53 protein-coding genes (2 of these 53 only partly in view) are annotated in these 56,880 nt (G+C 55.8%); 33 read left to right on the forward strand and 20 right to left on the reverse strand.

Annotated features, from left to right (window positions below; translation table 11 throughout):
* The 4 genes in view from ACR0CW_RS14030 to ACR0CW_RS14045 are tightly spaced (at most 13 nt apart) and all read left to right on the forward strand, a layout consistent with a single transcriptional unit that may run on beyond the window.
* A protein-coding gene (locus tag ACR0CW_RS14030) for a carbohydrate ABC transporter permease (RefSeq protein ID WP_480788252.1) crosses the window boundary here: on the forward strand, positions 1 to 807 show its 3' portion. 108 nt of this gene lie to the left of the window's left edge; only the last 807 of its 915 coding nucleotides appear in the window; its start codon lies off the left edge, out of view; its stop codon occupies positions 805 to 807.
* Positions 808 to 820: 13 nt separating this feature from the next.
* A complete protein-coding gene (locus tag ACR0CW_RS14035; protein ID WP_155149451.1) occupies positions 821 to 1,660 on the forward strand; it encodes a carbohydrate ABC transporter permease in 840 nt (279 codons plus the stop codon).
* Positions 1,657 to 2,685, forward strand: a complete 1,029-nt coding sequence (locus ACR0CW_RS14040; RefSeq protein ID WP_480788253.1) for a Gfo/Idh/MocA family protein — start codon at positions 1,657 to 1,659, stop codon at positions 2,683 to 2,685. The genes ACR0CW_RS14035 and ACR0CW_RS14040 overlap by 4 nt, the downstream gene beginning before the upstream one ends.
* Position 2,686: 1 nt before the next feature.
* Positions 2,687 to 3,682, forward strand: coding sequence for an ABC transporter ATP-binding protein (locus ACR0CW_RS14045; protein ID WP_480788254.1), 996 nt, complete (start codon positions 2,687 to 2,689; stop codon positions 3,680 to 3,682).
* A gap of 7 nt (positions 3,683 to 3,689) precedes the next feature.
* Here the strand turns inward: ACR0CW_RS14045 and ACR0CW_RS14050 are convergent, their stop codons facing one another.
* The 5 genes from ACR0CW_RS14050 to cyoA are packed head-to-tail and all read right to left on the reverse strand — an operon-like array spanning position 3,690 to position 8,513.
* Positions 3,690 to 4,397, reverse strand: a complete 708-nt coding sequence (locus ACR0CW_RS14050; RefSeq protein WP_480788255.1) for an SURF1 family protein — start codon at positions 4,395 to 4,397, stop codon at positions 3,690 to 3,692.
* Positions 4,394 to 4,750: a cytochrome o ubiquinol oxidase subunit IV gene (cyoD, locus tag ACR0CW_RS14055; RefSeq protein ID WP_480788256.1), complete on the reverse strand. Its 357-nt coding sequence runs from the start codon at positions 4,748 to 4,750 to the stop codon at positions 4,394 to 4,396. The genes ACR0CW_RS14050 and cyoD overlap by 4 nt, the downstream gene beginning before the upstream one ends.
* On the reverse strand, positions 4,747 to 5,385 hold the full coding sequence (cyoC, locus tag ACR0CW_RS14060; protein ID WP_480788257.1) for a cytochrome o ubiquinol oxidase subunit III: 639 nt from the start codon (positions 5,383 to 5,385) through the stop codon (positions 4,747 to 4,749). The genes cyoD and cyoC overlap by 4 nt, the downstream gene beginning before the upstream one ends.
* Positions 5,385 to 7,418 carry a cytochrome o ubiquinol oxidase subunit I gene (cyoB, locus tag ACR0CW_RS14065; RefSeq protein WP_480788258.1) on the reverse strand — a complete coding sequence of 678 codons (2,034 nt, stop codon included), beginning with the start codon at positions 7,416 to 7,418 and terminating at the stop codon, positions 5,385 to 5,387. The genes cyoC and cyoB overlap by 1 nt, the downstream gene beginning before the upstream one ends.
* Positions 7,419 to 7,451: 33 nt before the next feature.
* The gene (gene cyoA, locus ACR0CW_RS14070) at positions 7,452 to 8,513 is read right to left on the reverse strand and encodes a ubiquinol oxidase subunit II (protein ID WP_155149439.1); all 1,062 of its coding nucleotides are present in this window, start codon (positions 8,511 to 8,513) and stop codon (positions 7,452 to 7,454) included.
* 198 nt (positions 8,514 to 8,711) lie between these two features.
* On the opposite strand from cyoA, the gene ACR0CW_RS14075 reads away from it, so the two are divergent.
* A complete protein-coding gene (locus ACR0CW_RS14075; protein ID WP_170334655.1) occupies positions 8,712 to 9,983 on the forward strand; it encodes an MFS transporter in 1,272 nt (423 codons plus the stop codon).
* Between the two features lie 66 nt (positions 9,984 to 10,049).
* Here ACR0CW_RS14075 and ACR0CW_RS14080 read toward each other — a convergent pair whose 3' ends face one another.
* On the reverse strand, positions 10,050 to 10,736 hold the full coding sequence (locus ACR0CW_RS14080) for a DnaA N-terminal domain-containing protein (RefSeq protein WP_480788259.1): 687 nt from the start codon (positions 10,734 to 10,736) through the stop codon (positions 10,050 to 10,052).
* A 468-nt stretch (positions 10,737 to 11,204) separates the two neighbouring features.
* On the opposite strand from ACR0CW_RS14080, the gene ACR0CW_RS14085 reads away from it, so the two are divergent.
* Both ACR0CW_RS14085 and ACR0CW_RS14090 read left to right on the forward strand, forming a co-directional pair.
* Complete coding sequence (locus ACR0CW_RS14085) at positions 11,205 to 12,512, forward strand: AAA family ATPase (RefSeq protein ID WP_480788260.1); 1,308 nt, start codon at positions 11,205 to 11,207, stop codon at positions 12,510 to 12,512.
* Complete coding sequence (locus ACR0CW_RS14090; protein ID WP_480788261.1) at positions 12,509 to 13,615, forward strand: ParB/RepB/Spo0J family partition protein; 1,107 nt, start codon at positions 12,509 to 12,511, stop codon at positions 13,613 to 13,615. Before ACR0CW_RS14085 ends, ACR0CW_RS14090 begins: the two co-directional genes overlap by 4 nt.
* Positions 13,616 to 13,684: 69 nt before the next feature.
* Here the strand turns inward: ACR0CW_RS14090 and ACR0CW_RS14095 are convergent, their stop codons facing one another.
* A complete protein-coding gene (locus tag ACR0CW_RS14095) occupies positions 13,685 to 14,740 on the reverse strand; it encodes a tyrosine-type recombinase/integrase (protein WP_480788262.1) in 1,056 nt (351 codons plus the stop codon).
* A 726-nt stretch (positions 14,741 to 15,466) separates the two neighbouring features.
* On the opposite strand from ACR0CW_RS14095, the gene ACR0CW_RS14100 reads away from it, so the two are divergent.
* From ACR0CW_RS14100 to ACR0CW_RS14135, 8 genes are all read left to right on the forward strand, one after another.
* Positions 15,467 to 16,495 (forward strand): GlxA family transcriptional regulator, encoded by a 1,029-nt coding sequence (locus tag ACR0CW_RS14100; protein ID WP_480788263.1) that lies wholly within the window; start codon positions 15,467 to 15,469, stop codon positions 16,493 to 16,495.
* A 90-nt stretch (positions 16,496 to 16,585) separates the two neighbouring features.
* Positions 16,586 to 17,725 carry an aromatic ring-hydroxylating oxygenase subunit alpha gene (locus ACR0CW_RS14105; RefSeq protein WP_480788264.1) on the forward strand — a complete coding sequence of 380 codons (1,140 nt, stop codon included), beginning with the start codon at positions 16,586 to 16,588 and terminating at the stop codon, positions 17,723 to 17,725.
* Positions 17,722 to 19,263: a choline-sulfatase gene (gene betC / locus ACR0CW_RS14110; RefSeq protein ID WP_480788265.1), complete on the forward strand. Its 1,542-nt coding sequence runs from the start codon at positions 17,722 to 17,724 to the stop codon at positions 19,261 to 19,263. The genes ACR0CW_RS14105 and betC overlap by 4 nt, the downstream gene beginning before the upstream one ends.
* Positions 19,247 to 20,047, forward strand: a complete 801-nt coding sequence (locus ACR0CW_RS14115) for an SDR family NAD(P)-dependent oxidoreductase (protein WP_480788266.1) — start codon at positions 19,247 to 19,249, stop codon at positions 20,045 to 20,047. The genes betC and ACR0CW_RS14115 overlap by 17 nt, the downstream gene beginning before the upstream one ends.
* A 10-nt stretch (positions 20,048 to 20,057) precedes the next feature.
* Complete coding sequence (gene kce, locus ACR0CW_RS14120; RefSeq protein ID WP_480788267.1) at positions 20,058 to 20,993, forward strand: 3,5-dioxohexanoate:acetyl-CoA acetone transferase; 936 nt, start codon at positions 20,058 to 20,060, stop codon at positions 20,991 to 20,993.
* 10 nt (positions 20,994 to 21,003) lie between these two features.
* The gene (locus tag ACR0CW_RS14125) at positions 21,004 to 22,422 is read left to right on the forward strand and encodes an aminobutyraldehyde dehydrogenase (protein WP_480788268.1); all 1,419 of its coding nucleotides are present in this window, start codon (positions 21,004 to 21,006) and stop codon (positions 22,420 to 22,422) included.
* Positions 22,422 to 23,162 carry an SDR family NAD(P)-dependent oxidoreductase gene (locus tag ACR0CW_RS14130; RefSeq protein WP_480788269.1) on the forward strand — a complete coding sequence of 247 codons (741 nt, stop codon included), beginning with the start codon at positions 22,422 to 22,424 and terminating at the stop codon, positions 23,160 to 23,162. Before ACR0CW_RS14125 ends, ACR0CW_RS14130 begins: the two co-directional genes overlap by 1 nt.
* Complete coding sequence (locus ACR0CW_RS14135; protein ID WP_480788270.1) at positions 23,162 to 24,100, forward strand: 3-hydroxyacyl-CoA dehydrogenase NAD-binding domain-containing protein; 939 nt, start codon at positions 23,162 to 23,164, stop codon at positions 24,098 to 24,100. The genes ACR0CW_RS14130 and ACR0CW_RS14135 overlap by 1 nt, the downstream gene beginning before the upstream one ends.
* Positions 24,101 to 24,208: 108 nt before the next feature.
* Here the strand turns inward: ACR0CW_RS14135 and ACR0CW_RS14140 are convergent, their stop codons facing one another.
* The 7 genes from ACR0CW_RS14140 to ACR0CW_RS14170 are packed head-to-tail and all read right to left on the reverse strand — an operon-like array spanning position 24,209 to position 30,717.
* Entirely contained in the window at positions 24,209 to 25,252 is a 1,044-nt protein-coding gene (locus ACR0CW_RS14140) for an ABC transporter ATP-binding protein (protein ID WP_480788271.1), read from the reverse strand.
* Positions 25,252 to 26,037, reverse strand: a complete 786-nt coding sequence (locus tag ACR0CW_RS14145) for an ABC transporter permease (RefSeq protein WP_155149408.1) — start codon at positions 26,035 to 26,037, stop codon at positions 25,252 to 25,254. The genes ACR0CW_RS14140 and ACR0CW_RS14145 overlap by 1 nt, the downstream gene beginning before the upstream one ends.
* Positions 26,034 to 26,897, reverse strand: coding sequence for an ABC transporter permease (locus tag ACR0CW_RS14150; RefSeq protein WP_480788272.1), 864 nt, complete (start codon positions 26,895 to 26,897; stop codon positions 26,034 to 26,036). Before ACR0CW_RS14150 ends, ACR0CW_RS14145 begins: the two co-directional genes overlap by 4 nt.
* Positions 26,898 to 26,925: 28 nt before the next feature.
* Positions 26,926 to 27,966 (reverse strand): ABC transporter substrate-binding protein, encoded by a 1,041-nt coding sequence (locus ACR0CW_RS14155; RefSeq protein WP_480788273.1) that lies wholly within the window; start codon positions 27,964 to 27,966, stop codon positions 26,926 to 26,928.
* 41 nt (positions 27,967 to 28,007) lie between these two features.
* Entirely contained in the window at positions 28,008 to 28,940 is a 933-nt protein-coding gene (locus tag ACR0CW_RS14160) for a PfkB family carbohydrate kinase (RefSeq protein WP_480788274.1), read from the reverse strand.
* Complete coding sequence (locus ACR0CW_RS14165) at positions 28,937 to 29,959, reverse strand: ADP-ribosylglycohydrolase family protein (RefSeq protein ID WP_480788275.1); 1,023 nt, start codon at positions 29,957 to 29,959, stop codon at positions 28,937 to 28,939. The genes ACR0CW_RS14160 and ACR0CW_RS14165 overlap by 4 nt, the downstream gene beginning before the upstream one ends.
* A 20-nt stretch (positions 29,960 to 29,979) precedes the next feature.
* Positions 29,980 to 30,717, reverse strand: a complete 738-nt coding sequence (locus ACR0CW_RS14170; protein ID WP_480788276.1) for a GntR family transcriptional regulator — start codon at positions 30,715 to 30,717, stop codon at positions 29,980 to 29,982.
* A gap of 362 nt (positions 30,718 to 31,079) precedes the next feature.
* Here ACR0CW_RS14170 and ACR0CW_RS14175 point away from each other — a divergent pair, with 362 nt between their 5' ends.
* The gene (locus ACR0CW_RS14175; protein ID WP_480788277.1) at positions 31,080 to 32,591 is read left to right on the forward strand and encodes an ABC-F family ATP-binding cassette domain-containing protein; all 1,512 of its coding nucleotides are present in this window, start codon (positions 31,080 to 31,082) and stop codon (positions 32,589 to 32,591) included.
* A gap of 203 nt (positions 32,592 to 32,794) precedes the next feature.
* Here ACR0CW_RS14175 and ACR0CW_RS14180 read toward each other — a convergent pair whose 3' ends face one another.
* The 3 genes from ACR0CW_RS14180 to ACR0CW_RS14190 all read right to left on the reverse strand — a co-directional run bounded on the left by ACR0CW_RS14180 (position 32,795) and on the right by ACR0CW_RS14190 (position 36,229).
* A complete protein-coding gene (locus tag ACR0CW_RS14180) occupies positions 32,795 to 33,943 on the reverse strand; it encodes an adenylate/guanylate cyclase domain-containing protein (RefSeq protein WP_480788278.1) in 1,149 nt (382 codons plus the stop codon).
* Positions 33,944 to 34,408: 465 nt separating this feature from the next.
* Positions 34,409 to 35,506 carry a Gfo/Idh/MocA family protein gene (locus tag ACR0CW_RS14185; RefSeq protein ID WP_480788279.1) on the reverse strand — a complete coding sequence of 366 codons (1,098 nt, stop codon included), beginning with the start codon at positions 35,504 to 35,506 and terminating at the stop codon, positions 34,409 to 34,411.
* Positions 35,507 to 35,518: 12 nt separating this feature from the next.
* Positions 35,519 to 36,229, reverse strand: coding sequence for a GntR family transcriptional regulator (locus tag ACR0CW_RS14190; RefSeq protein ID WP_155149392.1), 711 nt, complete (start codon positions 36,227 to 36,229; stop codon positions 35,519 to 35,521).
* 106 nt (positions 36,230 to 36,335) lie between these two features.
* Here ACR0CW_RS14190 and ACR0CW_RS14195 point away from each other — a divergent pair, with 106 nt between their 5' ends.
* The 6 genes from ACR0CW_RS14195 to ACR0CW_RS14220 are packed head-to-tail and all read left to right on the forward strand — an operon-like array spanning position 36,336 to position 41,913.
* On the forward strand, positions 36,336 to 37,490 hold the full coding sequence (locus ACR0CW_RS14195; RefSeq protein WP_480788280.1) for an LLM class flavin-dependent oxidoreductase: 1,155 nt from the start codon (positions 36,336 to 36,338) through the stop codon (positions 37,488 to 37,490).
* Positions 37,490 to 38,380 carry an aldo/keto reductase gene (locus tag ACR0CW_RS14200; protein WP_480788281.1) on the forward strand — a complete coding sequence of 297 codons (891 nt, stop codon included), beginning with the start codon at positions 37,490 to 37,492 and terminating at the stop codon, positions 38,378 to 38,380. Before ACR0CW_RS14195 ends, ACR0CW_RS14200 begins: the two co-directional genes overlap by 1 nt.
* Positions 38,380 to 38,895 (forward strand): flavin reductase family protein, encoded by a 516-nt coding sequence (locus ACR0CW_RS14205; RefSeq protein WP_480742472.1) that lies wholly within the window; start codon positions 38,380 to 38,382, stop codon positions 38,893 to 38,895. The genes ACR0CW_RS14200 and ACR0CW_RS14205 overlap by 1 nt, the downstream gene beginning before the upstream one ends.
* 53 nt (positions 38,896 to 38,948) lie before the next feature.
* On the forward strand, positions 38,949 to 39,536 hold the full coding sequence (locus ACR0CW_RS14210) for a TRAP transporter small permease (RefSeq protein WP_480788282.1): 588 nt from the start codon (positions 38,949 to 38,951) through the stop codon (positions 39,534 to 39,536).
* Positions 39,537 to 40,826, forward strand: coding sequence for a TRAP transporter large permease (locus ACR0CW_RS14215; protein WP_155149384.1), 1,290 nt, complete (start codon positions 39,537 to 39,539; stop codon positions 40,824 to 40,826).
* 25 nt (positions 40,827 to 40,851) lie between these two features.
* Positions 40,852 to 41,913 carry a TRAP transporter substrate-binding protein gene (locus ACR0CW_RS14220; protein ID WP_480788283.1) on the forward strand — a complete coding sequence of 354 codons (1,062 nt, stop codon included), beginning with the start codon at positions 40,852 to 40,854 and terminating at the stop codon, positions 41,911 to 41,913.
* Positions 41,914 to 41,947: 34 nt separating this feature from the next.
* On the opposite strand, the gene ACR0CW_RS14225 is transcribed toward ACR0CW_RS14220, so the two are convergent.
* Positions 41,948 to 42,418, reverse strand: coding sequence for a tetratricopeptide repeat protein (locus tag ACR0CW_RS14225; RefSeq protein ID WP_480788284.1), 471 nt, complete (start codon positions 42,416 to 42,418; stop codon positions 41,948 to 41,950).
* Positions 42,419 to 42,451: 33 nt separating this feature from the next.
* Between ACR0CW_RS14225 and ACR0CW_RS14230 the strand changes: the two genes are divergently transcribed.
* The 7 genes from ACR0CW_RS14230 (at position 42,452) to ACR0CW_RS14260 (ending at position 49,218) form a co-directional block, all read left to right on the forward strand.
* On the forward strand, positions 42,452 to 43,705 hold the full coding sequence (locus ACR0CW_RS14230) for a cytochrome-c peroxidase (RefSeq protein WP_480788285.1): 1,254 nt from the start codon (positions 42,452 to 42,454) through the stop codon (positions 43,703 to 43,705).
* A gap of 432 nt (positions 43,706 to 44,137) precedes the next feature.
* The gene (locus ACR0CW_RS14235; protein ID WP_480788286.1) at positions 44,138 to 44,335 is read left to right on the forward strand and encodes a hypothetical protein; all 198 of its coding nucleotides are present in this window, start codon (positions 44,138 to 44,140) and stop codon (positions 44,333 to 44,335) included.
* A gap of 28 nt (positions 44,336 to 44,363) precedes the next feature.
* Complete coding sequence (locus ACR0CW_RS14240; protein WP_480788287.1) at positions 44,364 to 45,698, forward strand: ferredoxin reductase family protein; 1,335 nt, start codon at positions 44,364 to 44,366, stop codon at positions 45,696 to 45,698.
* Positions 45,679 to 46,356 (forward strand): winged helix-turn-helix domain-containing protein, encoded by a 678-nt coding sequence (locus ACR0CW_RS14245; protein WP_480788288.1) that lies wholly within the window; start codon positions 45,679 to 45,681, stop codon positions 46,354 to 46,356. The genes ACR0CW_RS14240 and ACR0CW_RS14245 overlap by 20 nt, the downstream gene beginning before the upstream one ends.
* 37 nt (positions 46,357 to 46,393) lie before the next feature.
* Positions 46,394 to 47,617: a sensor histidine kinase gene (locus ACR0CW_RS14250; protein ID WP_480788289.1), complete on the forward strand. Its 1,224-nt coding sequence runs from the start codon at positions 46,394 to 46,396 to the stop codon at positions 47,615 to 47,617.
* A 67-nt stretch (positions 47,618 to 47,684) separates the two neighbouring features.
* Positions 47,685 to 48,323, forward strand: a complete 639-nt coding sequence (locus ACR0CW_RS14255; RefSeq protein ID WP_480788290.1) for a phosphatase PAP2 family protein — start codon at positions 47,685 to 47,687, stop codon at positions 48,321 to 48,323.
* Between the two features lie 127 nt (positions 48,324 to 48,450).
* Complete coding sequence (locus tag ACR0CW_RS14260) at positions 48,451 to 49,218, forward strand: heme-binding protein (protein ID WP_480788291.1); 768 nt, start codon at positions 48,451 to 48,453, stop codon at positions 49,216 to 49,218.
* Positions 49,219 to 49,640: 422 nt separating this feature from the next.
* On the opposite strand, the gene ACR0CW_RS14265 is transcribed toward ACR0CW_RS14260, so the two are convergent.
* Both ACR0CW_RS14265 and ACR0CW_RS14270 read right to left on the reverse strand, forming a co-directional pair.
* Positions 49,641 to 50,966, reverse strand: a complete 1,326-nt coding sequence (locus ACR0CW_RS14265; protein ID WP_480788292.1) for a GH1 family beta-glucosidase — start codon at positions 50,964 to 50,966, stop codon at positions 49,641 to 49,643.
* Between the two features lie 2 nt (positions 50,967 to 50,968).
* Positions 50,969 to 52,000: a LacI family DNA-binding transcriptional regulator gene (locus ACR0CW_RS14270; protein WP_480788293.1), complete on the reverse strand. Its 1,032-nt coding sequence runs from the start codon at positions 51,998 to 52,000 to the stop codon at positions 50,969 to 50,971.
* A gap of 210 nt (positions 52,001 to 52,210) precedes the next feature.
* Here ACR0CW_RS14270 and ACR0CW_RS14275 point away from each other — a divergent pair, with 210 nt between their 5' ends.
* The 4 genes from ACR0CW_RS14275 to ACR0CW_RS14290 all read left to right on the forward strand — a co-directional run.
* Complete coding sequence (locus ACR0CW_RS14275) at positions 52,211 to 53,479, forward strand: ABC transporter substrate-binding protein (RefSeq protein ID WP_480788294.1); 1,269 nt, start codon at positions 52,211 to 52,213, stop codon at positions 53,477 to 53,479.
* A 67-nt stretch (positions 53,480 to 53,546) separates the two neighbouring features.
* Positions 53,547 to 54,554 (forward strand): carbohydrate ABC transporter permease, encoded by a 1,008-nt coding sequence (locus ACR0CW_RS14280; RefSeq protein ID WP_480788295.1) that lies wholly within the window; start codon positions 53,547 to 53,549, stop codon positions 54,552 to 54,554.
* Between the two features lie 3 nt (positions 54,555 to 54,557).
* Positions 54,558 to 55,706: a carbohydrate ABC transporter permease gene (locus ACR0CW_RS14285; protein WP_155149358.1), complete on the forward strand. Its 1,149-nt coding sequence runs from the start codon at positions 54,558 to 54,560 to the stop codon at positions 55,704 to 55,706.
* A gap of 9 nt (positions 55,707 to 55,715) precedes the next feature.
* Positions 55,716 to 56,880 carry the 5' portion of an alpha-amylase family glycosyl hydrolase gene (locus ACR0CW_RS14290; RefSeq protein WP_480788296.1) on the forward strand. The gene runs 491 nt beyond the window's last position, so the window shows 1,165 of its 1,656 coding nt (coding positions 1–1,165); its start codon is at positions 55,716 to 55,718; its stop codon lies off the right edge, out of view.

Here is a 56,880-nt window from a genome sequence, read left to right on the forward strand (position 1 = left end):
CTTTACACCGAAGTTGACCAGACCCGCGTGTTTGTTGGCCTCGACAATTTCCGAACCCTGTTTGGCGATCCACTATGGTCTGAATCCTTCTGGAACGCGTTGGGCAACAACTTCTGGTTCTTCTTCATCCATATGCTGGTGCAAAATCCCATCGGGATTGCATTGGCCGCGATGCTCAGCCATCCACGATTGCGCTTTGCCGCATTCTACCGTTCGGCCATCTTCATCCCGACAATCCTGTCCTTTGTGATCGTCGGATTTGCATGGAAGCTGATCCTGTCCCCGATCTGGGGCATCGCGCCGGATATGCTGGCTGCGGTTGGCCTCAAGTCCCTCTACGCCCCCTGGCTGGGAAAAGAGGAGTACGCTCTGACAACACTCGCGCTGGTCTCGGTCTGGCAATTCATCGGGATACCGATGATGCTGATCTATGCCGCGCTACTGTCGATCCCCGAAGAAATTCTTGAGGCCGCCGAGGTCGAGGGCATCACCGGAATGTCTGCTTTCTGGAAAATCAAACTGCCGCTGATCCTGCCATCGATCGGCATCATCTCGATCCTGACCTTTGTCGGAAACTTCAACGCATTCGACCTGATCTATGCCGCACAGGGCGCGCTTGCAGGGCCGGATTTCTCAACCGATATTCTGGGCACTTTCATGTACCGCACCTTCTTCGGCTTCCAGCTGCAACTGGGTGATCCGCATATGGGATCGGCAATTGCAACGGGCATGTTCGCGATCATCCTGACCGGGGTCTGCATCTACCTGTTCCTGATACAGACCCGTATCCGCCGGTATCAGTTCTGAGGGGGATGGGATCATGAACAAAGCCCGCAGAAACCCCTTCAACATCGCCGCCATGCATGGCGCGCTGATCCTGTACACGCTGATCGCGCTATTCCCGGTCTTTGTGATCGTGATCAACAGCTTCAAATCCCGAAAAGCGATCTTTCGTGAACCACTGGCCCTGCCGGATGCAGAAACATTCTCGATGATCGGCTACCAGACGGTGATGAAACAGGGTGATTTCTTCCTGTATTTCCAGAACTCGATGATTGTGACCGTAGCATCGTTGTTCTTTATCCTTCTATTCGGAGCGATGGCTGCCTTTGCGCTCAGCGAATACCGGTTCAAAGGCAACACTCTGATGGGGCTCTACCTCGCTTTGGGCATCATGATCCCGATCCGCATCGGTACAGTTGCGATCCTCGACATGATGGTGGCGACGGGGTTGGTAAACACGCTGATGGCGCTGATCCTCGTCTATACCGCACAAGGTCTGCCGCTGGCCGTCTTCATCCTGTCCGAATTCATGCGCCAGGTCAGCGATGATCTCAAAAACGCCGGCCGCATTGACGGGCTCAGCGAGTACACGATCTTTTTCCGGCTGGTTCTGCCACTGGTGCGCCCGGCGATGGCGACCGTGGCCGTGTTCAACATGATTCCGATCTGGAACGACCTGTGGTTCCCTCTGATCCTGGCGCCTGCTGAGGAGACCAAAACGCTGACGCTGGGCAGCCAGGTTTTCATCGGACAGTTCGTCACCGACTGGAACGCGGTTCTGTCGGCGCTCAGCATGGCAATCCTGCCGGTGATGGTTCTGTATGTCATCTTCTCGCGACAACTGATCCGCGGCATTACTTCGGGGGCAGTCAAATGATCCGGGTTCTCATCGCAGGTCTGGGTAACATGGGGCTGAGCCATGCGCTGGCGCATCACCATCACGCTGACGCTGAGATCGTTGGGCTGGTGAACCGATCCGGTACGGTCGATCACGCTGACCTGCAGTCATACCCGGTCTATACAGACTTCCAGACGGCGCTGGCCGAAACCAAGCCGGACCTGGCCGTGATAGCCACCTACTCTGACAGCCATGCCGATTTCGCCTGCGCAGCCATGGAGGCCGGGGCGCATGTATTCGTGGAAAAGCCGCTGGCAACTACAGTTGAAGATGCCCGTCGCGTCGTGGACAAGGCGGTTGAGACCAATCGCAAACTGGTCGTCGGCTACATTCTGCGTCACCATCCGTCCTGGATGCGGCTGATCTCCGAAGCCCGTGATCTGGGTGGCCCCTATGTTTTCCGCCTCAACCTGAACCAACAATCGACCGGCCCGACCTGGGAGACGCACAAGGCTCTGATGCAGACCACCTCGCCCATCGTTGATTGCGGTGTCCACTATGTCGATGTGATGTGCCAAATCACCGACGCCATGCCTGTTCGTGTCAACGGAATGGGTCTGCGGCTTTCGGATGAGATCGCACCCGACATGTACAATTATGGCCAGTTCCAAGTGGTCTTTGAGGATGGCTCCGTTGGTTGGTACGAGGCCGGCTGGGGGCCAATGATGTCGGAAACCGCGTTTTTCGTGAAAGACATCGTGTCACCCAACGGTGCTGTATCGATCACCGAAGGCAACAAGGGCGATTCAGACGACGTGGACGGCCATACCAAAGTGGGTGGCATTCTGGTGCACAAACCCGGCGGAGATACCCTGATCGAAATGGAAGGCGAACCCGGCCATCAGGAACTCTGCGATGCGGAACAAGCTTACATGCTGAAAGCCATTGCCGATGATATCGACTTGACCCGCCACATGAGCGACGCGGTGCAATCCCTGCGCATCTGCCTTGCAGCCGATCAAAGCATAAGAACCGGCCAGCCGGTCGACCTGAAGGAGACGTAACGTGACCGCCCTGACTCTGAGCAATGTGTGCAAGTCTTTCGGCCAGGTGGAGGTCCTGAAAAACATCGACCTGACCGTCGAGGAAAACGAATTCGTTGTATTCGTCGGTCCTTCGGGCTGCGGTAAATCTACACTCCTGCGCGTAATCGCGGGATTGGAGGATGCGACATCGGGCACTGTCGAAATCGACGGGGAACGGGTCAATGACACGCCGCCTGCCAAGCGCGGCATTGCCATGGTGTTCCAGTCATATGCGCTCTATCCGCACCTAACGGTCCGGGGCAACATGGCGCTGGGTCTCAAACAGGCCAGACATCCGAAGAGTGAGATTGACCGTCGCATCACCGAGGCCAGCAGGATGCTGTCTCTGGAGCCGTATCTGGAACGCCGCCCAGCGGAACTGTCCGGTGGTCAGCGCCAGCGAGTTGCAATCGGTCGCGCGATCGTGCGGAATCCGAAACTGTTCCTTTTCGACGAACCCCTCTCAAATCTGGATGCGGCGCTCCGCCTGAACACACGGGTCGAAATTGCCAATCTGCACCGACAGATCAGCGCCAGCATGATCTACGTGACCCACGATCAGACCGAGGCGATGACACTTGCGGACAAGATCGTGGTTCTCCGGGATGGCAGGGTCGAACAGATCGGCAGCCCTATGGAGCTGTACAACAACCCCGCCAATCGTTTTGTGGCCGAGTTCATCGGCTCTCCGGCCATGAATTTCGTACCGGGCAACATGATTGGCGGCAGTACCAACACCGTTGTTGGGATACGCCCGGAATACGCTCAACTCGGCGCGACCGGGCCACTGTCAGGAACTGTTGTGCATGTCGAAAACCTGGGCGCAGACACCAACGTTCTGGTGAATATCGGTACGGATAAACCCTTCACCGTGCGCGCGTTTGGCCAGCACGATGTGTCCCCGGGCAGCGAAGTTGGCATCAATTTTGAAGCAGGCAACACGCTGACCTTCGGCACTGACGGGCTGAGGCTCTAGGGTTGCTCTACTTCTCGGACCGGCCCGAGCGTATAACGTAGATCAAAGCAGCAGCAAAAAGGATCGCCATCGCGTACCAGGTCAGCGCGTAGGACAGATGCGTGTTCCTGAACTTGACTATGGTAAGTCCACCGCGAGGCCATGCCGCAGGCGCACCTGCATGTTCTGCGTCGATGAAATAGGGCAGCGTATCGCCAAGTCCCAGAGCCTTGGACATCGCCAGCGTATCGCGCGAAACCCAACGGTCATTTCCCGGTTCATTGCGCTCCAACAACGTGCCCTCGGGCTCGGTCGGGCGCAACAATCCGGTTATGCGGGAATCCGTTTCAACCCAGTTCTCGGGTTGCTTCTGATCTGACGAAACAAAACCACGATTGACCCACAGCACCCCCTCGCCTGTTGTCATCGGTGACATGACCCAGAATCCGGGCCCCAATTCGGTAACCGCCTTGACCAATATCGCGCCAGTCGTCGGGAATTGACCATCAACAGAGACACGCAAATAGGCATGCTGGTCAGGATCGAATACATCAGGCAGCGCGGCCGGTTCACCAAAGGCCCGGCTTTCAACAGCTTCGATTAGCTCTACTTTCCAGGCCAGCCGCCGCATCTGCCAGTTGCCCAGCAAAACAAAAACAACGATTAACACCGCCGACAGCCCCAACAGCAGCACGGTCACCCATCCGGGCCGTCGGGCGGTATTTTGATCGCTCATGGCAGGTTGCGAACCCGCTCGATCTGTTCATGTGCGGGCATCATGTTGGCATCCAGATTGAACATGACCCAGATCGACCCCGCAAGGACGATGACCAGCAGCAATACCGTCAAGCCAAGCGACATTGCCTGCCACCCCTCCTCGGCCTTCAGGGTAACGTGCAGAAAGTAATGGATGTGCACCAGCATCTGTGCCGCGCCCAGAGTGAAGATGATCGCAACAGCCCAGGCCGTATTGTCCATCACATCACCCAGTACGATCCAGAACGGGATCAGAGTCAGAACGGCGGAAAGCAGGAAGCCGATGACATAGGATTTGAAGGTGCCGCCGGCCCCTTTTGCGTGATCGCTCATAGCAGGACCCCCGTCAGGTAGACCAAGGAAAAGACACCGATCCAGATCAGATCGAGGAAGTGCCAGAAAAGGGACAGGCACATGATCCGTCGCTTGTTTTCATGGGTCAGCCCATGCTGGCCCAGCTGAGCCAGAAGCACGAGCAGCCAGATACTGCCACCCAGAACGTGCAGACCGTGCGTGCCCACCAGAATGAAGAACGACGACAGGAATGCGCTTGCCATCGGGGTCGCGCCGATGTGCCAGAGGTGCTTGAACTCTTCGATTTCCAAATACAGGAACCCTGCGCCAAACAGCCCTGTGACAATCAGCCAGAGAACAGTGCCGCGCAGGTCATCCATCTCCATCCTCAGAACAGCGAACCCGTACGTGATCGATGAGAACAGCAGCGCAAAGGTGGCGACCAAAATCATCTCGATATCGAACAGGTCGACAGGGGCCGGACCGGCCGCATAGTTGCGGCCCAGAACGGCGTAGGTTGCGAAGAGGATGCCAAAGATCAGGCAGTCGCTCATCAGGTAGATCCAGAACCCCAGCATGGTTCCGTTTTCGTGATGCTCTTCGTGATCGTCTCCGTGGTGGGGATCTTCGATGACGAAGAACTCTTTCGGCTGATCCGTACTTGTATCCGTCATTATTCCGCAGCCCCCGCCAGCAGTTGTGTCCGCTGGTCTTCGATACCCTTCACTTCATCCGCCGGGACATAATAGTCGCGGTCGTAGTTGAACGTGTGGCCGATGCCATAGACCAGCGTTGCAGCGAAACTGACAGCCGCCAGCCACCAGATATGCCAGATCAGAGCAAAGCCCATGACGGTCAGGAACCCGGCCATGACGATGCCCGTAGCCGTATAGCGCGGCATGTGGATCGGAACGAACCCATCGGTGGGTCGCACGAACCCTTCTCGCTTCATCTGGGTGAAGGCGTCCAGCTCATAAACACGCGGCGTGAAAGCGAAGTTATAGTAAGGCGGCGGTGAAGAGGTCGACCATTCCAGCGTACGTCCATTCCACGGATCGCCCGTGACATCGCGCAGCGCATCACGATTGCGGATCGAGACATAAATCTGCATCAGGAACGCCGCGATACCCGCAGCGACGAACAACGCTCCCACCAGAGCGATCACGAAATAGACCGAATAGAAGGTTGTTTCGAACTGACTGATACGGCGGGTCACACCCATCAGGCCCAGCACGTAAAGCGGCATGAAGGCCAGATAGAACCCGATCAGCCAGCACCAAAAGCTGACCTTGCCCCAGAATGGTTCCAGCTTGAAGCCAAACGCCTTGGGCCACCAGTAGATGATGCCCGCAAAGATGCCGAATACCACGCCACCAATGATCACATTGTGGAAATGCGCGATCAGGAACAGCGAATTATGCAGCACATAATCCGCCGGGGGCACCGCCAGCAGAACGCCGGCCATACCACCGATCACGAAGGTCAGCATAAAGCCCATAACCCACAGCATCGGGGTCTCGAACCGGATGCGTCCCTTATACATGGTGAACAACCAGTTGAAGATCTTGGCCCCGGTCGGGATCGAGATGATCATCGTGGTAATGCCAAAGAAGGCGTTTACGTTGGCCCCTGCCCCCATGGTGAAGAAGTGGTGCAGCCAGACGATATAGCTGAGCACCATGATCACGCAGGTCGCGTAAACCATCGACGTATAGCCAAACAGCCGCTTTCCGGTGAAAGTCGGCACGATTTCCGAGAAGATACCAAAGATCGGCAGGATCAGAATGTAGACCTCGGGGTGACCCCAAATCCAGATGAGGTTTACATACATCATCGGATTGCCGCCCAGATCATTGGTAAAGAAATGGGTACCCAGATAGCGGTCCGCCGTCAGCAGTGCCAACGTTGCGGCCAAAACAGGGAAGGTCACAACGATCAGGATGTTGGTACACAACGTCGTCCAGACAAAGACCGGCATCTTCATCAGTGTCATACCCGGCGCGCGCATCTTGATGATCGTCACCACAAGGTTGATGCCTGACAGAGTTGTCCCGATCCCGGCAATGTTCAGCGACCAGAGGTAATAGTCCATACCGACGCTCGGACTGTATTCGAGCCCCGAGAAAGGAGCATAGGCCAGCCAGCCCGCAGTCGAGAACTCACCCACAAACAGCGACAGCATAATCAGCACAGCGCCCGAGATGGTCAGCCAAAGGCTGAGGTTGTTCAGGAACGGAAAGGCCACATCGCGCGCGCCGATCTGCAGCGGCATAACGTAGTTCATGAAGCCGGTTACAAAGGGCATCGCCACGAAAAAGATCATGATGACGCCATGGGCGGTGAAGATCTGGTCGTAGTGGTGCGCGTTCAGATAGCCCTCGCCCCCACTGGCGGCGATGGCCTGATGACCCCGCATCAGCAGCGCATCCGCAAAGCCACGCAGCAACATGATCAGACCCAGAACCATGTACATGATCCCGATCTTCTTATGGTCAATGCTGGTGAACCATTCCTTCCAGAGATAACCCCAGAGGCGATAGTAGGTCAGCGCACCGACAACGGCCAAACCGCCGAGCATGACAACGATGAACGTGACCAGCACGATCGGCTCATAGAAGGGAAACACGCCCCAAGACAGCTTGCCCCAGAATGGGTCCACACCCGAAACATGGGCGATACCGTCAGCGACTTCGTGAGATAGCGACATAGCGTTATCTTTCCAGTTCTTATTCGTTTCAGGTCAGTTCGCGGCCGCCGGAGGAACCAGCGTCATCGCAGTGATAATTTCGTCTTCGCGGATGCGCATTTCAGGACGGATCATCGCCATCAGCGCACCGGGGTCATCGGCCGAGCAGATGCCACGGAACATTTCACGGTTCCAAAGCCCCTCAAGGCCACCACCGCCCAAGGCATCCACCATCATCATGTCATTGAGGCAAAGCGTGTCATCCTCGATGCACAGGTTGACGATCTTGTCCCACAATCCGTCTTCGACCGTGTTGTAGTAGGTCACAGGGTGGGAAATGCTGGGCTGGTTCAGCTGGGCAAGCGATTCCCGGTCCAACTCGGTTCCCTGCGCGCGCACCTGTTCAACCCAGGCATCAAAATCTGCCTGATCCTTGCCATGGAACTTAAAGCGCATCTGCGAAAAACCTTCGCCGCTGTAATTGGCCGAGAAACCGTCATAAATGCCGGCTTCGTTGATCACCGCATTCAACTCGGTCTGCATGCCGGACATGGCATAGATCTGTCCTGCAAGCGCCGGTACGAAGAACGAATTCATAACGGTGGTCGATGTGATTTCAAACTTGATCGGCCGGTCCACGATCGCAACCACTTCGTTGACAGTGGCAATACCCTCTTCCGGGTAGATGAACAGCCATTTCCAGTCCATTGCCGAAACCTGAATCACCATCGGCTCGACAGATTCGTCGATCTCTTCAACCGCCGAAATCCGCCTCAACGGCTCAAAAGGATCCAGCCTGTGGGTTGCTACATAGGTCAGCCCGGCAAGGCAGATGATGATCGCCAAGGGCACGGACCAGATGATGATCTCAAGACTGGTCGAATGATCCCAGTCCGGCTCATACGTCGCATCCTTATTCGACTCGCGGTACTTCCATGCGAAGAACACGGTCAACGCCATGACCGGAACGATCACGATCAGCATCAGGACCGTAGAGTACAAAATCAGGTCCGCCTGCTGAACGGCGACATCACCGGAAGGATCGAGGACAACCATGTCGCACCCTGCCAGTGCGATTAGCGACAACAATGCTGCCGCGGGAAATGCGCGCTTCATTTTCTTGCGTCTCTTGGATCGGTTTTGGACTGAAGAGTTGCTAAGCTGGCGAGACATTCACGTACCTCTGCTTGCGAGGCCCCTTGTGCTGTTTTCTATGTCGTGGTGCAATGCGACAAATGATGACCCACAGAATTACCTTTGGCTTGGTGCTCCGGGAACGATGGGTATCCCGAACATTCGAGACAGGAGTATATCATGACCAGCGTTGATAACACACCGCGCTACTCAGCTACGATTGACGAGGTGATCACCACCGTCGTCATGGCGCGAGTAACTGATTTCTTTGGATTTTTTGTCTATGCTATCGCTTCGGCCCTGGTATTTCCCCAATTGTTTTTTCCGATGCTCGACCCGCTGTCTGGTACGCTGGCGTCATTTGCGATCTTCTCTCTCGCATTTCTCGCACGCCCGGTCGCAAGCCTTTTGGGTCGAACCTTGCAGTACAAAATAGGCCGGGTCGGCAAGGTGTCACTCGCGCTTTTGCTGCTGGGAACGTCCACTGTCGCCATCGGTTTGCTGCCGGGATATGAGAAAATCGGCTGGCTCGCGCCTGTTTTATTGGCTGTTTTGCGCATTCTTCAGGGTCTTGGACTCGGTGGCGCCTGGGACGGATTGACGCTGCAGCTACAAAGCGCTGCGCCAAAAAACCGCAAGGGCCTCTATGCCATGGTACCCCAACTGGGCGGACCTATCGGATTCGTTGTGGCCGCTTCGATATTCTTCGTTCTCAACGGTTTTCTGACAGAAGAAGAGTTTATCAAATGGGGCTGGCGGTTCGCATTCTTCGCAGTAATGGCGGTGAATGTCGTATCCCTCTATGCTCGCGTCCGGCTGCTGAATGCCGATCTGGGTGTTGAGCCGGAAGTCACGGAATCTGCACCTCTGAAAGAGCTGGTTCAGAACGAGGGCAGAACCATCCTGCTTTCGGCCTTCCTGCCTCTGGCCAGCTATGCGCTGTTCCACATGGTCACCGTGTTCCCGCTTGCATTCGCAGCCATCTATGAGCGGTTCGAGATCACCGAGGTTCTGACCGTGCAGTTGATTGGCGGTACGCTGGCGATCCTGACAGTGATTGCATCGGGCATTCTGGCGGACATGTACAACCGGCGCACGGTGATCAAAATCAGCACGGTTCTGATCGTCCTGCTCAGCCTGTTGATAGGAACGTTGGCTCATTATCCATACGCCTACATCCTGTTCGGCTTCCTCGTGCTGGGCCTGTCATACGGTCAGGCAAGCGCCATCGTGCCAAAGCGTTTTCCGAAGAAATACCGCTATTCCGGTTCCGCTATGGCGACGAACCTGTCCTGGATTTTCGGAGCAGCCTTTGCGCCCCTGGTGGGAATCGGACTGACTGCAGTGTTCGGCCTGTGGGCTGCAGGGCTTTATCTGCTTTCGGGTGCGCTGGTGACATTTGGCGCGCTTAGCCTGCTGAACAAACGCGATTCAGACGACAGATCAGCTTGATCGACGAATTTGTTTACCGGGTAAGCGATGAATGCTTGCCCGGCGAGCGACGTAATGCAGACTTAGCTATTCGGCAGCTTCAACCCGAATGGATCTGATCGAAGGATCTGTGCGCCCGTAAGCTGCCAAAATTCGACCACTCCACTTCTGGGCGATGTAGTCTGCCATGAAACGAGATGGCGCCATCAGGGTTGCGACGCCCCCTGCCCTCTCGATCTCGGTAAGGTGCTGAAACCAGCTTGACCAGAGTTCAGGGTCGCGCCCATGCAGGGCCGCCTGAACGGCGCTCCAGACTTCGTCACCGTCTGTCTGAGCCAGGGGTGGCTTAACTGCGAATGGAACTATGTTCGAGGGTTCGACTTCCGGCTCATGTCCCATTCGTTCCGCAAAGTCTGAGCCAATGACAGGCCAAACCGTAGACGTATCCAGCATGATCTGTTTGAGGTCCAGCTCGTAAACGGCAACGCGTCCGCGAACAGCCGGGCGCTTAACCGCTATCCAGCCCAAACCACGTAGCTTGGCCATTTCTCTTTTGACCGTGCGCTCATCGACAGACCAAAGGCGGGCAATTTCTTCCCGCCCGATCGACAACTCATTGTTACGCCAGTTGTATCGCGTGGTGATCAGGCTCACGATTCGCAGAATGCTGCGCTGACGATGCTTGTCTCCGGATAAGGCATGGACAGCCAAAGCCGATAAAATATCATACTTGAGGGCTGGCGCATTTCGGCCAACCGGCTTTGAAAGCTGCATCCGGGTCCTCACCGTCTCGATCTGCCTCGTGCGGGTTAGTCCGCATCGTTAGCGCCGTTTCCCAACGCTTTTCGTAATGTTGCCCTGATTAGCGTCCAATGTGACGATTCTGTCAAGAGCCCTCTGAAATTGATGCAATTCGGAGCCCCATTCCGATCTAAAAATATAAATAGATTGGTGAAGTATTGGTGATGGGGGACATCTTGCGCGTCCCCCTATTTGAGAGGTTTGTCCCCCTAAATCGGGCAGAGCTCTCCGGTCTGTCCCCCTAAATCTTGTGCACTAAGCCAAGCGATGGGTGAAAGCAGGGAGGTCTCCTCTCCGAATCGGTCGGGCGTCAGAAAACCCTTAGTTTCTTACCCGCGGGTAAGATTGGGATTTCATAATAATTTCTTTTGCCAAAAACGCAAACCAAGCGTAAAAAGCGAATAGGCAAAAATTTACGTCCAATAAAAAGAGAGCTGAGGCATGTACACGCACGAAGACCTGAATGCATTGCGCAATCAATCCCTGAAGTTGCAGGGTTGGATTCGCCAGCAAACTTTCAGCCCCGAGATGGAGAAGACGCTGCGCCGGTTTTCCAGCTGGGAAGTTTCCGAGCTGATATTTCGGGTGAACCAGTCAACCTTTCGCGGCAAGCTGGCCGCTGACCCTTCTCTACCCGGTGGAGAGGTGGAGCCAGACGGCCGGCAACGTTGGTTCAGCCTTGAGGAGGTCAATGAGCTGCGTCGACGGCTCAAGGTCAATCGCAGATCCCTGATGCCGCCACGTCCTGTAGGAAAGCGGGCTATCCGTGCGGCAGTCGCGAACTTCAAGGGTGGCGCCGGCAAATCGACCGTCGCATTGCATCTAGCGCATGCCGCCGCTCTGGATGGGTATCGCGTGCTGGTGGTAGATTTCGACCCCCAGGCGACGCTGAGCCATTCCATGGGTCTAACGGATGTGACCGAGGACTTCACCGTTTGGGGCATCATGGCGCGGGACCTGATCCGCGAGACCGAGCGGATGAACAACCGCCCGGCGGCAGCGGAATCTGGAACTGCCCTGCCCCGCCGCGAGTTGCCGCCCTCGATCACCGACATGGGTCTTGGTGACCTGCGCATCGCAGACTTTATCAAACAAAGCTCATGGTCGACCATCGATGTCATCCCCTCCTGCGCCAACGCTGCCTTCGTTGAATTTGCCTCTGCGCAGTATCGGCATCTGAATCCGGAATGGTCGTTCTTTGCCGCGGTATCCCGATATCTCGATCAGATTCCCGACGATGCCTATGACCTGATCCTGTTCGATTGTCCTCCGGCCATTGGGTATCAGTCGATGAATGCGGTCTTCGCTGCTGACATGCTCTATGTGCCGTCCGGCCCAGGATATTGGGAATATGACTCGACCACGTCTTTCATTGGTCAATTGGCTGAGGCGCTCGAAGACCTTGCCTATGGTTTCGACAAGACCTTACCCACGGGTAAGATTGGTCTGCCCAAGACATTCTGTGAACTTCGCTTCTTGTTGACGCGTTACGAACCCGGAAACGCACTGCACCTTGCCATGTTCGATGCGTTCCGCAAGGTTTTCGGCGAACACGTTGCCGAGCACCCTGTCGAGATGACCCGCGCAGTTGAGCAGTCAGGCCGCTTCCTGAGCTCGGTCTATGAAATGGACTACCGCGAAATGACACGGGAGACCTGGCGGCGCGCACGATCGACCTTTGACAATGTATATGAAGAATTCCGGGGCGTAATGTTGTCGGCCTGGGACAAGCTGGAGGATGACGCATGAGCCGTAAACGCAGAATGTTCGATATCGATATGCCGGCTGTTGAGGATATACCGGTTGGCAAGGTTCCTGACAAAGTACTCGAAAAACGTCGCGGTCCAATGGCCGCTGCGATTTCCGAGAATGCGGATGCGTTGCGGGACCAACAATCTACAGAAGATGCAATTCGGTCCGAGAATGATCGACTGGCGCATGAGCTTGTCCGTTTACGTTCCGAAGGTCTTGTGACTGAGCACATCGCATTATCCGATGTGATGACTGAAAAGCTGACGCGCGATCGCAAACCCGGCCCTGATCCCGAACTGGATGAGCTCAAACTTTCAATCCAGGAGATTAGCCTGTCCAACCCCATCCGCGTAGAACGTCGACCCGATGGACGATTTGACCTGATTCAAGGAATGCGGCGCCTCTCGGCATATCGCGCCCTGTACGAGGAAACCGGTGATGAAGCCTATGCCAAAATCCCTGCAGGTATCGCCGAAGCGTCAGAGCTGAACGACAGCTATCGCCGTATGGTGGATGAAAATCTGATCCGCAAGGATATCTCCTTCGCTGAAATGGGTGCACTTGCGCGGGCATTTGCAGATGATCCGAACAACGATTGTGTGGATGTCGATAAGGCTGTGTCGATCCTGTTCAAGTCGGCGAGCTACACCAAGCGCAGCTATATTCGGGCTTTCGCCAGTCTTCTTTCCTTGCTGGAGAAAGTGCTGATGCATCCCAACGACATTCCGCGCAATGTCGGTGTGGAACTGAAGCGCAAGTTTGATACAGATCCCGGCCTTATCGGGCAGGTGAGCTCTGCGTTGATGAGTGAACCTGACCGGGACAGTAGCCGTGAGGTTGCCATTTTACGCAGCTTCTTAAACACAGAAGCTGCCGAGCCGACCAAGAATGCAACGAAGAACAACAGCAAACCACGTCGAGCCAAGACAACGTTTCAGGTGTCCGGACGGGCAGGGATCGCGAAGTGTTCGGCATCAAGCGGGCGTATTGATCTGCGGTATGACCTCGATTTCACACGGGTCGACAGGGCCCGGTTGGAACAGGCCATCTCAACACTTATTGCGGATCTCTGGGAAGAGGATGATCTTACCCACGGGTAAGAAAATGATATTTGGCTTGAATTTCAGCAATGGCGCCGGAGAGAGTTCCGGCGCCATTTTGTTTGCAAACTATCCCAGCAGATCCGTCGCCGGGTTCTCGGCAATATCGACGTCATCGTAGTATTTCTGGGCCTGAGCGAGCGAGCGATGCAGGGAGAGGCGCATTGCGGCCTGAATCGGCGCACCGTCCAGCGCCGCTTGTGTCAGGAAGCCGGAGCGCAGCCCGTGCGGTGAGGCAAAGTCTTCGGGCAGGCCCGCCAGTTTCAGCCGGTGCCGGATAATCTGATAGATCGCATCGGGTGACAGGCGGCGCTTGAGTACGCGATCCGCTTTGGAGATAGGGCGGAACAGCGGTCCATCGCGAATTTCGCCAACCTCGATCCAATGGACCAGCGCCTGTGCGGCGCGCCCCTTGAGCACCAACCGGGGTGTTTCACCTTTCTGGGTGGTTTTGGTTTCCAGCAGCGAAAGCCAGATCAGCCCGGCCTTGTTGAAATCCTTCAGACTGACATCTTCGCGCCGCAATCCGGCAATCTCGGAACGTCGTCGCCCACCCGAGGCCCAGCCCAGCATCAGCAAAGCCCGGTCACGGCAATCCCGACGGCTGCCACGGCAGGTTGCCAGAAGCTGCTCGAGAATGCCACGCGTGATAGGATGGGCAGATTTCGGGGCAGGAGGGCGGGCCGTAGCCCGGCGCGCCTTGGCGCGCGCCTGTTTGACCTGGGGCGCATCAAAAGGGCTGGTGAGGTTCTTCATCCGGTGGAACGCCAGCCAGGACGCGATGCGCCGGTCCAGCGTGGACGAGGCCGGGCAGGTTAGCGTCTTGCGCAATCCCTGCGCAATCAGCATGTCCGCTGATTGCCGGGCGATGTCCGCCTCAGATGCGCTGCTGAGATCGCGGGCGTGATCGAGAATGAAAGCGAGCGCTGTGGCCTCGGATTCCGGCCAGGCCAGTGCGGCACCAAACCGGGCAGATTTCCATGCTGTGATGTAGACCAGATCACGTTCGTAAGCCCGTAAAGTGTTTTCCGGGGTTCCTCGGATATACAGGTCACTCAGAGCCTCCTGATCGGCGAGAGTTAGGGTAGGGGTAGTGGCTGGTAGATATGGGACGGGAGGCTTCATGGCCGCCATTCTGTGCCGATTTTCTGGTGAAATCAATCACACATGATAATAGATACTTATCGAAGGTAATAGTGAGTGAGTCAAATTTCTAATGTAACGAACAAAAAGAGCGAATTATGCGCATAATGGTGGCTGGCATATTGTAAACCAATAAAACTACTGGAAACTGACGCAATTTCTGAACAATGCTGAAGGAGGCAGAAGAACAGCCGACACCCTGTCAAATGCATAGGCTGCTGCTGCAGGGAGTTTTCGGGCGTTAGTCGATCTCTTGCCATCACGCAAACCAGGTCAATGCCTGCCCAATTAGCCTTCAAGGGGTTTTTGAGTGTCGAAGTTCGGCTTTGGTTGACCTTTGGTTTGATGTAGCGCGGGTCGGTTTCGACAAGGTGTTGACGCTATGACCCCGTAGGTAAGACAGTTCGTCATGAGCAAACGTGTTTCGAAAGCCCACTTGAATGGATGCCGTTCTCTGCGATCAGTGATTTTATACGCCGTTTGAGCCTAACGTTGTTTCGTACCGAGGGTGTGCGAGTTTGAATACTTGTTGGCGGGGCGCGGCATCATCGTCAGTCACGAAACGATTTGTTCATGGTGATTAAACTCGGACCTCAATTGGGAAGATGTTTCCGCAGTATCCACACTCGGTGAAGGCTGGCGTTTCTATGCCGGGAATGATCTTCTAAAGTTGCATCCTTGTTTCTTAGAGACCGCTGCGTCGTGGCCATGCTGAAGAAAAACGAATTGACCGAGATTCTGGTTCTGGTCACGCCGCATTTCAATCTTGCGGCGACGATGGCGTTTTTGGACCCGTTCAGGGCTGCAAACTACCTGGCTGGAAAACAGCTTTTTCAGTGGAGTATAGCGTGTGAAACCGGCGCGCTTTGCCAAGCCAGCAACGGGGTGGAAGTTGCGGTCAGGCCGCTGGATTCCATTAAGCAATCACGACCAGACATAGTCGTTGCGTCCAGCAGTTGGACGCCCGAAGCTTTTACCAGTGAGCCCCTGCTTTCTGCGATACGCAAATACGCACGGACTGGCAGCTATGTTGCAGGGATCGATACCGCGGCCTTCATCCTGGCCGAAGCAGGTCTCTTGCGGGGGCGACGTGCCACCGTCCATTACGAGCATATAGATGCTTTCGGTGAGAAATATCCAGAGACTGAGGTGTGTGAGGATTTGTTCCTTCACGAAGGCAATATCGGTACTTGTTGTGGCGGGACTGCAACCGGCGAATTTGCACTGTTTCTGCTGCACGGGATTGTCGGCGATGCACTGACAAACGATTGCGCAAAATATCTGTTCTATCCCAATCTTCGTGGGCTGGGCGCACATCAGACCGACAGCCAACTGGAACCTCTGGGAAACACGGCGCCGCCCAAGGTCCGGAAAGCGATCGCGATCATGGAACAGCACTTGGAAACGCTGATTACCATTCCCGAGCTGTGCAAGCTTGCTGGGGTTTCTCAGCGTCAGTTGAACCGCCTGTTCCAGGAGTATGTGAAGACCAGTCCGCAATTGTATTACCGGGATATCCGGTTGGACCGGTCGAGAGGTTTGGTCACACAGACAGAGCTTCCCATCTCCGAAGTTGCGCAGGCCTGCGGATTTCCCAGCCAGGTCCATTTTGCACGTGCTTACAAGCAACGCTTTGGTCTGCCTCCAAGTCAGGATCGGATCGAGGGCAGGGTACCGTTCGAGTTTCGGGCCTGGCCGATGTACCGTCCAGCTGTGGGTATAAGGGATGGCGAATAAAGTTTAGTTTGTGGCGATTTGACTGCCCAAACCATTGTGGTTTTTGGCAGATCATACCTTTGCAAACCGGCAGGCAAAGGAGTGTCCTAAATGACAGACCTACCGACCCAGGCTCAATTCGCGACCATCGCTGAGGGCTATTCGGCGGATGCGGGCAATTCGCAATCTCTGAAAGCCGATGCTTATGTAAAGCAAGAGTGGTTTGCTGCCGATCAGCGTGAAATCATAGCCAAGTCCTGGCAATGGGTTTGCCACGTTGAGAAACTGCGGGAATCCGGTTCGTTTGTGACCATCGAAATAGCTGGGCAACCTATTGCGGTGGTTCGGGACCGCGAGGGTGTTCTGAGGGCGTTTTACAACGTCTGCAAACATCGTGCACACGAGTTGCTGAAAGGGGAAGGCAATACGACCCGCATCATGTGCCCCTATCATGCTTGGGTCTATAAGTTGGACGGTCAGCTGGTACGTGCGCCGGAAACTGAACATCTTGAGAATTTCAGCACCGGTGAGATCTGTCTCGATCAAGTTCAGGTCGAAGAATTCGCTGGCTTTGTTTACGTCAATCTGGACCCGACCGCGGCATCGCTGGAAGAGCAGTCAGGCAATCTGGAAACTGAAATCCGCCATTGGGCACCCGACATAGACCAACTCACTTTTGGTCACCGCCTGACCTATGACATCAAGTCGAATTGGAAGAATGTCGTCGACAATTTTCTGGAGTGCTATCACTGCCCCACCGCGCACAAGGATTTCTGCGATCTGGTGGATATGGATACCTACAAGGTCACCACACACGGCATCTATTCCAGCCACATGGCGGATGCGGGGAAGTCGGCAAATACCGCCTATGATGTTTCCAACGCCACCGTGCGCACCCATGCGGTCTGGTGGCTGTGGCCGACAACCTGCCTGATGCGGTATCCCGGACGGTCCAGCATGATTGTACTGAACATCATTCCCGTCGGACCGGATAGGACATTGGAGACATATGACTTCTTCCTTGAAACGCCCGAACCCGATGAAGGCGAACTCGATGCCATCCGTTATCTGGATGAAGTCCTGCAGGTCGAGGACATCAGCCTGGTCGAAAGCGTTCAGCGTGGCATGAGCACGCCCGCCTTCACCCAAGGACGCATTGTCAATGACCCGACCGGATCGGGAAAATCCGAACACGCAGTTCACCACTTTCATGGTTTGGTTCTGGAGGCCTATGCCGGAGCCGTCAGATGACGCGGCCCAACATCGTTGTCATCATGGCTGATCAGCTGGCCCCACATTGGACCGGAGCCTACGGCCACCCGGTCGCCAGGACTCCGAATATCGACGCACTGGCGGCGCGGGGAATGCGATTTGATGCGGCTTATTGCAATTCGCCGCTTTGCGCACCGTCTAGGTTTGCCTTCATGTCGGGCCAGTTGATCAGCCGCATCGCCGCCTATGACAACGCAAGCGAATTCCGCGCTTCGGTCCCAACCTTTGCTCATTATCTTAAGGCGTTGGGATATCGCACCTGCCTGTCCGGCAAGATGCACTTCGTAGGCCCCGACCAGAAACACGGGTTTCAGGATCGCGTCACCACCGATATCTACCCTGCCGATTTTGCGTGGACCCCAGATTGGGAGGCTCCGGACGAGCGCATCGATAAGTGGTATCACAACATGCAGACGGTCAAGGAAAGCGGTGTCGCTGTCGCCACGTTCCAGACCGATTACGATGACGAGGTCGGCTTTGCCGCGCGTCGTTGGCTGATTGACCGGGGACGCGAACGCGCGGCGGGGCAGGATACACCCTTTTGCATGGTGGCCAGCTTTATCCATCCGCATGATCCCTACGTCGCCAAACCCGAATGGTGGGACCTCTATGATGACGATGAGATTCCCATGCCTGAATATGTGCCTGCGCTGGATGAGCAGGATCCGTTTTCGCGCCGGGTGATGGATGGGATCGAAGCCAGCGTGGTGCCCCTGTCCGAGGAAGAGGTGCGCCGTGCCCGCCGTGCCTATCTGGCGAATGTAAGCTATTTTGACAGCAAGGTCGGTGCAATTGTCAAAGCCATCGACGATATCGGTGAACGCGACAACACCATCATCATCGTGACAGCAGATCATGGCGACATGCTGGGTGAGCGTGGGTTGTGGTACAAGATGAACTTCTTCGAACACTCTGCCCGTGTACCGCTGATTATGGCGGGCGCGGGTGTTTCCCATGGTGTAGCCGGAAATGCGTGCTCGCTTCTGGACCTGTTGCCAACCTTCATCGACATTGCTGGTGGCAGTGCAGTGACTTTGGGCGAACCGGTGGATGGCCGTTCCCTGATGCCCCTCGCGCGTGGCGAAGCCGACCCAGTGGATGAAGCGATCGGCGAATACTGTGCCGAGATGACGCCCTATCCCGTTTTCATGATCCGGCGCGGGCCTCTGAAGTACATTCATTGTGATGCAGACCCGCCTCAGCTTTATGATCTGGCTCAGGACCCGCTGGAAACGAAAAACATAGCTAATGAGCCTTCTTATCGGGATACTGCCGCAGCTTTCGCTGCAGAAGTGACCGAGCGATGGGACAGCGAAGAACTGCGTCGCAATATTATCGCCACTCAGAAATCCCGGCACGCGCTGCATGCTGCGATGGAGGCAGGGGCCGGAGAGCATTGGGACTACAACCCGCCGTCTGACGCCAGCCAGCAATATGTGCGCAACCACATGGATTGGACTGTGGCCGCCGAACACTATCGTTTAAACCCGAGGACACCCGATGACAGGAAAACTTGAAGGCAAAACCGCTTTGGTGACTGGCGGGCGCGGTGGCATTGGGCGTGCAATCGTCGCGCGCTTCCTCCGCGAAGGTGCCCATGTCTACGCCGCCGATCTTACCCCGCAGGGCTCGCTGTCTGAACATGACGAGGATGGCAGCGTCTTTGTCAAACTGGACGTCACGCAAGAGGCCGACGCAATCGCGACGATGGAGCGGGTCCAATCCGATACTGGTAAGCTGGATATTCTGGTCAATGCTGCAGGGATCGAGATCGAAAAAACCATCGAGGACACCTCGCTGGAAGAATGGAACCGCAGCTTTGCTGTAAACTGCACTGGCACGTTTCTGACTTCGAAATACGCACTGCCGCTGATGCGTAAAGCGGCCCAGTCAGGGACCAGTGCCAGCATTATCAACTTCGGTTCCTATGACGGGTTCATCGCTGATCCGGGCCTCGCAGCTTATTGTGCCACCAAGGGGGCAGTCCATGCACTGACCCGCGCGATGGCTTGTGACCACGGTCCTGAAGGCATCCGCGTCAACGCCATTTGTCCGGGCTATATCGATACGCCGATGTTACAGAGTTTCTTCACCGGCGATGGCTCTGGCGCGGGCGGGAAAACTATCGATCAGCTGCAACAGGCAGTGCGCGATGTTCACCCGATGCGCACCTATGGCACGCCCGAAGACATTGCCAACTTGGTCAATTGGCTGGCCTCGCACGAAGCACGTTATGCCTCGGGTCAACTGTGGGTGCTGGATGGCGGGCTGTCAGCCCAGGTGCAGCAGATGAAGCTCTGAGGATCGCGCCATGGCCAAGCAGAAACCTGTCATCATCACCTGCGCTCCGACCGGAGGGATCCACACGCCCACCATGTCCGAGCATCTGCCTATCACCCCCACTGAGATCGCAGCTGCATCGATCGAAGCAGCCGAGGCTGGTGCGTCGATTATCCACCTTCACGCGCGCGACCCGGAAACCGGAAAGCCCGATCCAAATCCCGACCTGTTCATGGATTTCCTGCCACGGATCAAACAGGCCACGGATGCGGTCATGAATGTCTCGACAGGTGGTGGTTTGGGCATGACCCGCGAAGAACGCCTGCGCGCCGCCGTGAAAGCTTCGCCCGAGATGGCGAGCATGAACATCGGGTCGATGAATTTCGGCATATTCCCGATGAAGGATAAGTATTCGAACTGGAAACACGCGTGGGAGCCCGAGTTTCTGGACATGACCCGCGATTTCATTTTCCGAAATACCTTCGCGGATATCGAATACTGCATAAAGGAACTGGGGCAGGGCCACGGCACCCGATTTGAATTCGAATGCTATGACCTCGGCCACCTCTACAACCTCGCGTGGATTCGCGATCAGGGTTGGATCGACGGTCCGATTTTTGTGCAGATGGTGTTTGGTATTCTGGGCGGTGTTGGCGCCGACCTCGATAACCTTATGCACATGCACACTATCGCCAACAAGCTGTTCGGGGATGAGTATGAATGGTCGGTTCTGGCCGCCGGTCGCTTTCAGATGCCCTTTACGACCCAAAGCGCATTGCTGGGTGGCAATGTCCGCGTCGGGATGGAGGATAGCTTGTACATCGGACCCGGTGAAAAGGCCGTATCCAGCGCTCAGCAGGTCCGGAAAATCCGCGACATTGTCGAAAATCTTGGCCTTACCGTCGCCACCCCTGACGAGGCACGTGCGCGCCTTGGGCTTAAGGGTGGCGATCAGGTTGCCTTCTGAAGGGGGAAACATGCAGACAAACATGCTGATCAATGGCGAGATGGTTGCGGGCGCCGGTGCCGAGCTGCCCATCGTCGACCCAGCCACCGAGGCAGAGATTGCCCGGTTACGAGAAGCCAGCCCAGAACAGGTCGAGGCCGCAGTGCGTTCGTCCGAAGCAGCCTTTGAGAGCTTCTCGCGCAGCACCCCGGCGGAACGGTCCGCGCTGTTGCTGGCTATCGCGGATTGCCTTGAAGAAAATCAGGATGAACTGGCCGAGCTAGAAAGTTTGAACGCTGGCAAACCCTGGCCCTCGGCTCGTGACGATGAGATGCCACTGATCATCGACACATTCCGGTTCTTCGCCGGGGCGGCGCGAACGATGTCTGGTTCTGCCGCAGGTGAGTATGTGGCGGGCCATACCAGTATGATCCGCCGCGATCCGGTTGGGCCAGTCGCGGCCATCGCACCCTGGAACTATCCGCTTATGATGGCCGCCTGGAAGCTGGCCGCTCCCATTGCCGCAGGTTGCACCGTTGTCCTGAAACCCTCGGAACTCACGCCGTTATCCACGTTACGAGCCGCTGAGCTTTTGAACGATATTCTGCCTAAAGGTGTTCTGAATGTGATCCATGGCGCCGGTCCGACTATCGGAGATCAGTTGATCAACAGCCCCGGGATGGAGGCCATTACAGTGACCGGCAGTCCTGCCACTGGCATGGCGGCGATGCGGGCTGCGGGCAACCAGATCCGGCATGTACATCTGGAATTGGGTGGCAAGGCCCCGGTGATCGTCTTTGACGATGCAGATATTGAGGCCGTTGCCGAAACGATCAGGTTTGGCAGCTTCTTCAACGCGGGTCAGGATTGTGCTCAGCCTTGCCGCGTGCTGGTACAGGATGGTGCCTATGACAAACTGGTTGCGGCCATTGCGGCTCAGGTCAGCCAAATCCAGATCGGCAGGCAGAAGGCTGAAGGCACTGAAATGGGCCCGGTGATCTCAGCCAGCCAGCGTGATCGTGTAGCGGGCTTCGTTGATCGCGCCCGAGCCAGCTGCGAGGTCGTAGTCGGCGGCGCCTCAGGCGATGGTGCGGGTTACTTCTACAAGCCGACTGTTTTGGCCAATGTCGACAACGATGCTGAGGTGGCCACTCATGAAGTTTTCGGCCCCGTCGTCTCAGTCTCTCGTTTCAGTGACGCCGAAGATGCCTTGCGCATTGCCAATTCTGACCGTTATGGGCTGGCCTCTTCGGTCTGGACCGCAAATGTCGGTCGCGCAATGGAAATGACCAGCCGACTGCGTTACGGATTTACATGGGTCAACACTCATGGGGTAGGGACCCCGGAAATGCCATGGGCTGCGATGAAAGGATCCGGAACCGGTTGCGACATGAGTGTCTATGCGCTGGATGCCTATACTTCGATCCGTCACGTCATGGTGGCACACTGATGCGGTTGGCTGGGAAAAGAGCACTGGTCACCGGTGGCCGCCAAGGCATCGGGCGCGGGATTGTTGAGGCTTTTTTAGCCGAGGGCGCAACCGTTAGCACATGCGGGCGCGGTAACCGGCCTAAGGGCCTGCCGGATGCGGTAACCTGGTACGGTGCGGACGTATCTGACGTGGAGCAGGTCGAAGAACTGGCTCAAGCTGCCGGTGTCGTCGATATTCTGGTCAACAATGCTGGCGTGCAGGTTGAAAAAACTGTTGTCGAAAGTACCGACGCCGATTGGGATCTGGTCATTGGGGCTAATTGTCGGGGCGTCTTCAATATGTGCCGGGCGTTTATTCCAACCATGCCGCAGGGTGGGTCGATCATCAATATCGGATCAATTTCCGGCAAGGTCGCAGACCCATCCATGGCGCTCTATAACGCGTCAAAGGCTTTTGTTCATGGGCTGACACGCTCGATCGCGGTGGATCATGGCCCAAAAATTCGTTGCAATGCGATCTGCCCAGGTTGGATCGAGACAGGCATGTTGGACGCTGGTTTTGATCTGTCCGATGACCCGCAGGCAGCCCGAAAAGACGCGCTGTCCCGGCATGCCACACGCCGGTTTGGCCAGCCTGGCGACATTGCTGCCATGGCCGTATGGCTGGCGTCGGATGAGGCAGGGTTCGCCACCGGGCAGTTGTTCACGATTGACGGTGGAATGACTGCTGCATCACCTATCAATACAGGGCTATTCTGATGGTAGAAATCTCACATACTGCTGTTCTGGGCGCGGGCACAATTGGCGCCAGCTGGACCGCCCTGTTTCTGGCCTCGGGCCGGTCTGTAACGGTCTACGACCCCGCCGATGGTGTGGAAAGCGACGTACGCGCCTATATCGACCAAGCTTGGAAATCCATGAATGAATTGGGTTTGACAACGCGAGGTTCCCCGGATCAGGTCAGCTTCGTTCGTTCGGCACGCGAAGCGGTTGAGGGCGCGGACTTCGTACAGGAGAACGTCCCCGAACGCTTGCCGATCAAGCACGCAATTTTTGCTGAGATTGAACCGGGTATCGCGCTGCACGCTGTCATCGCAAGCTCGGCTTCCGGTCTGACACTTGGCCAGATGCAGGCAGGTTGGCAAAACCCGGGTCGCTTTATTCTTGGCCATCCTTTCAACCCGCCGCACCTGATCCCGCTGGTCGAAGTGATGGGCAACGACCTGACTGACGCAGATGCGGTGTCCACGGCCGAGGCATTCTACAAGGACATCGGTAAGGTCACTATCCGCGTTAACAAGGAAGTCCCCGGCCATGTCGCCAACCGATTGCAGGCGGCTGTCTGGCGCGAGGCCATTCACTTGGTGCAAACCGGTGTCGCCAGCGTCGGAGACGTCGACAAGGCCATGTCCGCCGGACCCGGGTTACGATGGGCCGCCATGGGGCCGACGACGCTTTTCAGCCTTGGTGCCGGATCAGGCGGTCTTCCTGCTTTTTGTGATCATTTCGCCGACACGTTCAATGGCTGGTGGGATGATCTTGGAACACCCCAACTCACCCCTGAGGTTGCAGAATTGCTAGCACAGGGTCTGGCGGCATCGCACAACGACACATCAGTCGAAGAACTTGCCGCTTTGCGCGATGCGAGAATTGTGAAGATGCAGGCGGCTTTAACAGAAGTGAAAGAGGGAAAGTGACTTTCGAAAAGCAAAATGCAGCCCAGAAATAGCAGGGCTGCCACCTATTCTGCTTGCTGTGCACTCAAGGGAATTTGTGACTGAACCGCTTGGGACCAAAAAAATCCACTATGGGTTGGGAACAACCATTGTGTGTTCCGGTTTCCAGCTCAGCCAGATTTCGCCGCCTTCTGGTAGGTCCGGGATGTCCTGATCGCGCGCGATCACCTTGAATGTGTTTCCGCCGTTTTCCAAAACACAGGTCGCCATTGCACCAGCAAAGATGCGCCGGACCAGTGTTGCGGGGATCTTGGAAATCGCATCCCCGCCGGGCTCCGAGGTTGAAATGCTCATGTTCTCGGGCCGGACAGCGAGAGTAGACTGCTCTGTCGCCCCGCTTGGCAGCTTGATATCCGCCCTGGCAGAGCTCAGCGCTGTGCCGCCCTGAGCGGTCAGAATGTTTGCTTCACCCAGAAACTCGGCTGTGAAGATATCGACGGGGTTATTGTACACCTCCCGTGGTGGGCCGGCTTGAATCATAGTGCCCTGCCTGAGGATGCCGATCTTGTCGGACAATGTCAGAGCCTCCTCCTGATCGTGGGTTACAAAGATCGTAGTAATCCCAATCTCGCGCTGGATGCGCTTTAGTTCGATCTGCATGTCCACACGCAACGACTTGTCCAGCGCTGACAGAGGTTCGTCCAGCAACAGCACTTTGGGATTGGTCACGATTGCCCGTGCCAATGCCACGCGCTGTCGTTGCCCGCCGGAAAGCTGGTGCGGTTTTCGGTCGCCTAACTGGCCGAGCTGAACGAGCTCTAACGCCTCACCCACACGGCGGCGCTCTTCTGCGGCGCCTACTTTGCGCACGCGCAGACCAAAGCCCACATTGTCCGCCACTGTCATGTTGGGAAACAGGGCATAGTTCTGAAACATCATCCCGATATCGCGCTTTTCGACCGGAATGTTCTCGACAGATTGGTCGCCGATATAGATCGAGCCGCTATCCGCAAAGATGAATCCCGCGATCGCGCGAAGCAACGTTGTCTTGCCACTGCCGGACGGGCCGAGCAGGGCAAAGAACCCGCCGTTCGGGAAATCCATGGTGACATCGTTCAGCGCCTTGAGCGATCCAAAGTATTTAGTGACGTTCTGGACAGAGACTTCGGCCATCAGCGCTCTCCTCCGAAATTTGAAAACCGGGCTGCAAACAGCATCACGGCCATTGAGATGACGATTATGATTGTCGAGATTGCGTTGATTTCCGGCGTGAAACCTTTGCGGATCGACGTGTAGATCAGCACCGGCAAAGTACTGTCACCGGGTTCGGACAGGAAATACGAGACGACGAACTGATCAAAGCTGACCGCGAAGGCGAACAGGGCACCCGCGATGATACCCGACGCAATCCATGGCAGGGTCACGCGTCTGGTCACGGTCCAGCTGTCTGCGCCCATGGATCGGGCAGCCTCTTCCAGAGTCACGTCAAAGGTCGCCAGCCGAGCGCTTACCACCACGATTACGTAAGGCAGAGCGAGAGCGACATGGCCAATCAGAACAGAAGGTGTGCCACGCCCCAATCCGACGCCGTAGAAAAAGATCAACATTGCCGTGCCGGTAATGAGCCAGGGGATTGCGATCGGCGGGAACAGCATGACCTGCAGAAATCGCTTTCCGCGAAACTCGAACCTGAAAAGCGCCAAAGATGCGGCTGTCCCCAGTGTTGTGGCAATCACAGTCGTGGCCAGCGCGATAAGAACCGACCGGGTCGCAGCATTCAGGATCTCGGTATTCTGGCTGAGCTTTTCGTACCAAGTCAGCGAGAACTCAAATGGCAGCTGATAATATTGCGAGGCGTTGAATGACATGAACGCCATGACGATGATCGGCGCGTAAAGAAAGAACAGGATCAGCCCAAGCCAGGCTTTTCCGATCCAGGCGAGATAAGTCCCCTTCATGTCTGAGCCCTCCGCAGAACCGGGCTGGCGGTTGCCAGGATCAGCAACACAACTGCCAGCAGGATAAATGACAATGCGGCTCCCAATGGCCAGTTGAAGACAGCAACGAATTGGTCCTCGATGACGGTGCCAAAATATGTGCCAACGCGTCCGCCTAGGATGCGGGGTTCCATGAATGACCCGACTACGGGCACAAATATCAGCACGGCGCCCGCCAACAGGCCTGGCAGCGAAAGAGGGAGAATGAGGCGCCACAGGATGGTCAACTTGTTAGCACCCATTGAGCGGGCGGCATCGATCAAGCTGTCGTCTATCGCCTGCAGCGCCAGATACGACGTCAGGATCACATAAGGTAGATAGGAATGAACCAGCCCGATCACGATGGCCGGAGTCGAAAACATCAGATTCACATCCACCTCAAAAGGCAGAATTGCATTCAGGCCCAGATCGAGCACTCCGTTCCCGCGCAGCACGATCGCCCATGAAAAGATACGAACCAGTGAGTTTGACCAGAAGGGTAGGATAACCAGCAGAAACAGTGCCTCGCGCGATTTTCCCTTGATCACCTTGGCCAACACATAGGCGCAGGGAAAACCCACAAGCACCGAAACCGCGGTCACCGTCAGGCCGAGCTTGATGGATTTCCACAGCAGCGTTGCATAGGTCGAGGTTTGAAAGAACGCCTGATAATTGTCCGTGGTGTAACGCCATTCGGCATCGCCAAACGGCACATCCGACAGAAAGCTGAAATAGAGCATCGCCGACAGTGGCAGAAAAATTGCCACTGTCAGCCAGATATAGGCGGGGGAAAGCAACGAGGCGATCTTGAGCCTGTCCTGACGGGCAAGAACCGTTGACATGTCTGCTTTCTCCCTTGCTTTGGCCTGATTATTGCGCGGCCTTCAGGCTTTGCCACAATTCCAGGTACTTCTCGCGGTTTTCATCGGAGACCGGACGCTGGAACTGCACACGGGCCACAACGGCAGGATCGCCCAGAACGCGCTTGTTGAATGCGTCATCAGGCAGAGCATCAGCGGCCTTGGCATTTGCCGAGGCCGGGGCACCGCTTTCGGCCCATTTCACATAAAATTCCGGGTCAATCATCCAGTTGATAAAGGCGTGTGCTGCCTCTTTCTTGGTAGAGGTTTCAGGGATGGACAGCCCGTCAAGCCAACCGATTGCGCCTTCATCAGGGACGACGAACTGAACCGGCAGACCAGAGGCCATCGACCTGCTTGCAGAACCGGACCAGAAGGTCGCCACGTCCAGATCACCGGCGGCCATGAACTGGTTCCAGTCGTTCTCCGAACCCCAGTAGGTTTTGATCTGTGGCATCAACGCCGCCAGCTTGGCCTCAATGGCATCCAGATCCTGAATGTCGTTGATGTCCTGACCGGTGGCGATTGCCGCGAACTGAACCGCCTCCAGCGCATCGTCGCGGATCGACACCTTGCCTTCATGTGCTGGATCCCAGAACACCTCGATCGAGGTTGGCATTTCGCTGAACTCATTGGTGTTCACTGCAAACGAGGTCAGGCCCCAGGTCCAGGGCACACCATGTAGCGCACCACCTGCATTCAGGTCCTGATTGGTGGCCATGTTCTCTGAGACATCGCTAAAGTTGGCAACAAGCGAGCTATCGACCGGCCCAATCAACCCTTCGGCCTGCGCCTGAGGGGTGAAGGCCGCATTGATCAGAACCACGTCATAGGCACCCGGATTGGTCCGCAGCTTTGTCAGCATCTCCTGTTCCGAGTTGAAGTATTCATGAACAACGGTGTGACCGGTGGCTTCGGTAAACGCAGCGATGGCCCAGTCCTGATCGGTGCCATAGCCCTGCCAATTCAGAACGCGAATTTCATCAGCCAGTACGACCGTGCCCATGGTTGTGAGGGCAACTGAGGTTGCCAGAAAGATGTGTTTGTTCATTGTCGTCTCCCAGTTGGATGGTCTTTAGCTTCGGTTCTCGATCAACCAGCCTCTTTCTTGCTCAGGGCGTTTTCGACGACCGCTTCGGTTGGGGCCGTCGCCGGTCCTTTTTGTGTGGTCGACAAAGCTGCTGCGACATTTGCGTAAACGGCAGCTTGTTTTGGGGATTCGCCGCGTGACATTCGGGCAATGAAACTGCCGATATGAGTGTCACCGGCCCCATTTGTGTCCAAGGCCTGAACACGGAAAGGTGCGATGTGTTCAAGGGCACCCTGCCGGGCCAGAATGCAGCCGTCTTCGCCCAGACGCACTACGACACCTCCGTCGCCGGGGCGTGTTTCAGCGAGTGTTTTGGCGGCTTCGGCCGGATCAGCGTGTCCTGTCAAAACCGCTGCTTCCCGCATATTCGCGCTGATCCACGTTGCTCGGGTCATCGCTGCCTGAAGAGCCTCGCGATTTAGTGAGGCGACTATGGGCGACGGGTCGAAAACCAAGTTGCGTATTTTGTCGTCACCGGTCAGCCATTGGTGTAACGACTGACGCGATCCGGCGTAGTGCAAGGCATAACCCGATAACAGCGTCCAACCGAACTCATGAAAGCTGATCTGAGTCAGATCTTCGTCAGTTACATGCCCCTCGGCACCGTCGCTGGCCACGAACGTTCGCTCGCCTTGCGGGTCGATCATCACGGTGCAGCAACCCTGATCGCGGCTGAGATCCTGTGTCCGCAGGAAAGGAATACTCTCAGTGTTGAGGCCTTCGCGAACAATTTTGGCAAACGGACCGGACCCGATCGAGCCACCGTAGAACACCATCATGCCAGCGCGTTTCGCGGCGACCATCGCGTTGAAACCACCGCCCGGCGTGATTGAGAAACCTTTGACAATGGCTTCTTCCCCCGGCGCAGGCACGGCTTCGACTTCGTAGAGAAGGTCGGCAACGACACCGGACATCTGCAAGAGGCGATTGGTCATCTCGTTGCCTCCGTCGTGTCGCGTAGAGCATCTGCTGAAACGCCGCGCAGGGTCAGCAGTTGTTCAGCCGTCGCTTCGATTGCGAGGTCATTTGCCGAGCGGACAGGGGCAAGCACATTAGGGTCAATACTCTGGATGCCAGCGCAGGCACCTGCCATCGCGCCGGCAATCGCACCGATGGTGTCTGTATCGTCTCCTATGTTGGCCGCGATCTGTGCGGCTTCCCAAACATCACCTGAAGCCATTCGCACTACGCCGAATGCCGCCGGGACAGATTCATATGATGCGACAGACGTTCCCACTAACTGCGCAAATTCGTCAGCAGCGATACCTGTGTCCGCTAGGTTCAATGCGTAAGATATCCGCTTGCGCATATCGGTTTCACCTGACCGGTAACCGCGTTCCTGCCCCTTCTCGGTAGCATCTAAAGCGGCTGTGATCGCAGCGTCGTAATCAAGCCCGTCCACGCCGCTGCTGACAACGGTAGCAACTGCCGCGGCTGCGGCGATCGCCTCGCCTGTGTTGTGCGTCATCCGGCAGGCCAGTTCGACGCGGTCCAGAAAAGTGTCGGATGGTTCGTATTTGGTGGCAATTCCAACCGGGGCGATCCGCATCGCAGCGCCGTTCGTTGTACCATTTCGTCCGGTTTCAAGTGCTGACTCCCCGGCCAGCATCGCGGCGAGCGCTGCTTTGGAGGACGGCCCCAGCAAATCGCGCAAACCCCGCGCCCTGACATCGCGTTCCCAATCCAGCAAGTCCTGTGCCCAAAGCGCCTCGTCAAAGCCATTGCAGTCTTCGACAAGGCGTTTCGCCAACAAGAACGCCTGCTCGGTGTCATCCGTCACCTGTGCCGCCCGAAGGCCGTGCGAAACGGGATGATCCGGGTAAGGCGCGACATAGGTGGTGATATCACCATAGTGGTCTGCGATCTGCTGTCGCGACAGGGTTTGGGATGGCATGCCTAATGCATCCCCGATCGCCATACCGGCGAGGGCACCACACGCGCGATCATATGCCAAGCCTCTGTCCGTCAACGCTGTCAAAACTCCATTTGCAGACCGAACAGGTCCGGATCCAGAATGCTCTCGACATATTCCAGGGTTGCCCCGTCGGCTGAACGCGTCAGACGGCAAAGCCGCAGCATTGGCTCGCCCTTCTCACGCCCCATCACGGCCGCATCCGCCGCGCTGAGGGCAGGCAGCACTCGGGCCCATTCTTTTCCCCCGTCGACGCTCAGCCCGCGAAGCCGCAGCGTTTCCGTCAATGACCCATTTTCAAGGCCGTTATCCAGGATTTCGGAAAACCCAGAACGCCAGGCAACGCGACTGCGTTCGAGCGAAACGCCCTGACCGGTTTTCACGCGAAACCGTAAGCGGTCGACGATCAGGAAGTCGGTGTCGGTCAAATCCGGTACATCAGTCAGATCCATTCCCCCGCGCGCAAGACGTAAGACGCGGGTCGCGAGCTCGGTGTCACCCGAGGACAGCGCGACACTCCATCCGGTGCGGTCGTCGATAGTTTGACCACCAAAGGTCACAAATGATCCGATCCCTCTCCGGGTCGTGATCAAGCCTTTGCGGCAGAGGATTTCGAGACTTTTGCGCACGGTATTTCGACTGACCGAAAACCGTCTGACAAGCTCATTTTCGCTGGCTAACGGTGTCCCGTTTCCAAGCCCGCCGGACCTGATCTCTTCTTCCAGCTGATGCGCTATTCTGACCGACTTGGAGGCTCCGATCAGATCGCTACTTGTTGATTCTTGTTCAAGCTTGTTCATACATGTACCTTATTCAGATTCAAAAACCTGTCAACAACGGTTTTGGGTTCATTCGCCAGTTGAAAACTACCGCAGAGAATGGCAGCAGCAGGTTCTCTGCTGCTGACCTACAAAAATGTAACTAGGGTGTGCTTTCCGCAGCGAGGCACTTGCTGAGATGGACATTGTTTTCTAAGGTCTGCGAACACAGTCACAATCTACAACGGGAGGGCACAAGCTGAACATGCGTATCATCCGCCGACTTCAGCATGGTCCCCGTTTCGCCCTGTAAATACGTTTGCAGGGCGGGTCCGAGAAACAACATTTCAATCGGTCTGCCCAAAGCCGCATCGCGGCACCTCCTAGTATGAGCAGAGACTCCGATGACTGTTATGAATATCAACGCATTAAGCGTAATCCGTGGTGATCTTCTTTTTGATAATCTGAACCTGGCAATTTCCAAAGGTGATCGCATTGGATTGGTTGCCGCTAATGGCCGCGGCAAGACAACACTTTTGGAATGTATGACCGGCCAAAACGAACCGACGACCGGACAAATCATCCGAGCGCGCGGTTTGCGAGTTGGATATGTGACCCAATACGTTCCAGATCATGCCTTTGCCAAAACGCTCTACAATTGGGTGTTGGACGCCCTTCCTACCGAGCAGGCGGAATATGAAAGCTGGCGGGTGGATGTGGTGCTTGATGACCTGAGTGTTCCGTACGAGTTACAGCATAGCCCACTCAATGATTTGAGCGGTGGTTGGCAAAGGACTGCACTGTTGGCCGCTGCCTGGATTCAGGAACCAGATATTCTATTGCTGGATGAGCCAACCAACCATTTGGATCTGCGTCGCATTGGACTGCTCCAAAACTGGTTGTCCGGGTTGCGGCGCGATGTAGCGGTTGTTGTGTCATCGCATGATCGAGCATTTCTTGATGCGACGACTAACCGAACACTGTTTTTGCGCAAGGAGCGATCACACGCTTTTCCGCTCCCGTTTTCGGCAGCACGCACAGCGCTTGATGAAGCAGACGCCGCTGACCAACGGCGGTTTGCCAATGATTTGAACAAGGCGCAGCAGTTGCGCAAACAGGCGGCAAAGCTCAAGAACATCGGTATTAATTCCGGGTCCGACCTTTTGGTCACGAAGACCAAACAGCTAAATGATCGGGCGGCGCAGATTGAGGCGAGTGCCAAACCCGCCCACCGGGAACACAGCGCAGGTGGTATCAAACTGGCCAACAGTGGAACTCATGCCAAAGCTCTGGTCACTTTGGATGACGCACGGGTTGAAACCCCAGACGGTCGGCTGCTGTACAAGACCGGGCGGAAATGGATTTTGCCCGGAGACCGCATCGTACTTTTGGGGGCGAATGGCACCGGGAAAACCCGATTGATTGAGATGGTACAAGATGCACTTTCTGGAAGCGGAGGAGCGGTCAGTTGTGCTCCCTCGGTTGTGCCAGCGTATTCTGATCAACATCTGAGCCAACTTTCGGATAGCGAGACGCCGATGACGGCTGTGGCGGGGCAGTTTGACATAGGTGACCAACGCGCACGCGGCGTACTGGCGGGTGCGGGCGTGAAGATCCAGATGCAAGATACCCGGATCGGAGCGCTGTCCGGCGGACAAAAGGCGCGTTTGGCGATGCTGATATTAAGGCTGAAAAATCCGAATTTCTACTTACTCGATGAGCCGACGAACCATCTTGATATCGAGGGACAAGAGGCTCTTGAGGATGAATTGATTACACATAATGCATCCTGTCTGCTTGTTAGTCACGATCGCAGTTTCTTGCGCAGTGTCGGCAATCGGTTTTGGCAGATCACAGGAAAGGGGCTGGAAGAAACGGACAGCCCAGAGCCGTTTCTGACGAAAGAGATGGGCTGATCGTGTATCCGGTGCTCCAGTAAATCTCTGAAGGTTAGCCATCGTGAAGCGGGCATTGATGTCTTTGCTGCGAAAGCTCATTTGTCCGCTTCACCGCCCAAGGCGAACCACACAAATATTGCCCGGTTTCTGCACTATGTGACGGCTATGTAAGCGAGACGCCAAAATCAGACCAACGGCAGCTCCGGGCTTAAAGATCTTGCTCAGGCTTTGAATATCTCGATCTCATCACGCAAACCGCGGACGGAATGGTATCCGACCGACTTCACGTTATGCGCCAGGTGTTTTGCGACGCTCTTTGTTATCAGCATCTCTTCGTCCAGAGTCTTGCACAGTTCCTGAACGCGACTGGCCACGTTTACTGCCTGACCGACGACGGTGAAATCCAATCGGTCGGGGCTGCCGATGTTGCCGAAGGTCACTTGTCCAAAATCAATACCGATTACAAATTCTATGGCTTCCCGACCTTGCTCTGAGGCTTTGTCGTTAAAACCGCGCAGATTTGCCAAAGCTTGATGAGCCGCTTGAACAGCAGACCTGCAAGAGGCTTGAACGTCGTCAGAATTAAATACTGCAAGTATGCCATCCCCCATGAATTTGAGAACATCGCCGTCTGCATCCTGAATGGGCGATACCACCATCTCGAAATACTCACCCATCATGCTCAGCAAATCGGTTACGGACCAGGTTGAGGCTTTCTCGGTAAAGCCACGGAGGTCTGCGAACAGTATCGCTGCGGAAACCGTCTTGTGTTCGCCTCGTTTTATATGTCCCTGACCGACTTCTTCTGCGGGGCCGCGACCCAGATAGGTTTGAAGAAGACTCATCTGAGAATGGCGCATTGCGATGGGTTCCAAAGCAGCGGCAAGAGCGTAGCGCGTGTCTTCAATGTATCTGATGTGCTTGTCCGAAAACCCAGTTTTCGCATTCGAGGTGAAACTGGTGCCCTGAACCGATCCATTGCCATGTTCCAGTGGGATGGCCAGAAAGTCTGTGGCACCGGCTTGGGTAAGCTCGGAATAAACAGGGTGTTCAGCCGCGAGATCGAGATCAATCAGGCGTTTGCGCAGAGGACGCCGCTGAGTGACGACATACTCAAAAGGACTGCCGTGCCAAGCGCTGGTCGACAGAACTGTGGTCGGCACGGTGTAGCGGTGGGTTTCCTCGGGCGTCCAGATGATCCCCCATGCGCTCAGCAGTGGGTTGGAGTAATTCTGAGCAATCCGTGCACGGCTCAACGGTACGCCAAGCTTCTCTAGGCCTTCGCAATAACTTTTGACGATTTTTACCTCGTCGCCAAGCAATCGACCTTTGGAAATCAACCAATGGTTCAGGTGATCAATCTCGGACACGGTTCTCTCGCAATGTGTTGGCGCACAGACAATCTATACACCGTTGGCAGTGAAAGCACCTATGCTGGCCCGAAGGGTGCGATGTTGAAAAGGCAGGCCCTCGCTGACCACTGCGCTGCGCCGATGGTAGCGAACAAGCTATCCCGATCACTGAGGTTTGTTTTGCGCTTCCAAATAGTACAATTACTGCTGCATGTGCAGAAATGGTATTGTCGCGATACTGCCATAAAAGCAGCCGCTCGTGTTTGCCGCAGCGATCTTGCTCAATCCAAACCACTGACCGCAGACTTATTGCAATAAGTCGACGGGGTGAGATTTCCCGACGAACTTTGCCCAAAGAACTGACTGAACTCAAACGTTGACCACCGCGTCAGCAGTCTAAGCACGAGTTCCGTATGAGATCAGCTCTGACAAAAAATGTCTGGGGCAATCGTGATTTAAGAAAGCCTCGGGCTCCAATTCCAATCAATCGTTCAGATATACCGTTTCACCGGTATCTATCGCCTGTTGCGCAGCTTGCCCCATTCTAACGGCCCAGAGACCGTCTTCTAAATTCACGTCCGGCTTGGCCTTTTCGCCACGAAGCAAAGCCAGAAAGCCCTCATGCTGATAATAGGTTGACCCGTTGTGATCCCCGGCTGCCAGCAGGCCGGGCTCCACTGGAACGTCCACTGACACAGGCCCTTTTGGATTGCGTGGACTAACGATTACCTTTGGTGTTGGTGCGTCTCCCAGGTGATCCGGCCAGAAGCGTCCGGGTCCGGGTACAAGCGCTTCGATTTTGGCGTCCGGCCCAACAGCCGATATTTCTTCTTGATAGCGAGATCCTTCTGCGAACATGCAAAGTTCCAGCATCGCGCGTGTACCCGAAGCAAACTCGGCAATAACATAGCCGTGGTCGAGAATGTCCGGAGTTTCGCCGTCGTAACTCTCGTCCAGATGGTTGACGGCCTGCCCCCCGCTAGCGGTGATACGCACCGGGTCAGATTTCAATATCAAGCGCATGAGATCGAAGAAGTGGCAGCATTTTTCAACAAAAGTGCCACCGGTATTGCGGTTGAATCGATTCCAGTGCCCGACCTTTTCAAGAAATGGAAAACGATGTTCGCGGATTGATAGCATCTTTACACCACCCGTCGCCTCAGCCTTTTCGATCAGAGCTGCAATGGGAGGCATATACCGGTATTCCATTGCAACCCAGATCGGGCACGGGTAATCGTGCTGTACCTGCTCCAGCCGATCCAAATCCCTTGAATCTGTAAACAGAGGTTTCTCTACCAGCAACGGCAGCGGGCGCGTGTTAGCAACTTCGCAGATCTGATCCACATGCAGATGGTTCGGGCTGGCAATGACGATACAATCGAGTTCTTTAACCGTCAGAAGCTCCTGCACCGAACCTACCATGATTGCGGTCGGCGCAATCTTCGCTGCCGCAGCGGCCATCTCTGGATCAGGTTCAAATATTGCCGTTACACGAGTACCTTCCAGCAAGTCGATATTGTGAAGGTGCTCTTGCCCCATCATGCCGCATCCAATCAGCCCGTAATTGATGGTCCGGGTCATGCGTGCTTCCTTTTACTTTAGACGTTGGACGTAGTTGGCCCGATCCGGATCGAACCATGTTTTCGAGAACTCAACGGGTTCGGCGCTTTCCGACCAGCTGAAACGTTCGATATAGCCGGCTGCGTCGCCCGCCTGTTTAGTGAAATTGGGCGGCGTCCAATCCGGTAATGGTTGGACTGAAACCCTGTCTTCGGCCCTTGCGATCCAAAACCCCAATTGGCGCTGATAGTAGCGGTAGAGAGAGTCGGAAAGCAGGCTCCGGTCGATCAATCCCGCTGATTCGTCGAGCCAGATTTCCTCGACCGCAATAATTGTATCATTCAGGTAGCGCATCCGGCGCACCCTTGAGCCTGCATCAGAAGCTCCGAAACTTGGCAGATCGGCCGGCTTCTTCAAATGATCAACCGACAGAATATCCGCTCGCGGCAGTCCACCCCCTTCAGGTAACTCAAGCCTGAACATCGCGTAGACGCTGTCCTGTGTTCCGGTCTCGCGAATATAGTTGCCCGAACCTTGAATACGCTCCAGCATCCCTTTTTTTTCCAGCTCAGCGAGCGATTTTCGCAACGTCCCAACCGAGACTTTCAACTCCGCTGCCATCTCACGCTCAGGCGACAATCGTTCACCATCAATCAGGCGGCCCGCTGCGATATCGCGGATCAGCAGTTCTGCGATCTGGATGTAAACCGGCAGTGCGTTCGGATTTCTGTCGGATGCGTTCATGTGGGGCGCTTCACTCGGTCGCAGGAAAAATTGATACACTATTGATCTACATCAAAGCGATTGCTACGCAAGAGGAAAAGCGAAACCGACGTGGAGAGCGACTCAGATGACCATCGTCCCAATCACATCGCCCGATCTGGAAGCGGTTGAGGTGTCTTGGTTCGCGGCGCTGTGTTCAGATGATTATCAGTTTCTGGGTGTGCCTGATGGTGACCTGCGGTCGAGCTGGGAGCATTGTTCCGGCATCGTGAGAGAGGCCGAGGCGCAAGGATTTCGCAATATCCTGTGCCCGTCTTCGTATCAGGTTGGTCAGGACACGCTGAGCTTTGTGGCGGGATGTGCGCCAATCACTGAAAAGATCAACCTGCTAGCCGCTGTGCGTTGTGGCGAGATGCAGCCGATCATGCTGGCCCGCACCATCGCTACGCTGGATCACATGCTGAAGGGCAGGCTAACCGTCAACATCATCTCGTCTGATTTCCCTGGTGAGAAAGCCGACAGTGCGTTCCGCTACCAGCGTTCGCGCGAAGTGGTCGAGATTCTGAAACAGGCGTGGACACAGGATGAGATCAACCATGCTGGTGAGGTCTACAACTTTTCGGGTCTGACGACCGATCCGGCGAAACCCTATCAGACTGGCGGCCCGCTACTTTATTTCGGGGGCTATTCTCCGTCCGCTTTGGACCTGTGCGGCGAACATTGCGACGTTTACCTGATGTGGCCCGAGACCAAGGATCAACTGGCTGAGCGGATGAAGGCCGTTCACGCGGTGGCCGAGAACTACAACCGGACGCTGGATTACGGACTGCGCGTGCACATGATCGTTCGCGATACTGAGGCCGAAGCTCAGGAATACGCGGATTACATCGTTTCCAAACTGGATGATGAATACGGTCGCGCCATCCGCGAACGCGCTTTGGACGCGACCTCTCTGGGCGTCGCGCATCAGGCGAAGAACCGGGATCTGGCAGACGAGTATGGCTATGTCGAACCTGGTTTGTGGACAGGCGTTGGTCGTGCGCGCTCGGGCTGTGGTGCCGCGCTGGTCGGGTCGACCGATCAGGTTATGTCCAAGATCGAAGAGTATCAGAAGATGGGCATCCGAGCCTTCATCTTCTCGGGCTACCCGCACCTGGACGAAGCAAAACATTTCGGCGCCCGAGTGATGCCCAATCTGAAAACCTGCTCGCTGCCCGAAGCTTATGGGCGCGTGCCTGCAACCACCCCAGCCACTCCACTGGGCAACGGAGTTCGCCGCTGATGCAACGTGTGAAACTGTCTGACACGCTGGAAATGAGCCGCCTTGTTTATGGCATGTGGCGCCTGGGCGACGACAGCGATACCTCGGCAGCCCATGTCGAGGCAAAGATCCAGGCCTGTCTGGATCAGGGTATCACCACCTTCGATCAGGCCGATATCTACGGCGACTACAATGCCGAGGCCGTTTTGGGTGCTGCCCTGCGCGAAAATCCTGCACTGCGCCAGAAGATGGAGATTGTCACCAAATGCGATATCGTGGCGCCTTGCGGGCGGTATTCGCATGCAAAGGTTAAGTACTACGACACGTCACGGGCGCATATCCTGAAGTCGGTCGATACCTCTCTGACCGGAATGGCGATCGACCATATCGATCTGCTACTGATCCACCGCCCTGATCCGTTCATGGACCACCATGAAACGGGTGCGACATTGGACGAGGTCGTCGCCAGTGGCAAGGTCGGCGCGGTTGGCGTGTCCAATTTCCGTCCTTGGGATTGGTCCCTGCTGCAATCGGCCATGAAAACGCAGCTGGTCACGAACCAGATCGAGATTTCGCTGGGTGAGATTAGCCCTTTCACCAATGGCGACCTAGCCTTTCACCAACAACATGGCCATCCGTTGATGGCGTGGTCCCCATTGGGCGGCGGTTTGCTGATGGCCGGAAATCCGCCGGTCGGTGTCGTTGCGGATGAGATTGCGGAGGAATTCGGCGTCGATCGAGCCGCTGTTGCGATTGCCTTTCTGCTTGCCCATCCGGCCAACATTCTGCCGGTTCTGGGTACAAACAATCTGAACCGGATCACACGCGCCTCGGACGCGCTCAAAGTCAAACTGGACCGTGAAAGCTGGTATCGTCTGTATGAGGCGGCGCTGGGACATGAGGTGCCATGATGAATGCAATCTCACGCGACATGACCCACACATTCGTGCCGCACAAGGACGACACTCGAACCCTGCGCGATGCCTTTGGCCGTTTTGCCACCGGCGTCACCGTCGTGACCTGCGACAGCGAAGATGGGCCGATCTGTATCACCGCCAACAGTTTCTCGTCCCTGTCGCTCGATCCGCCGTTGGTCATGTGGGCCGGTGACCGCAATTCGCGCCGGTTTCGTTATTTCCACACGGCACGCCATTTCAGCGTGCATGTTCTGTCAGCCCAACAGGCCGAGCTGTGTTTTGGTTGCTCAAAGGACGCTCATGCACTGCGCAAGATCGAACATGACCGCTGTGAAAACGGCACCCCTTTACTGCCGGGCAGCCTTGCCCGGTTCGAATGCGAGCAGCACGCTTATCACGATGCAGGCGATCACGTGATCGTGGTGGGCAAAGTGCTGAAGGTCAGCATGGCGGATGGAGACGCGCTGACCTTTTATGCCGGAAAGCTCGGCCAATTTGCGCATCACTAAGCGCAATATGACGACTGCGGGGCCAACTCGCGGCTGACAATGGGAGGATCCGCATGGGCGGATTGACGTCGGTGCTGGCACCGATTGCATTCGTAAACGAAACCGTGCTGCGATTGGGCCGCGCGGTTGGCGTTGTTGCGATTGTGCTCATGGTGATCGCAATCCTGATTCAGGTTTTCTTCCGATACGTGCTTAGCAACGCTTTGCCCTGGCCGGATGAGGCCGCGCGGTTCTGCATGCTATGGATGACCGGTTTGATGGCGCCGACCGCGTTTCGGCGCGGCGGGTTTGTGGCCATAGATATGCTGGGACGTCTGCTGCCTCGCACCATTGGTCAGCTGCTAAACTTGTTCCTGTTCGCCATCTCGTTGGCTGTGTTGTTGGTTGCAGTGAAAATCGGCTGGTCCGAAGTCACTGGCTTTGGTGGAAAGTTCGCAACTGCTGCTTTGTACCTGCCGACATCTTTCAGTTTTGACGAATGGTTCCGCATTCCGCGCAGTTGGATGATGGCGTCGCTGCTTGTTGGGATCGTATTGCTGATCTCGGTGAATATCGAACTCATACTGCGGTCCTTCATCACGCTTATTGGCGGTGGTCACCTGTTGCCGGAAATCCCGGATGCCGCGGTGGGGGCCGAATAAATGCTGATCTGGTTCCTGCCCACTTTCCTTGTTTTCCTGCTGATCGGCCTGCCGGTCTTTTTCGCTCTGCTGGCCGCGCCCGGCATTCTGCTTTGGCTCAACGGTCAGACGAATGACATCACGCTGCTTTATCGCAATGTCTACAATGGCATGGACAGTTTTCCACTGATGGCGATCCCTTTCTTCATGCTGGCCGGAGAGCTGATGAATCGCGGCGGCATCACTATCCGTCTGGTCGAGTTTTCACAGGCTTTGATGGGGCATTTGCGCGGTGGGCTTGCGCATGTGAATGTACTGAGCTCAATTTTGTTCGCGGGCCTTTCGGGGTCTGCCGTGGCGGACACTTCGGCGCTTGGGTCGATGCTGATCCCGGCAATGGAGAAACAGGGCTATACCCGCAAATTCGCGGCGGCGATTACAGCGGCGAGTTCCGTGATCGGGCCGATCATTCCGCCTTCGGGCATCATGATCATCTATGCCTACGTAATGGGCGAAAGCGTGGCTGCTTTGTTCCTTGCTGGTATCGTCCCCGGAGTGATGGTTGGCGTCGGCCTGATGCTGATGATCAAGGTCATGGCCGACCGTTATGATTTCCCGGTCGCCAGCCGCAAATACACCTGGCCCGAGCGTCGTCAGGCCAGCCTCAAGGCGTTCTTTCCGCTAATGACCCCAGTCATCATTCTGGGCGGAATTCTAGGCGGTATCTTCACTCCGACCGAAGCCGCCGCCGTTGCCGTGGGGTATGCCTTCATCATTGGCTTCTTTGTTCTGCGCACCCTGAGTCTGAAAGAAGTGCCCGAGGTTCTCAGCAATGCGGGCATGACCTCGGCCGTCGTGCTGTTGCTGGTTGGTGCAGCGATGGCGTTCAAGACTGTGGTCAGCCTCAGCCACGCGCCGGAACAACTCGCCTCGTTGATCCTCAGCCTGTCGGAGAATCCGCTGATCCTGCTGTTCCTGATCAACCTGCTGCTGTTCATCGTCGGCATGTTCCTGGATGCAGGCCCTGCGATCATCATTCTTGGTCCGATCCTGGGCCCTATCTTTACGAGCCTCGGCGTCGACCCAATCCATTTCGCCATTATCATGAGCGTCAATCTGACCGTCGGTCTGGCCACACCGCCGATGGGGCTGGTGCTGTTCGTGGCCGCCGCCGTATCGCGCGAACGGGTCGAAACCATTGCCAAGGCAATCCTGCCGTTTCTGGCCGTCGAAATCATCGTGATCTTTTTGATCACCTATATTCCCGAACTATCCATGACGATCCCGAGAATAACGGGATTTGCAAACTGAACTGAGTATCACAGGGAGGAAACGCATGCTCAGAGAATTCTTCAGAACCGCAGCGGTGACGACGTCGCTGCTGGCTGCATCCGCCATCACGGCGACAGCGGCTGATTACACTTTGCGCGCTACGGCCAATTCGAATGAAAACGACGAAGATTATGACGGCCTGATCGTCTTCAAAAATTACGTCGAAGCGGCCTCGAACGGTGCGATCGAAGTCGAGTTGTTCATCGGCACGCAACTGTGTTCGAACGGCGCGGAATGCCTGCAAGGTGTGGCTGATGGCACTATCGACATCTACATCTCTACCTCTGGCGGCGCTTCGGGCATCTTCCCTTACGTTCAAGTCCTCGACCTGCCCTACTTGATGGCCGATGACCGTGTGGCCGAGCGTGTTTTGTCTGGCGATTTCACGCGCACAATGCGCGACATGGCGTTGGAGGATTCCGGCGGTGCGATCCGCCTGATGACCATCGGCAACACGGGCGGCTGGCGCAATTTCGCGAACACACAACGCCGCATTGCCGAACCCGCCGACATGGAAGGATTGAAGATCCGCACCGTGGTCGCCGACCTGCCGCAGGAACTGGTCAAGGCTCTTGGCGCGTCACCGACCCCGATCCCGTGGCCTGAGCTGTTCACCAGCTTCCAGACCGGCGTTGTTGAAGGGTCCAAGAACGGCATCACTGACATCATGGGCATGAAGTTCCCGGATGCGGGCCTGCAATACGTCACACTGGACGGCCACGCCTATATGGGTGCGCTGTGGTGGATGAATAACGCCAAGTTCCAAGAGATGCCCGAGGATCTGCGCCGCGTGGTCGTCGACGGTTTCTATGCGCTGCAGCAGGCCACTTTTGCCTCGCCCAAGCGCAAGTCGATCCAGGCTTATGAAGATTTCGTCGCGGGCGGTGGTGACCTCTACGTCCCGACACCCGATCAGAAAGCCGCGTTCAAAGATGCGGCTACACCTGTTTACGAATGGTTCCAGTCCAACGTGGCTCGCGGTGATGAGATTTTTGCCGCGCTGACCGAAGCCGTTTCGATTGCGGAAGGCGAGATCAATGCGTCGCGCGATGCGGACCTGAACTAATCAATTGTGGGTCGGGCCTTGTGGCCCGGCCCTTTCACCGAAACGGGTACATCCACCCTTTGTAGTCGTTGACCAGAACATGCGCCCTTTCAATCTGCTCCGGCGACATTTTCTTGACCACTTCCTCAAGGCTGATCGCCGCGTCGGGATCGCCGCCAATGGCGCTGAGCGTGTACCACATGTAAGCCCGCACCAAATCAGGCGCGGGCATGCCAAGGCCCAGTTCATAATACCAGCCGACGCCGGATTGCGCCCCGGGATGCCCCTTCATCGAGGCACGCAGATACCACTCAAACGCTCTTTCATAGTCCTGCTCAACTCCAAGTCCGAGACCGTACATTACGCCGATCAGTTCCTCGGCCTCAGCGTTGCCCGAGCGCGCTGCTGGCAACAGTTCCTCACGCGCGGCTCCAAACTCACCGGCCTCCATCATGTCACGGGCCTGTTCCAGATCGGCCAGCGCCGGGGTCGCAAGAAGACAAAGGGCAAAAACAAACTGGCGCATGGGGTAGCTGCTCTCTTCTGGGCCGGGACGGCAATGGCACAGGAGTTGCCACGACCGCTGACAGATGACGATTTCCTGTCCTTTGATATGGAACAGGCCGCCATCGGTCATCAACTGTTTTACGACCCGATCCTGTCGGGCAATCAGAACATATCTTGCGCACATTGCCACCATCCGGATTTAGGCACTTCGGATGGGTTATCGCTGGGGATTGGAGAAGGTGGGGAAGGTCTGGGGCCTGACCGCACACCGGGAACCGGCCCTGATAAAATCCGCAAACGCATACCCCGCAATTCTTCGGGTTTGTGGAACCTTGGAGCCAAAGACATCCATACAATTTTCCATGACGGTCGCCTCAGTATCTCAGATGTTTACGGCAATGGCTTTAATTCCCCTGCACAGGAATGGTTGCCCGACGGGCTGAACTCCCTACTAGCTGCTCAGGCTTTGTTTCCACTGACTTCGCAGTTCGAAATGGCAGGCAACGTTGCCGAAAACCAAGTGACAGGGGCTGTGCATGATCGCATCGACAAAGGTTGGCCGATTTTGGCGAAACGCGTCCGTACCAGCCCGTACTACGGTCCTGCGATGGTTGCTGCCTTTGATGAAGTTGAGACTGCCGAAGAAATCACCATTACCCAGATCGCAAACGCGCTGGCAGCCTTCATGGCAATCGAATGGCGCAGCACGGATAGTCCGTTCGATCAATATCTGGCTGGTAACACCAAAGCCCTGACGGCTGCCCAGAAAAGTGGCATGGATCTGTTTTATGGAAAGGCTCAATGCTCCTCTTGCCATTCCGGCCCGTTGTTGACGGATCAGAGATTTCACGCCTTGGGCGTGCCACCTTTCGGTCCGGGTCGAACCCGGCAATGGGATCCGTATGCCCGTGATGTCGGACGCATGGGTGAAAGCGATCGTCTGGAAGATGCCTATAGGTTCCGCACGCCTATGCTGCGCAACGTGGCCCTGACCGCACCTTACGGTCACAATGGTGCCTTTCCCGATTTGGAAAGCATCATTCGCCATCACTTAGATCCTCACTCAAGCCTAGAGAATTGGAAACCTCAAATGGCCGCGTTGCCAAGCGTTCCATGGTTAGAGAAAGCTGATTTTTTGGTTTGGGAAGACCGTTTCGAGATGGATCGTCAGATCAGTAAGATCGACATTGATCCGATCCAACTTACAGAGCCGGAAGTTCAAAACCTAATTTCTTTCATGCACTCCTTGACGGGGTTCAGCGTGAATTCACCGAAATTTGGTGTACCCAAGGGGTTTGTTCCTTAACCCTCCCGCACATCCCTAGTGCCGTTGGACAAAACTGATTTGCACCAGCAGCATTGTGATACAAATTCGAATGGCGGCGTTGGGCCGTTCGCGATTTGCTGCAGTTGCAATGCTCAGACCATCGATGAAAGTCCGCTCAAGGCTCGAAGTATCAGTCAAAGCGCACTGCAGAGAACGGCGGCTTTGCACCCAAAGCAACCGACAGAGCAAAGTACACAAACGTCTACAATTCGTCGGTCTGTTTACACGCCTAATGTTGCTCGATCCCGATTGTACGGAAGGGGAAATGGTCAGCATACTATGAACGGCATCGGAGTTGCTTTACAGGGCCAGCCGTTCAGGCAGAGCAATTCTTACAAAACTGTATATCAGCGGTGAGTTGGATTTAAGGCTCAAACATCACTTCCTTTCAGATAGACGAAAGGACAAGATATGAGTTCCCTAATAGCCTTCTACCCCAGAGTTTTCAGCATTCTCAGTGCGATGTTCCTCGTCCCATTCGTTGTACTCTTCGGGCTGATGATGTCGGTCTTTGCACTTGGGCTATTTCTGATTTCGGTTGGGGCTTTGTTGGCGATTGGCAAGCAGGTCGAAGACGCAAACCTCAAAGTGCTTCAACCTTCTAACTGAATATCCAAAAATCAAAGCGGTATTCCCAATGTCCCCAATAACTCTGATCCTTGCTGCCACGTTCGTATTGGCGCACTTTGTTCTTGTTGGCCCATTTGTGCCATTCGCCAGTTTTTTTCCTGCCAGTCTCGGAGCGTTATCGATGAGTTCAATGGCCCTGTCGCTAATTTTGGCGGCGCGGTGGCGGGTCGTTGATCGCGTTATGGGCGGGCCGGACAAATCGTATGGTGCACATAGATGGCTGGGTTTCTTTGCCCTGGCTGGTGCGCTCGGGCATTGGGCGACAGCAGAGACCTTTGGTTCAGGGGTGGTGCCACTATTGGCGGAAAGTGGTGAAAGCGTGGGTTGGTATGCTGCGATGGGTTTGCTTCTGCTGACGTGCGCTGCGATGGTGCGGGCGATCCCCTATCACTTGTGGAAGGTCAGCCATATGTTGATGGGACTGGTTTTTCTGTTGGCAGCGTATCACACGTTCTTTGTTGCGAGCCCTCTTGCGGTCGGTGTTGCACCCTGGACGTTGATGGCTGTGGTCTCGGCTGTTGGCTTGCTTGCCTGGGGCCAAACCCTGTTACGCAAGTTTGAGTTGACGCGACTAGTGACCGTCGAAAACGCAACTCCCTTTGAGGGTGGTGTGGATGTAACGTTTCGCGCTGACAACCCGCTGCCCGCGTTTCGGCCCGGACAGTTCGCAACGATCGCCCACAATAGGGCTCGCGCCGAACCTCACCCCTTCACAATTGCTGGCGGCGACGAAACCTCACGCCGTTTCGTGATCCGCGCTGCCGGGGACTGGACCGATGAGTTCGTCAACACCGTCACCGCAGGCGACCAATTCCGTCTCGGGCGCGGTGTTGGGCGTTTTCTGCCGCAGGTTCGAGCGAAGCGTACAGAACAGCTTTGGGTCGCGGGCGGGGTTGGAATTACGCCATTTCTGGCGGCGTTGGAGCGCATGGAGCCTGACAGCAGCGCTCGAGTGAGCCTGATTTACTGCATTAGATCCAGAGAGTCGGCCGGAGCAATGGCTGACGTCGAACATCACGCTGCCCGACTGCCGCAAGTTGACCTCTATGTCCTCAGCGATATCGAAGGGGATAAGCTGACACCAGCGCTTCTGACGCAGATCATGCGCGACATGCAGGCAGAGTCACAGGTCTATCTATGCGGCCCAGAAGGACTGAAATTGATGGTCACGACCGCGTGGGAGATGCTCGGCAAAACCGGCCGCGTCCACAGCGAGCGCTTTGACTTCAGAGGTGCCTACGGATTGACGGATCTCATATACATCGGCAGACCTGCTCTTGAGGCGGCGCGAAACTGGATGGCCGGACGAAGGGAGATGACCGATGCGGCTTCTGGTACTTGAAGATGATCCTAAGCTTGGCCCTTGGGTGGAACAGGGACTGCGCGAGGCGGGCCATGTGGTCGATCTGTTCACGGATGGCAAGGATGCGCTCTTTGCCGCGATAGATCAGAGCTATGACGTATTGGTACTGGATCGTATGGTGCCCGGTTTGGATGGTTTGTCCGTCCTCAAGGCATTGCGGCACGCCAAAGTGACTGCGCCAGCTATATTTCTGACGGCGTTGAGCGAAGTGGACGATCGGGTCGAGGGTCTGCGGGCCGGGGGCGAAGACTACTTGGCCAAACCGTTCGCCTTCAGTGAACTTCTGGCACGGGTCGAGGGCCTAGGTCGGCGCCCCGGTGCCTCTGAAGAGACCGCTTCCGAGCTCACTGCCGGGGATATTACTATCGACCTGCACAAACGCACCTGTGTGCGTCAGGGTATGCCGGTGGACCTGAACCCCAAGGAGTTCCTGTTGCTTGAGGTATTCTTGCGCTCAAATGGCCGCGTACAGACGCGTACCATGTTGCTTGAAAAAGTATGGGACATGAATTTTGATCCCACGACGAGCGTTGTCGAAACCCATATCAGCCGCTTGCGTGGAAAGATCGAAAAGCCTTTTGGCGACACGGTAATCCGCAACATTCGCGGCACAGGTTATGTTTTTGAACAGGTTTAGCTCTTTGTTTCGCCTGTCGGCGATACGGCAGGCTCTGGTGTTGCTGACACTTTTTTCGATGATCTCAATCGCTGCGTGGGGGGGAACCTACTGGCTGGTTCAACGCGAAATGGGGCGGACGGTGGACGCAAGGCTAAGCAATCGGATGGAGATTGCGGTCACGGCCTTGGCAGCCGGCGAAGCCTTACCCACTCCTGATGATGGCGAAAGCGCTCGTTTGATAGAGGATACTGAGCGCCTCGGATTCTGGACAGACCCAGAACAGGGTGCCGAAACGCGCTATCTTCAGCGCCAAACCCCTCAAGGCGTGATCTTGTTGGGTGAAAACACTGAGCGGCAAGAAGAACTTCGTCATATTCTGGCGGCAGGGATGCAGATCAGCCTTTTGGGCAGTCTTCTTGCCGCTGGCTTGGCAGCCGTATGGATGGCGTTGCGGGCGCAAAAGCGATTGAACATCATCACTGGTGGTTTGGCGGACGTTGCCCGTGGGCAGTTGGACAAACGCATTGTTCTGGAGGGGAACGATGACCTTAGTCTAGTCGCAGGTCGCATCAACTCGACGACTGCACGGCTTGAGCAGGCAATGGCGGACATGCGCGTGCAGTCCTCAAACATTGCGCATGACCTGCGTACGCCGTTGGCAAGACTGCGGGCAGAGATCGAGACCTCTTTGAGCAAACTGGTCGAGAATGGCCGCCCCGTCACAGAACGCGATCTTGGGGAAGCATTGGATCAGATTGACCAGATTACGGGGACGTTTGAGGCTTTGCTTCGATTATCCCGCATCGAAAGTGGAGCAGGGCGCGCAGATTTTAAACCGGTCTCTTTGGATGAGCTGTTTGATCGGGTGCTGGAGACGTTCAACCCTGTTGTTGAGGAAGCTGGCCATGAACTCGTGGTCGAAAAAGCGGCACCTGCGCAGGTGCATGGTGATCCGGATCTACTGATGCAGCTTTTGGCCAACTTGATCCAAAACGCGCTCCGTTATGGACCCGCAGGTCAGAAGATCATCTTGCGGTGCCATCAAGCTCTGCTCTCGGTTAGCGACGAAGGGCCCGGAATTCCCTTTGCAGAACGTGAACGTGTTCTCCAACCGCTCTATCAATTGGAAGCGGACCGTCAGGGCGAAGGGCTCGGTCTGGGCTTGTCCCTGGTTCAAGCCATTGCGGAGCTTCATGAGGCGGAACTGTCGTTGTCGGACGGACCAAATGGTCACGGTCTGACCGTCACGATCCGTTTTCCAGCTCAAGCAACATTGTAAGTTTCGAGTAAATCACAGGACAGTTTGATCGGTGACACCTCTGCCAAAACAGGCAGGAGAGTTCAGAATGTCACCGTCAAAGAAACGCCGTATGCGGCATCTGTTATGGATGGCCGCCCTTATCTCACTTGTTGGTGCAACTCTTTATCCCAGCGATATGGAGGGTCATTATGCAGTTTCCCGGAATGGCCATGACAATGCTCTGGTCACGGGCGTTGAAGATTATGGGCGACACTTGAATACGCTCATTCCGATTGGCACGGCAATCGTATTGCGAGACATCAAGGGTCTTTGGCAAATTGCAACTGTGGTTGTCGCAGGAACAGCTGCGACACACGGACCAAAAAGGCTTCTCAATGACGTCGAAGTGTTTGGCACCCGCCTGGGCCAAAGGCCAAACGGGGGCGATTACAATCTGCCTTCGGGCCATTCCGCCCTCGCCAGTGCCGGCGCCTACATAGCTGTCAGGCGATACTGGAATTGGTTCGGCATTGTCGTCTGGCCGATCCTTCTGCTTACGATGTTTGCGCGCTATATGCTTGATGCTCATACGATATCAGCCACCATCGCTGGTGCCATCGTCGGAATGCTTGTCGCCGATCTTTTTGCCCGCCCATGTTTGCGTTTTCGTCGTCTCATCGCAGGTCGCGTATCGCGACCGGCCCTTCGAGGCAAAACTGTCGGCAATCGCGTTGTTTCGACTTGAGAGAAAGAACCATCCGAGCCGCGATCACTGACAAAACTGTAAGTCCTTTGAAAGCGCGACGTGACCCCCGGCGACTAAGTTTTCCTGCATCAAAGTTTGAGGCAGTGCCTCACAAAAGGAGCATACAATGAAATTCCTTCAGATCCTCGCAGTCACAACATCGCTTAGTGTTCTTGCGGTTCCAGCCGTTGCACAAAGCGCAGAAAATACAGCCTTGTCCATTGATGAAGCCATTGCAATCGCGCTTGAAGCCCAACCCGGCACAGTTGCCGAGGCCGAGCCGGACCAGTACGAAGGTCGTCCCGTGATCGACATCGAAATCGTGAACGACGCAGGGCAAGAAGTGGAGTTCAAAGTCGACATCGAAACCGGTCAGATATTGAACCAATGGATCGATGATGACCCCTCCGATGATCCAATCTCGACGAATACGCTGACGGACAATACCAATGCCGAACCCCATGTGGAGCGGAGTATCCCGCTCGATTGGGCCCTTACAGCAGCCGCTGCCGCTCAGGAGGCTTGCTCGGATCTGGGTTTTGCCACGACCGTCACAGTGGTCGATCAGCGTGCGTTGCCTCGTGTACAGTTGATGCGCGAAGGCGCGTTTCCGCACACCGTCCACACCAGCAGCCGCAAGGCCATTACGGCAGCATCGCGTCGGGAGGCAACGGCTGTCATCGAGGCCGAGAATGAACATGAACCAACGCTTGGAGCGGTCTTCAACGAAATCGGTCTGATCACCTTATCGGGCGGCATACCAATCGTTTACGAGGGTGAAGTTATTGGCGGTATCGGTATCGCTGGATCCCCGGGCGAAGACCAGACTGGCAAAGAGTTTGACGACATTTGTGCCGAAGCTGGCATTGCTGCGATCGCTGACAGGCTCCAATAATCGGATTTTCTGATGACTGAGAGCGCGCGTCTTTCGCGCTTTCAGATCAGCATGGGTGGCATCCAACTGGGGAACATCAAATCAATCCCCCAAGCAAGTTTATTAGTGGTCGCCGGGCACGCAATTAGTTGAAGGCCTTCAAGCGAAGAGTAGCTCTCGTTCAAAATGTGCCCGTGGCTAATATGCGCAGTAGGAGAGCCGTTGAATCCAGGTAGTTTGAGTTCGCAACGAATAGCAACTATGTGGCACTAACTGGAAGTTTGAATGAGTTCCGCGACAGGCAGGAAGGAGCAAACACGGCAGAGATCGGCTTAGTGGCCTCGTCTTGCACTGAACCGGAGGCAACCATTGGTGTTCTGTGTCACCGACTGCGAACTGGTAGATGGCTGACCCAACACGTGAGGTTTAACCCTTTGTCACGATCAATTGGTGTCTATGTCGTGTGCAACCAGCATGTCCTTCCAGGCGAAGTAAGACGCTTTCGGGGTGCGCTTCATTGAATTGAAATCCACATCAACCAGTCCAAAGCGTTTTTCATACCCCAAGGCCCATTCGTAGTTGTCCAATAGGGACCAGACAAAGTACCCCTTAACCGGAACTCCTTTGCCCAAGGCGACCTGGACTGCTGACAAGTGCTGATCCAGATAGTCGATACGGTCATCGTCTTGCTGACGCTCGGGGCTGGCCATACCGTTTTCGGTCACGTAGATCGGCAGGTCGCCGGTGTATTCACGCGCTGCTCGGATCAGGAACCTGCTCAGGGCGGCGGGCTCGATTTCCCATCCCATTTGGGTCTTCGGAAGAGGGCCCGGAACTTCGACGAGACTTGGCCAGGCGGTTTCTGCGGGCGCGATCAGTTTGCGGGTGTAGTAGTTCAGTCCACACCAGTCGACGGGCGCTCCGATGGTATCGAAATCATCTTGCCAACCCGACGGAAGGTGGGGCTCCAGCCCCTCCAACACATTTTCGGGATAGGCTTTGTTGAACACGCCGCCCAGAAAGAACCGGTTGTATATTCCGTCATACAGAGCGGCGGCCTGTTGTGCCTCAATGCTGTCATCGGCGGGTTCCGCCCATTCCAGGTTGAATACACCGCCCAGATTGGACATGCCCAACCCGCGCATCGTCTGAATGGCCTGGCCATGGGCCAGCAGAACGTGATGCATAGCGCGCGCCGTGGCTCGAATATCGCGCAGCCCGGGGGCGTGGTGCCCTTCGAAATGGCTTAACCAACTGACACACCACGGTTCATTGATGGGGGCGACGCTGTACATTCGGTCGCCAATCCGTCCCATGATAACTTCGGTGAAATCGGAAAACCAACTGGCGATATCCCGGTTGCGCCAACCGCCCAAGTCGGCCAGGGGCGAAGGCAATTCCCAGTGATACAATGTCGCGCACGGACGGATCCCACGCTCCAACAGCGCGTCGGTCAGGCGATCATAAAAATCCAATCCCTCCTGATTAACGGGTCCACGCCCCTCGGGCATCACGCGCGCCCAGCTGGTTGAGAAGCGATAGCAATCGAATCCCGCGTCGCGCACAAGATCGAGATCCTGTTCAAACCGGTTCAGGTGATCACAGGCCAGATTGCCGTTTTCTCCCCGCACCACATTTCCGAGTGTCGCTGCAAATGTATCCCAGTGTGTTGAACCGGCACCGCCTTGGGCGTGACCTTCGATCTGGTAGGCAGAAGTGGCGACTCCGAACAGGAAGTCATTGGAAAAATCGCTGCGCGTATGTTTCATTGTCAGATCCTGTTGGGTGCTGGGCCGGTCGATTTGCCAACAACCAGTTCCGCCTCAAGCAATCTGGTTTTGACCGGATCGTCAGGCGATTTGATCCTCTCAATCAACATCTCGGCGGCCAGCTCTCCTGCATGCCGTACTGAGGACCGCGTGGCCGTAAAGATGGGCACATCCTGTCCGTTTTTGAGATAGGACAGGTCATCATCATGCGCGATGACCGAGACATCCCGGCCAATTCGCAACCCTGCCTCGTCCAGTGCCCGCCTCACACCAATCGCCGAAATCATCGAGGATGCCAAAATGGCGGTTGGCGGATCGTCCAGTTGCAACATATCGCGGGTTTCATGATGTCCGTAGACCTCGGTCATCTCGGCGCTGCGCATCAATTGTGGGTCCGGGATCAAGTCAGCCTGTTTCAGCGCTTGCAGATACCCGGCGCGACGGCGCTGTGCGAAATCCATATCCTCGAGCCCGTTGATCAGAGCAATCCGGCGGTGACCCAAATCGATCAGGAACTGCGTAGCACGCCGAAATGAGCTTTTGTTGTTTACATCGATCCAGTCATACTCTGCATCTATCCCGGTCGAACGACCGTGTACGATAAATGGTACCGCCATCCGGTTTAGCAGATCGATGCGACGCTCGTTGACCTTGGGGCCTTGCAAAACGACGCCATCCACGGCCCCGCGCTGAAACAAGCTGCGATAGGCCCCTTCGATCGAAGTGTCATCCGCGGTGGTGAACATCATGTCGTAGCCGTTCGCAGAGTATGTCCGCGCAGCGCCGGCAACAAAGTCGCCGAAGATCGGGTTCACCATCTCGTGCTGGGACGAGCTGGGGATGACGTGCCCGATCACCATGGATTTGCCAGTCGCCAGACCTTTGGCGCGGCTGTTTGGCCGATAGCCATGCTTGTCTGCAGCGGCCTGTACGCGCACCCGAGTCGCCTCATTCACCTCTGGATAGCCGTTCAGAGCGCGACTGACCGTTGTCTGCGAAAGACCGAGAATCTCAGAGAGCTGCTTCAGGTTCATTGCGTTCAAAGCGCCTTCAAATGGATGCCTACTTGTTTTGTTGTGATTTTTGGTTTCCGTCAACCCGTTTTGGTCAAGAGGTCAAAAACGGCAATAATTGAAGGCTATAAAACGATATGTTGACAGAATCTGATTGTCAGCAGATAAAGTGCAACATCCAAAGCGCTTTGAAAAGCTTGCAATGCGCAGATATTACTGGGAGGAGATTTCATGAAACACGCGCTTTATGCAGGTGTGGCCACATTCGCCCTGATGGCTGGAACAGCTCAGGCTGATAAGGTTACCGTGTTCGGGCCATGGCTGGGTCCGGACCAGGAAAACGTCGAAGCGGTTCTGGATGGCTTTGCGGCCGCGACGGGCCACGAATACGCGTATGTTGGCTCAGATAGTTTCGAGCAGCAGATAAGGATTGATGCAGAGGCAGGCTCGGCGCCGAACATAGCCGTTTTCCCCCAGCCTGGTCTGGCGGCGGATATGGCCAAGTCGGGTTTTCTGACACCGTTGGGTGATGGCACCGCTGATTGGGTTCGTGACAATTACGCAGCCGGACAATCCTGGGTCGATCTGGGTACCTTTCCGGGGCCCGAAGGGCAGGATCATCTTTATGGGCTTTTTTACAAGGTAGATGTGAAATCCCTTGTTTGGTACGTGCCTGAGAATTTTGAGGATGCCGGTTACGAAGTTCCAACTACGATGGAAGAACTGAAAGCGTTGACCGATCAGATCGTCGCAGACGGAGAGACGCCGTGGTGCATCGGTCTGGGTTCGGGTGGTGCGACTGGTTGGCCAGCGACCGATTGGGTCGAAGACATGATGCTGCGCACTCAGTCGCCCGAGGATTATGACGCCTGGGTGTCCAATGAAATGAAGTTTAATGACCCGAAAGTGGTCGCTGCCATCGAAGAATTCGGCGCGTTTGCACGCAATGATGACTATGTTGCGGGTGGGGCAGGTACGGTCGCAACGACCGATTTCCGTGACAGTCCAAAGGGCATGTTCAGTTCGCCACCACAGTGTTACATGCACCGTCAGGCGTCGTTCATCCCGGCATTCTTTCCTGAGGGCACGGTTGTCGGCGAAGATGCTGATTTCTTCTACTTCCCCGCATATGAAAGCAAGGATTTGGGCAGCCCGGTACTTGGTGCCGGCACTCTATGGGCAATCACCAATGACAGCCCGGCTGCACATGATCTGATCGCCTATCTTCAGACTCCTGAAGCACATGAGACATGGATGGCCCTGACCGGCTTCCTGACGCCGCACAAAGGCGTTGATACCTCCGTGTTCTCGGATCCGACGCTCAAGAAGATGAACGACATTCTTCTGGGTGCGACCACCTTCCGGTTTGATGGTTCGGACCTGATGCCTGGCGGCGTAGGGGCCGGCACATTTTGGACCGGTATGGTTGACTATGCTGGTGGAAAGCCCGCTCAGGAAGTTGCTGACGAGATCCAATCTTCCTGGGATGCGTTGGACTAAGCGCGTTTAAAACCCGGGCGGTCTGCGCGTCAGGCCGCCCCTTTTCCCCTTCGCAACGGAGAGCGTGATGCATCCGGCAATTCAGGGCCTGCTGACCATCGCCATAGGCGTGTCGGGCTGTGTGGGCTATTTCTTTCTGTCCAACCAGTTTCTGGACAAGGTTCTGTTCCCTGCGCGCGGGCCGAATGCTGGCCGCAACATCAACCACGCGAACATGATCCGTCCCTGGCTGTTTTTGCTTCCGGCGCTTGTGGCGATTGGCCTGTATCTGGCCTATCCGGTGGTTGAGACGTTGCGCCTGTCGCTCACGGATCGCGTTGCCGGAGGTGGGTATAAGTGGGTTGGTCTCGATAACTACATCCAGATGGTGGCAGAACCGAAATTCTGGGAAGCCATGCGCAACAATATGTTCTGGCTGATCGTGGTCCCGGCAATGTCAACCGCATTTGGCCTGTTGGCAGCTCAGCTAACCGACCGTATCCGCTGGGGTAACATCGCAAAGGCCCTGATTTTTATGCCTATGGCGATCTCTTTCGTCGGGGCTTCGGTCATCTGGAAGCTGATCTACGATGCGCGCCCGGCCGAGCAAGACCAGATCGGGATTCTGAATGCGCTTTATCTGTTCTTTGGCGGGGCCGAGCCACAAACCTGGCTGACCATTCCGTTCTGGAACAATTTCTTTCTCATGGGGATTCTGATCTGGATTCAGACAGGCTTTGCCATGGTGATCCTGTCCGCTGCTTTGCGCGGCATCCCCGAAGAAACCGTTGAGGCGGCGGTTTTGGATGGGGCCAATCCCTTCCAGATATTCTTCAAAATCAAGGTGCCTCAAATCTGGAACACAATTCTGGTTGTTTGGACAACCATCACCATTCTGGTCCTGAAGGTCTTCGACATCGTTTTTGCGATGACCAATGGCCAGTGGGAGACACAGGTTCTGGCCAACTACATGTACGACAAGATGTTCCGCGCCAATGATTGGGGCGTGGGTTCGGCATCGGCCATGGTGATCATGTTGCTGGTGACGCCGATCCTGGTCTGGAACATCCGCAACGCACGCCGGGAAATGGAGTAGGGGATGAGCGATATAGCAGGAACCAAACCCGCCCTCAGATGGATCGTCCAGGCCTCGGTCCTCTTTCTCGTGGTGCTTTGGGTAATACCGACACTGGGATTGTTGATCTCATCCTTTCGCACGGCTGACCAGATCGCGACGAGCGGATGGTGGAAATCCCTGTTCCCATCTGAACAAAACCTCACGCTGCGCACGGCCGCGCCCGATACGCAGATTCTGGAAAACGGGATGTATGTGATTGAAGGGAACCTGTTCGACGAAGGGCAGAAGGCCACGATCTCAAAGTGGGGTGTCAGTTCCCGCGCGGTCGATGCGTTTGAACCTGGTCAGACAGCGGAATTGCGCCGTGGCGGGACTATCACGGTCGATGCTAACGGAAACTACAAAGCGCAAAATGCTGAGGAGTTTACTGGCAGTCGCGGCCCGCGTGTTTTCGTAAGCGCAGAACTTCCACCTGAGTTCACGTTGGACAATTACCACAAGGTTCTCTTGGCCGAGGACAGCACCGACAGTATGGGGCGTGCGTTCTTTAACACTCTGACCGTGACTATTCCTGCCACGATCATACCCATTCTGGTTGCAGCGTTCGCGGCTTATGCCTTGGCGTGGATGGAATTCCCGGGCCGCGCATTGCTGATTGCAGCCATTGTCGGGCTTTTGGTTGTTCCGCTTCAGCTCGCACTGATCCCCTTGTTGAAATTCCATCTTAATATTGGGATCGGCAAAGGGTATCTGGGTGTCTGGATGGCCCACACTGGCTTTGGAATGCCGCTGGCCATCTACCTTCTTCGCAGCTACATGGCCGGACTGCCACGCGATTTGATCGAGAACGCTCGGGTCGACGGGGCGTCTGAGTTCCAGATCTTTACGAAACTGATCCTTCCACTCAGCTTCCCGGCGCTGGCGTCATTCGCGATCCTGCAGTTCCTGTGGACCTGGAACGACCTTCTGGTGGCCAAAGTCTTCCTGATTGATGCATCAGGTCAAACCACCGTCATGACCAATCGAATTGTCGAACTGCTGGGTACAAGAGGGGGCAACTGGGAAATCCTCGCCACCGCTGCGTTTGTTTCGATCATCGTTCCACTGATTGTTTTCTTCGCAATGCAAAAATACCTGGTCCGTGGCCTGCTGGCCGGATCCGTTAAATAGAGGCGTCTGATGAACGTGCAGAACACTGTAGAACTTTCCAAATCAACCAAAGCAAAGTCAGAGTGGTGGCGCGGTGGCGTGATCTATCAGATCTATCCGCGCAGCTTTCAAGACAGCAATGGTGATGGGATCGGTGACCTGAAAGGGATCACTAAACGTCTGGACTACATCGCGGAACTGGGTGTCGACGCGATCTGGATTTCGCCCTTCTTTAAATCTCCGATGAAGGATTTCGGATATGACGTCAGCGACTACCGCGACGTGGATCCTATGTTCGGCTCGCTGCAAGATTTCCGCGAGTTACTTGATCAGGCCCATGCCAAGGGTCTGAAAGTGATGATCGATTTGGTGCTGTCACACACATCTGATCAGCACCCTTGGTTCGGTGAGAGTCGCGCCAATCGGGACAACATGAAATCCGACTGGTATGTCTGGGCCGACCCTAAACCGGACGGCACACCACCCAATAACTGGTTGTCTATCTTTGGCGGTTCAGCGTGGCAGTGGGAGCCTCGTCGCCTTCAATATTATCTGCATAACTTTCTGACTTCGCAGCCGGACCTGAACTTTCACTGTACCGAAGTGCAAGATGCACTGCTGGACGTGGCTCGGTTCTGGCTGGAGATGGGCGTGGATGGTTTCCGTCTGGACACGATCAATTTCTATTTCCATGATAAACATCTGCGGGACAATCCGGCCCTCCCGGTCGAAGAGCGCAACGCATCAATTGCGCCAGCAGTGAACCCCTATAACCACCAGGATCATCATTATTCCAAAAGTCAGCCCGAGAACATCGCCTTCCTCGAAAGGTTGCGCGCGCTGACCGACGAATATGAAGGCCGTGCCTGCTTGGGTGAAGTAGGTGATGCACAGCGTGGGCTGGAGATCATGGGTGAATACACTTCGGGCGATCAGCGGATGCATATGTGCTATGCTTTCGAGTTTCTGGAAAAGCGTGCGTTGACTGCGCCTTATGCCAAGCAGGTCTTTGATCAGCTCGAGGAAAAGGCAGGCGATGCATGGCCATGCTGGGCGTTCTCGAACCATGATGTTGAACGTCATGCCTCGCGCTGGGACTTAAACGATGCGGCCATTCGCCAGCACGCGGTTCTGATGATGTGTCTGCGTGGCTCTGCCTGTCTGTATCAAGGAGAGGAACTGGGCCTGCACGAGG

The organism is Ruegeria sp. CH6 (genome assembly GCF_056537005.1).

Excerpts from the sequence above, each read along its gene's own strand:
- ACR0CW_RS14130 (WP_480788269.1), top strand. The coding sequence starts at position 22,422 with ATGCGGTTGGCTGGGAAAAGAGCACTGGTCACCGGTGGCCGCCAAGGC.
- ACR0CW_RS14185 (WP_480788279.1), bottom strand. The coding sequence starts at position 35,506 with ATGACCCGGACCATCAATTACGGGCTGATTGGATGCGGCATGATGGGG.
- ACR0CW_RS14150 (WP_480788272.1), bottom strand. The coding sequence starts at position 26,897 with ATGTCAACGGTTCTTGCCCGTCAGGACAGGCTCAAGATCGCCTCGTTG.
- ACR0CW_RS14115 (WP_480788266.1), top strand. The coding sequence starts at position 19,247 with ATGACAGGAAAACTTGAAGGCAAAACCGCTTTGGTGACTGGCGGGCGC.
- ACR0CW_RS14205 (WP_480742472.1), top strand. The coding sequence starts at position 38,380 with ATGAATGCAATCTCACGCGACATGACCCACACATTCGTGCCGCACAAG.
- ACR0CW_RS14195 (WP_480788280.1), top strand. The coding sequence starts at position 36,336 with ATGACCATCGTCCCAATCACATCGCCCGATCTGGAAGCGGTTGAGGTG.
- ACR0CW_RS14095 (WP_480788262.1), bottom strand. The coding sequence starts at position 14,740 with ATGAAGCCTCCCGTCCCATATCTACCAGCCACTACCCCTACCCTAACT.
- ACR0CW_RS14125 (WP_480788268.1), top strand. The coding sequence starts at position 21,004 with ATGCAGACAAACATGCTGATCAATGGCGAGATGGTTGCGGGCGCCGGT.
- ACR0CW_RS14145 (WP_155149408.1), bottom strand. The coding sequence starts at position 26,037 with ATGAAGGGGACTTATCTCGCCTGGATCGGAAAAGCCTGGCTTGGGCTG.
- ACR0CW_RS14050 (WP_480788255.1), bottom strand. The coding sequence starts at position 4,397 with ATGAGCGATCAAAATACCGCCCGACGGCCCGGATGGGTGACCGTGCTG.
- ACR0CW_RS14210 (WP_480788282.1), top strand. The coding sequence starts at position 38,949 with ATGGGCGGATTGACGTCGGTGCTGGCACCGATTGCATTCGTAAACGAA.
- ACR0CW_RS14255 (WP_480788290.1), top strand. The coding sequence starts at position 47,685 with ATGTCACCGTCAAAGAAACGCCGTATGCGGCATCTGTTATGGATGGCC.
- ACR0CW_RS14140 (WP_480788271.1), bottom strand. The coding sequence starts at position 25,252 with ATGGCCGAAGTCTCTGTCCAGAACGTCACTAAATACTTTGGATCGCTC.
- ACR0CW_RS14215 (WP_155149384.1), top strand. The coding sequence starts at position 39,537 with ATGCTGATCTGGTTCCTGCCCACTTTCCTTGTTTTCCTGCTGATCGGC.
- ACR0CW_RS14080 (WP_480788259.1), bottom strand. The coding sequence starts at position 10,736 with ATGCAGCTTTCAAAGCCGGTTGGCCGAAATGCGCCAGCCCTCAAGTAT.
- cyoD (WP_480788256.1), bottom strand. The coding sequence starts at position 4,750 with ATGAGCGATCACGCAAAAGGGGCCGGCGGCACCTTCAAATCCTATGTC.
- ACR0CW_RS14160 (WP_480788274.1), bottom strand. The coding sequence starts at position 28,940 with ATGACCAATCGCCTCTTGCAGATGTCCGGTGTCGTTGCCGACCTTCTC.
- ACR0CW_RS14100 (WP_480788263.1), top strand. The coding sequence starts at position 15,467 with ATGCTGAAGAAAAACGAATTGACCGAGATTCTGGTTCTGGTCACGCCG.
- ACR0CW_RS14270 (WP_480788293.1), bottom strand. The coding sequence starts at position 52,000 with ATGAACCTGAAGCAGCTCTCTGAGATTCTCGGTCTTTCGCAGACAACG.
- ACR0CW_RS14260 (WP_480788291.1), top strand. The coding sequence starts at position 48,451 with ATGAAATTCCTTCAGATCCTCGCAGTCACAACATCGCTTAGTGTTCTT.
- ACR0CW_RS14135 (WP_480788270.1), top strand. The coding sequence starts at position 23,162 with ATGGTAGAAATCTCACATACTGCTGTTCTGGGCGCGGGCACAATTGGC.
- ACR0CW_RS14040 (WP_480788253.1), top strand. The coding sequence starts at position 1,657 with ATGATCCGGGTTCTCATCGCAGGTCTGGGTAACATGGGGCTGAGCCAT.
- cyoA (WP_155149439.1), bottom strand. The coding sequence starts at position 8,513 with ATGAAGCGCGCATTTCCCGCGGCAGCATTGTTGTCGCTAATCGCACTG.
- ACR0CW_RS14280 (WP_480788295.1), top strand. The coding sequence starts at position 53,547 with ATGCATCCGGCAATTCAGGGCCTGCTGACCATCGCCATAGGCGTGTCG.
- ACR0CW_RS14075 (WP_170334655.1), top strand. The coding sequence starts at position 8,712 with ATGACCAGCGTTGATAACACACCGCGCTACTCAGCTACGATTGACGAG.
- ACR0CW_RS14085 (WP_480788260.1), top strand. The coding sequence starts at position 11,205 with ATGTACACGCACGAAGACCTGAATGCATTGCGCAATCAATCCCTGAAG.
- ACR0CW_RS14285 (WP_155149358.1), top strand. The coding sequence starts at position 54,558 with ATGAGCGATATAGCAGGAACCAAACCCGCCCTCAGATGGATCGTCCAG.
- cyoC (WP_480788257.1), bottom strand. The coding sequence starts at position 5,385 with ATGACGGATACAAGTACGGATCAGCCGAAAGAGTTCTTCGTCATCGAA.
- ACR0CW_RS14190 (WP_155149392.1), bottom strand. The coding sequence starts at position 36,229 with ATGAACGCATCCGACAGAAATCCGAACGCACTGCCGGTTTACATCCAG.
- betC (WP_480788265.1), top strand. The coding sequence starts at position 17,722 with ATGACGCGGCCCAACATCGTTGTCATCATGGCTGATCAGCTGGCCCCA.
- kce (WP_480788267.1), top strand. The coding sequence starts at position 20,058 with ATGGCCAAGCAGAAACCTGTCATCATCACCTGCGCTCCGACCGGAGGG.
- ACR0CW_RS14090 (WP_480788261.1), top strand. The coding sequence starts at position 12,509 with ATGAGCCGTAAACGCAGAATGTTCGATATCGATATGCCGGCTGTTGAG.
- ACR0CW_RS14155 (WP_480788273.1), bottom strand. The coding sequence starts at position 27,966 with ATGAACAAACACATCTTTCTGGCAACCTCAGTTGCCCTCACAACCATG.
- ACR0CW_RS14175 (WP_480788277.1), top strand. The coding sequence starts at position 31,080 with ATGACTGTTATGAATATCAACGCATTAAGCGTAATCCGTGGTGATCTT.
- ACR0CW_RS14245 (WP_480788288.1), top strand. The coding sequence starts at position 45,679 with ATGCGGCTTCTGGTACTTGAAGATGATCCTAAGCTTGGCCCTTGGGTG.
- ACR0CW_RS14220 (WP_480788283.1), top strand. The coding sequence starts at position 40,852 with ATGCTCAGAGAATTCTTCAGAACCGCAGCGGTGACGACGTCGCTGCTG.
- ACR0CW_RS14265 (WP_480788292.1), bottom strand. The coding sequence starts at position 50,966 with ATGAAACATACGCGCAGCGATTTTTCCAATGACTTCCTGTTCGGAGTC.
- ACR0CW_RS14275 (WP_480788294.1), top strand. The coding sequence starts at position 52,211 with ATGAAACACGCGCTTTATGCAGGTGTGGCCACATTCGCCCTGATGGCT.
- cyoB (WP_480788258.1), bottom strand. The coding sequence starts at position 7,418 with ATGTCGCTATCTCACGAAGTCGCTGACGGTATCGCCCATGTTTCGGGT.
- ACR0CW_RS14235 (WP_480788286.1), top strand. The coding sequence starts at position 44,138 with ATGAGTTCCCTAATAGCCTTCTACCCCAGAGTTTTCAGCATTCTCAGT.
- ACR0CW_RS14200 (WP_480788281.1), top strand. The coding sequence starts at position 37,490 with ATGCAACGTGTGAAACTGTCTGACACGCTGGAAATGAGCCGCCTTGTT.
- ACR0CW_RS14170 (WP_480788276.1), bottom strand. The coding sequence starts at position 30,717 with ATGAACAAGCTTGAACAAGAATCAACAAGTAGCGATCTGATCGGAGCC.
- ACR0CW_RS14105 (WP_480788264.1), top strand. The coding sequence starts at position 16,586 with ATGACAGACCTACCGACCCAGGCTCAATTCGCGACCATCGCTGAGGGC.
- ACR0CW_RS14230 (WP_480788285.1), top strand. The coding sequence starts at position 42,452 with ATGGCACAGGAGTTGCCACGACCGCTGACAGATGACGATTTCCTGTCC.
- ACR0CW_RS14035 (WP_155149451.1), top strand. The coding sequence starts at position 821 with ATGAACAAAGCCCGCAGAAACCCCTTCAACATCGCCGCCATGCATGGC.
- ACR0CW_RS14240 (WP_480788287.1), top strand. The coding sequence starts at position 44,364 with ATGTCCCCAATAACTCTGATCCTTGCTGCCACGTTCGTATTGGCGCAC.
- ACR0CW_RS14225 (WP_480788284.1), bottom strand. The coding sequence starts at position 42,418 with ATGCGCCAGTTTGTTTTTGCCCTTTGTCTTCTTGCGACCCCGGCGCTG.